The sequence below is a fragment of the Streptomyces sp. NPDC056883 genome (assembly GCF_042788835.1).
GTDB classification, from domain to species: Bacteria; Actinomycetota; Actinomycetes; order Streptomycetales; family Streptomycetaceae; genus Streptomyces; species Streptomyces stoeckheimensis.
In genome coordinates this window covers 212,023-266,290 of record NZ_JBHUBS010000002.1, presented here as the reverse complement: position 1 = coordinate 266,290, position 54,268 = coordinate 212,023, and the positions used below count along the sequence as shown (strand labels likewise).

Below are 54,268 nucleotides of genomic sequence, written 5' to 3'. Positions count from 1 at the left end.
CCCCGCACACCGCGGCGACCGTCATCCGCGGGTTGGCCATCGCCGCCCCGAGCAGCGCGGGCAGCTCGGTGGTCAGGGTGCGCCCGATCAGGACGGGGATGAACTCGTCCTGCCGCCACTGCCCCTCGCCCGCGTCCAGGTGCAGGTCCGGGACCTCGCCCGGTTCTCCGACGCGGCCCGAGGCGCCGGGGACCAGGACCAGGCCCGCACGGCCGGGGTCCAGGGCGCCCGTGGCGCGCAGCACCAGTCCCCCGGTGCCGCTGACCACCTCACGCGGCCCTTCGGCGGAGACCAGCTCCACGCTCACCGCGCCGCCGGATGCGGTGCCCCCGGCGTGGAGGACCTCGTAGGGGGCGATGACGTCGAGGGGATCGAAGCCGTCGAACAGGACGATCTGGGCGTGCATGAAGGGTTCCTCCGCGTGCGGCGGCCCGGTCCGTGCCGGTCCGGGCTCGCCCTCGACGCTATGGGTCCCGCGCCCCCCGCCCCAGTGGCATTAATGACACCTTCCAACGGGATAACGCCATGGCCTTCCACCGACTCGAAGAATGCTCCGACCTGTACGAAGATGCGGTCCGAGGATCACACGGCCCATCCGGTCAGCCCGGCAACCAGGTATGTTCCGGCCATGCACACTGTCGCCGTCCTCGCCCTGGACCGGGTGATCCCCTTCGATCTGGCCACCCCGATCGAGGTCTTCAGCCGTACCCGCCTCCCGGACGGCCGCCCGGGCTACCAGATCCGGGTGTGCGCGGAGCAGCCGGAGGTCGACGCGGGTTCCTTCAGCCTGCGCGCACCGTGGGGGCTGGACGGACTCCGAGGCGCGGACACGATCATCGTGCCCGGTACCGACGCACCCACGGCCCCGCTCTCCCCCGCCGTCCGCGCCGCGCTGCTGGCGGCGGCCGAGCAGGGCACGCGCATCGCCTCCATCTGCTCGGGGACGTTCCCGCTGGCCGCCACCGGGCTCCTGAACGGCCTGCGGGCGACGACCCATTGGATGGCGGCCGATCTCCTCGCCGCCACCTACCCGGACATCGAGGTCGACCCGGACGTCCTGTACGTCGACAACGGCCGGATCCTCACCTCGGCCGGCGCCGCCGCGGGCCTGGACCTGTGCCTGCACATGATCCGCAAGGACTACGGCTCGGCGGTCGCCGCCGACGCGGCCCGGCTGTCCGTCATGCCCCTGGAACGGGAGGGCGGGCAGGCGCAGTTCATCGTGCACGACCACGTGCCCACCCCGCGGGGTTCCGTGCTGGAACCCCTGCTCTCCTGGCTACAGGAGAACCTGGCCTCCGACCTCACGCTCGCCGACATCGCCGCCCGCGCCGGAACCAGCACCCGGACCCTGATCCGCCACTTCCGCGAACAGACCGGCAGCACCCCGCTCCAGTGGCTCCACCGCGCCCGCATCCGCCAGGCGCAGCACCTCCTGGAGACCACGCAGCATTCCGTCGAACGCATCGGCGCCCAGGTCGGCTTCGGCTCCCCCACCGCCTTCCGCGACCGCTTCAAGCGCACCACCGGGGTCAGCCCCCACGCCTACCGCCGCGCGTTCAGCTGAGATCCGCGCCCTCGGGGGCCAGCAGGCGGCCCTCGGCGTACTCGAGGGCGGCCTCGGGGAGCGTGCCGGGGCGGCCGCTGAGCAGGACGGTCAGGCCTCCGGTGTATGGCAGGCCGGGCTCCGGGCGGACGCCGAGCCGGCGCAGGGCCTGGACGGCGACGGGCTCGGCGGAGCCGTGGAAGACGTACGCGCCACCGCCGGTGCGCCGGTCGAGCGCGGCCCGGATGGGGGCCTCGACCAGCTCGTAGTGGGTGCAGCCGAGCACCACGTCGGTGACGTCGGCCGGGGTCAGCGCGGCGGCCGCGGCGACGGTCCGTACGACGGCGGCCTCGTCACCGGACTCGACGGCGTCGGCCAGCCCCGGGCAGGGCACCTCGGTGACGCGCGCCCCGTCGGCGAAGTCGCGGATCAGGCCGCGCTGGTAGGGGCTGCCGGTGGTGGCGGGGGTGGCCCAGATGGCCACGCGCCCTCCGGCGGCCGCGGCGGGCTTGATCGCCGGTACGGTCCCGATGACCGGGATCGACGGCTCCAGCTCGGCGCGCAGCGCGGGCAGGGCGTGTACGGAAGCGGTGTTGCAGGCGACGATCAGCGCGTCCGGCCGGTGTGCGGCGGCGGCCCGCGCCACGGTGAGGGCCCGCCCGGTGAGGTCCTGAGGAGTCCTCGGACCCCAGGGCATCCCGTCGGGGTCGCTGGACAGCACCAGGTCCGCGTCCGGCCGCAGCCGTCGCAGCGCGGCGGCCGCCGCGAGGAGGCCGATACCGGAGTCCATGAGGGCGATCTTCACTTGGTCACCTTAATCGATCCCCCCGCTCCACCCGGGGCAACGGGCCCGGCCGACCCCCCACCCGACGGCGAGGCGGCGCCGGGCGACCGCGCTCCCGGCCAGGGGGTGTCGGTGCAGCCGCACCCGTGCCCCCGCCCCGATCCGATCCGTCGCGATCCGTCCCGCTCGGATCCTTCCCGTCCCGATCCGATCCGGACCGCGGAACCCCGGTGTCCCGGCACCCCCGGCGGTGCCGATCCCGGCAGACTGCCGGGATGGGTTACCTCCTCGTCGCCGCGTGCGCCTCGCTCGCCGTCTGGCTCTGGCTCACCCTCGGCCAAGGCATGTTCTGGCGGACCGATGCCCGCCTGCCCGCCCGGCACGCCCCCGCCCGCTGGCCGTCCGTCGCCATCGTGGTCCCGGCCAGGGACGAGGCCGGGGTGCTGCCGCACAGCCTGCCCTCGCTCCTCGCGCAGGACTATCCCGGCGAGGCCGAGGTCATCCTGGTCGACGACGGCAGTACGGACGGCACGGCCGGCCTCGCGCGGCGGCTCGCCGACGCGCACCCCGGCGGGCTGCCCCTGACGGTCCTCTCCCCCGGCGAGCCCGGCACAGGCTGGACCGGCAAGCTCTGGGCGCTGCGACACGGCATCGCCCACGCACGCTCCGGCACGGGCTCCGCCCTGAGCTCCGATCCGGATTCCGGCCCGGATGCCGGCCCGGGCCCGGGCCCCGGCCCCGACTACCTCCTCCTCACCGACGCCGACATCGCCCACGCACCCGACAGCTTGCGCGAGCTGGTCTGCGCCGCGACGGCGGCCGACCTCGACCTGGTCTCACAGATGGCCCGGCTGCGTGCCGTCAGCGTCTGGGAGCGGCTGATCGTTCCGGCCTTCGTGTACTTCTTCGCCCAGCTCTACCCCTTCCGCTGGATCAACCGCCCCGCCGCCCGCACCGCGGCCGCCGCCGGCGGGTGCGTCCTGCTGCGCACCGAGGCGGCCGTGCGGGCCGGGGTCCCGGAGTCGATCCGGCAGGCCGTCATCGACGACGTCTCGCTCGCCCGTGCGGTCCAGCGCACCGGCGGGCGGATCTGGCTCGGCCTCGCGGAGCGGGTGGACAGCGTGCGCCCGTACGACTCCCTCGCGGACCTGTGGCGGATGGTCTCCCGCAGCGCCTACGCGCAACTGCGCCACCACCCCGCCCTCCTGGCCGGGACGGTGGCCGGGCTGGTCCTGGTGTACCTCGTGCCGCCGGCCGCGCTCCTGGCCGGCCTCGCCGCCGGCCGGCCCGCCGTCGCCTGGGCCGGCGGCCTGGCCTGGCTGCTGATGGCCGGCACGTACCTGCCGATGCTGCGCTACTACCACCAGCCGGCGGCCCTCGCACCGCTGCTCCCGCTGACCGCGCTGCTCTACCTCCTGATGACCGTCGACTCGGCCGTGCAGCACTACCGCGGGCGCGGAGCGGCATGGAAGGGCCGTACCTATGCCCGCCCCGGCGACGCCTGAAACCGGACTCCGCCCTTCGACTTCACGTCGTCCGAGGTCACGGGGTTGTGACGCCTCGTCAGCACGAAGCCGGCGGCACATTCGTGCAACACCCAACCGGTGAGTACGAGTAGGAGCAAGACGGGGCGGAAGTGACCAAAACGTGCACGTGAACGTGAAGTGAAAGCTGTGGCCCTGACCTGCGAATATGCAGGTCAGGGCGGTGTTGACGGCACCTCGCTATGGACCCGGTGAAGTCGTGGGCTTAACTTAGGTCCATGACCTCCCCCCGCTCCACTTATGGCGGCGGTTACTACTCCGCGCCCTCCTTCCCGGACACCCCTATCTACGACTCCCTCGTCGCCGAACGCGGGACCCCGCAGATCGCCCCGATCCGCGTTCCCGCCGCCTACGACTCGCCCAGCGCCGGCTACTCGAGCGGTGGGTACCTCCCGGCCCTCGCGTCCGCGCTCCCCGCCCTGCCGGCAGCGCTGCCGCCCGCCCGCCCGCAACAACAACCGGCCCCGGCGTACGGGTACCCGTACCAGCAGCAGGCCGCGCCCCAGCAGGCGCCGCACATGCAGCAGATGCAGCAGATGGCCCCGATGCCGCAGCCCATGGCGATGTCGATGCCGATGCCGATGCCGCTCCAGCAGGCACCGGTGCCGTACGTACCGCAGCAGCCGCAGCCGTTCGCGGCCCGCACGGGTTACGTTCCGCAGCCCCAGCCGCAGCAGCCCCGTCCGGTCGCCGCGGGCACCGGGTACGAGGCGATGCGCCCGGCCGCGCCGCGTCCGATGCAGGCGCAGCCCGCGCCCGTCCCGGCCGCCTCGTTCGAGGACCCGTACGGACGTCCGTACCAACCGCAGGGACGCGGTTACTGACCGCCACGGCCGGCCGGCCCTCTTCCACGAGGTCGCCGCGGAGTCCGTGAGGACGGCTGGCAGTATTTCCCCATGGTGAATCTGCGTGTCCAGGCGCTCCACGTCCATCCCGTCAAATCGGTGGCGGGGACGGCACCCGACGAGGTGGCCGTGGAGCCCTGGGGTCTGTCCGGCGACCGCAGGTGGGCGGTGGTGGACGGGGAGGGCACGGTCATCACCCAACGCCAGCAACCGAGGCTGGCCTTGGCACGGGCCCGTCCGCTGGGGGGCGGCGGGTTCGAGATCTCGGCGCCGGGCATGGCGGATCTGACGGTGGAGGTCCCGGAGCGGGGTCCGCTGGAGCCGGTGATGCTCTTCGGCAAGAAGATCGAGACCGTGGCGGCGGCGCACGCCGCGGCCGACTGGTTCACCGCGTACCTGGGCGTACCGGCACACCTGGTGCACCTGGACGAGCCGGCCGTGCGCCGGCCGGTCGATCCCGCGTACGCGCTGCCCGGTGAGACCGTGAGCCTCGCCGACGGCTATCCGCTGCTGATCACCACCCTCGCCTCGCTGGACGCGCTCAACGCGCTGATCGCCGGGGGATCCCATCCCGACGAGGGCCCCCTCCCGATGAACCGGTTCCGCCCGAACGTGGTGGTGTCCGGAGCGGAGGCGTGGGCCGAGGACGGCTGGGAACGCGTCGCGATCGGCGACGCCGTCTTCCGCGGGGCGCGCGAGTGCGGACGCTGTGTCGTGACGACCACCGACCAGACGACGGCGATCCGCGGCAAGGAGCCGCTCCAGACCCTGGCCAGGCACCGGCGGATCGGCAAGTCGCTGGCTTTCGGCCGGCTGCTGGTGCCGGTGCGGCTGGGGACGCTGCGGGTCGGCGACGAGGTGCGCGTCCTGGCGTGAGGACGTCCACAGCCGTACCCGGCGGCGCCGAAACGCCGCCGGAGACCAAGGCCGCGAAGCCGCAGGAGGGCCGGTGAGACCACCCGGAATGACACCTTCGAGCGGCTCTCGTGTCCCCCTGGAACCAACCACCACCGCCTGCCCGTTGGAACATTCGGGACGTGAGCACCGGATCGGGTGACACACGTCTCGCGCGTTCCGGAATGCGGGTGGCCGGGGCATGCGGGAGGCTGGGACGGCAGGCAGGCGCAGACTGGCACAAGTAGGGGGAGCCGGACCGTGCGGACAGCAATGGGAGTGTGGCGCTGGCGGCGCAATCCGCTGCGCCGCCAGACGGATCTATTCGAGGCCTGGGTGGCCTTCGCGGCGCTGCTGTGCGTCCTGTTGGTGGCTCCGGCCATCGGCTGGGCCGCCGGCGTACGGGTGGACGGCACGCTGCAGCGGGCCGTGCGCGAACAGCGGGAGGAGCGCCATCTCGTACCGGCGGTGGTGGTCCGGCCGACCCCGGATCCGCTCCTCGGTGCGGCCACCGATCCGGCGGCGCAGCGCCAGGCCCCGCAGCGTACGCAGATCGTCGCGTCGTGGACGGCGCCCGACGGCAGCAACCACCAGGGGACGGTGCCGGCCGCGGAGGAACCGCCACGTCCCGGCGACCGGTTCCGGATATGGACCGATACGCACGGCCGGCTCGTCGGACAGCCCCTCGATCCCTCCTCCGCCAGTTTCCACGCGGGCGTGGCGGGGCTCGCGGCGGCCCTGGGCATCGCCGCGCTCGTCGAGACGCTTCGCCGTCTGGTCGTACGAAGGCTCATGCATCGGCGGTACATCCGGCTGGACCGCGCCTGGGCCGCGGCGGGGCCGGACTGGGGCCGGGCGGATGCGGGCAGCTGACCTGGCAACTCACCGGCCCCGCGCGCGCTACGGTGGAGCGCCGGAGCCACAGCTCCGGCCGGCAGGCGGACTTACGGAACACGAGGGTGGGGGCACGACAGCACCATGGCTCAGGGCACGGTCCAGGTGACGCACGGCGGTTCCTCGCGGTGGCGTCGCCGCTCCGGTGATTATCCGACGCTGACCGCCGCGCTGGCCGTGGCGGGCGACGGCGACGTCCTGTCCATCGCGCCGGGCACGTACCGGGAGAACCTGGTGCTGCACCACGCCGTGACCCTGCGCGGTCCGGAGGGCTCGCTGGGTTCGGTGCGGATCGCACCGCTCGACGGGGTGGCGCTGACCGTCCGCGCCTCGGCCGTCCTCCAGGACCTCCACGTGGAGGGCCAGGACCCCACGGCGCCCGCGCTCCTCGTCGAGGACGGCTCCCCCGAGCTCACCGACCTGCGCGTGAGCACCCGGTCGGCGGCCGGCATCGAGGTCCGCGGGAGCGGTGCGCGGCCGCTGGTGCGGCGCTGCACGGTGGAGAATCCGGCCGGGATCGGGATCGCCGTACTGGACGGCGGTGGCGGGGTGTTCGCCGACTGCGAGGTGGTGGCCGCCGGCCAGACCGGGGTTTCCGTGCGCGGCGGTGGCCGCCCCCGGCTGGAGCGCTGCCGGATCCACCACGCCACGGGCGCCGGCATCGCCGTGACCGGGGACGGCTCGGGCCTGGAGGCGCTGGGCTGCGAGGTCTACGAGATCAAGGGCGCCGGCGTGCAGATCGCCGCCCGGGCCACGGCCGTGCTCACCGACTGCGCGGTCCACCGCACCTCGGCCGACGGGGTCACCCTCGACACGGACGCGGTGCTCACGCTCGCCGGCTGCGACATCCACGACATCCCCGAGAACGCGGTGGACCTGCGCTCCCGCTCGGTGCTCACGCTCAGCCGCACCAGCGTCCGCCGCTTCGGCCGCAACGGCCTGTCCGTGTGGGATCCGGGCACCCGCGTCGTCGCCGACTCCTGCGAGATCCACGACAGCACCGGCGACTATCCGGCCGTCTGGATCAGCGACGGAGCCGGGGTCTCGCTGGACTCCTGCCGGGTGCACGACGTACCGGACGCGCTGTTCGTCCTGGACCGGGGTTCGCGCGTGGACGTCGTGGACAGCGACATCTCCCAAGTGCGCAACACCGCCGTCTCGGTGAGCGACGGGGCGACGGCCCAGCTGGACGACTGCCGGATCCGGGAGGCGGCGACGGGGGCCTGGTTCCGCGACCACGGCAGCGGCGGCACCCTCGCCAACTGCTCCATCGACTCCGTCCAGACCGGCGTGATCGTCACCAAGGGCGCGGATCCGGCGCTGGAGCGGTGCACGGTCACCTCCCCCGCCGAGGCCGGCTTCTACGTGTCCGCCGGCGGGCGCGGCACCTTCACGGCGTGCCGGGTCACGGGCAGCGCGGGCTTCGGTTTCCACGTCATCGACGGCTGCCGCACCTCCCTGCACCGCTGCCACACCGAGCGCTGTGCGCGCGGGGGCTACGAGTTCGCGGAGGACGGCCCGCTCGCCGAGGACTGCACGAGCGACGAGTCCGGACCGCGCCTCGCCGCCCGGTCCGCCTCCGGCGCGGGCGCCGGGTCCGGTGCGGGCGCGGCGGCGGCCGGGGAGCGTACGGGGATCCGTACGGTGTCGGCGGTGCCTGGCCCCGCGGCGGTGGGCACGGCCGAGCGGGTGCCGGCCCAGCGGCCGGCCGACGAACCGGACTCCGGCCCGGCCGGGCAGCCCGCCGCCCGTGGTTCGGCCGAGGTGCTGGGGCACCTCGACGCGCTCGTGGGACTGGACAGCGTCAAGCGCGAGGTCCGCGCGCTCACCGACATGATCGAGGTGGGCCGGCGCCGGCAGCAGGCGGGGCTCAAGGCCGCCTCGGTCCGCCGCCACCTGGTCTTCACCGGCTCCCCCGGTACCGGCAAGACCACCGTGGCCCGGCTGTACGGGGAGATCCTGGCCTCCCTCGGGGTGCTGGAGCGCGGCCACCTCGTGGAGGTGTCCCGGGTCGACCTGGTCGGCGAGCACATCGGGTCCACCGCGATCCGCACCCAGGAGGCCTTCGACCGGGCGCGCGGCGGGGTGCTGTTCATCGACGAGGCGTACGCGCTGGCGCCCGAGGACTCGGGCCGCGACTTCGGGCGCGAGGCGATCGACACCCTGGTGAAGCTGATGGAGGACCACCGGGACGCGGTGGTGGTGATCGTCGCCGGGTACACGGCGGAGATGGACCGCTTCCTCACCGTGAACCCGGGGGTGGCCTCCCGCTTCTCCCGGACCATCACCTTCGGGGACTACGGGCCCGAGGAGCTGCTGCGGATCGTGGAACAGCAGACCGAGGAGCACGAGTACCTGCTCGGCGAGAAGACCTCCGACGCCCTGCTGACGTACTTCACCGACCTGCCCAAGGGGCCCGCCTTCGGCAACGGCCGCACCGCACGCCAGACCTTCGAGTCGATGGTCGAGCGGCACGCGGGGCGGGTCGCGCAGCTGTCGGAGCCGAGCAAGGACGATCTCACCCTGCTGTACCCGGCGGACCTCCCGGACCTGTGACCCCGACCGCGGGCCCGCCGACCGCGGACCCGCCGGCCGTCGGCCCCGCACGCTCCGTCACACGTCCCGGCGCATGCACACCCGGGGCCAGCGATCGAGCCCGTGCACGGCCTCGCGGTCGCGGATGTCGCGCAGACCGGGCCCGAGGCCGCTCTCGTCGAGAGTCCGGAATCCGCACCGGGCGTAGTACGGGGCGTTCCACGGCACGTCGGTGAAGGTCGTGAGGGTCAGTGCGGCGGCGCCTTCCGCCCGGGCCCGCTCCGCGAGGTGTTCCAGCAGGGACCGTCCGATGCGGCGGTGGGCGCAGTGCGGATGCACCGACACCTGCTCGACGTGGAGGTTCCCGTCGACCCGGTCGGCGAGGACATAGCCCACCGGGGTGCCCGCCCCTGCGCCTTCGGCCGCGACCCAGGCCAGGCCGGCCCGCCGGTAGCCGAGGAGTTCCTCCAGCGGAAGCGGCTCGTCGTCGGCGATCTCCGGCATGCCGATGGTCCGGAAGCATTCACCGGAGGCCCGCTCGATGTCCTGGAGGAGGGACAGCTCGTCGGTGTGTGCTGCTCTGATAAGCATGTACGGCATTGTTCCGCGCCGGCCGACCCCGCGGCGGACAACTGACGGACCGACAGCTAAGGTGACAGCCCGCCGGATGCCACCGTCCGTCCGCCGAACCGAGGGAGTGCCGCCATGGCCCGCCGACTCCGCCCCGTAGGACTGGACTTCATCGAGGTCGCCCCCACCCGCCTGGTCTTCTCCGGCCGGACCACGGCCGCTCCCGAGGACGTGTACCGGGCGCTGGCCGAGGAGGTCGAGGGCTGGCCGAGCTGGTTCCGGGCCGTCACCCTGGCCCGGCCCACGCACGGCGGCGCCGGGCGCGAGATCAAACTGGCCGGCGGGATCCGGTTCCAGGAGACGATCATGGCCGCTGATCCGGAGCGGCGCTACGCGTACCGGGTCGACACGACCAACGCCCCCGGCATACGGGCCCTGCTGGAGGAGTGGCTCCTCACCCCCTCCGGCTCCGGCACCCACGTCCAGTGGACCTTCGCCGCGGACGGCCCGCCCGCCGTGCGCTTCGCCCTCACCGCGGCCCGGCCGGGACTCGGCCACTCGTTCCGCTCGGCGGTCCGCACGCTGGACCTGCGGCTGGTGGACCGGCGGCGCGGGACGCCTCAGTAGGACCCGCCCGGCCTACGGACAGGCGGGCCCGGGCCCGCCCGCACTCCCGGCGAACCAGTGTCCGGGCAGGCCCGTCACCGCTTCAGACCGCGGGGTGCCGCACCGCCAGGTCCCCGTAGCCGCCCGCCGACCAGACGCGGGTCCGGAACTCCTGCAGGGTCAGGGCCCGTTCGGCCGCGAAGTGGACCGTGCCGCAACGGCCGCAGTACCAGCCGTCCGCCCAGACGCGGTCGGCGGCCACCCGGCCCGGTTCGGTCCGGCGGCGCCAGGTCCGTACGGCCCGGCCCGACAGGGCGAGGAGGACGATGCCGACGAGCAGCAGGGCCGCGCCGATCCAGACCAGATAGGTCGAGGGCTGGTCGACCCCGAAGGGGCCGCCTTCGTCGGTGCCGTAGAGGCGCGGGAACGTGCTGCCGTCATCGAACCACTTCCCCTCGATCGCACTCCAGACGAAGGCGCCGACCGAGGCGAGGAGGAGCAGCACCCCGAGGCAGCCCGCGGTGCCGTTGTCCGGCTCGTCGGGAGCGACCGCGAGGGCCTTGGCCAGCGCCGAGTTCTCCTCGCGGGTCGTGACGCTGTCGTCCTCGCCGCGACCGCTCTCCACCCGCATCTTCGCCTTGGAGCGCAGGTACGCGGCGGACACGCCGAGCACCTGGTCCTCCCGGCCGCACCGGGGACAGGTCAACGCCCCTGCGCCGCCCGCATCTTCGCCACCCGTACCGCTGCCGGTGCCGGTGCCGCTCCCGGAACCGTCGCCGCCGCCGCCCGCGTTCTCCGCCATCGCTCCCCGCCCCGCACTGCCCGCCCCACGCCGAAGTCAGCACAGCGTAGCCAGCGGCCTCGCTCCCGGCCAGGGAAAACGATTCAGCTGACGGGTTCGCTCCACACGCCGGTCGCGAGCATGGTGTCGAGCGTCCGCGCGTACGGGGTGATGTCGAGCCCCTGCTCCGCCAGCCACGCGTCGGAGTAGTACTTGTCGAGGTAGCGCTCGCCCCCGTCGCAGAGCAGGGTCACGACGCTGCCCGTGCGGCCCTCCGCCACCATCTCCGAGATGATCTTCAGGGCGCTCCACACCCCGGTACCGGTGGAGCCGCCGGCCTTGCGGCCGATCGCGCGCTCCAGCGCACGGCACGCGGCGACGCTCGCGGCGTCCGGAACCCGCATCATCCGGTCGATGGCACCGGGGACGAAGCTCGGCTCCATCCGGGGCCGGCCGATGCCCTCGATGCGCGAGCCGCAATCGCTCGTCGCGTGCGGGTCGCCCTGGGTCCAGCCGTCGAAGAAGCAGGAGTTCTCCGGGTCCGGGACGCAGATGCGGGTGTCGTGCTGCATGTAGTGCACGTAGCGGGCGATCGTCGCGGAGGTGCCGCCGGTGCCGGCCGTGGCCACGATCCAGGCGGGCTCGGGGTAACGCTCCAACCGCAGCTGCTGGTACATCGATTCGGCGATGTTGTTGTTGCCGCGCCAGTCCGTCGCCCGCTCCGCGTACGTGAACTGGTCCATGTAGTGGCCGCCGGTGCGGGCGGCCAGCTCGGCCGACTCCTCGTACATCTTCATCGAGTCGTCGACGAAGTGGCATTCGCCGCCGTGGAACTCGATGAGCCGGCACTTCTCGGGGCTCGTCGTCCGCGGCATGACGGCGATGAACGGGACGCCGATCAGCTTGGCGAAGTATGCCTCCGAGACGGCGGTGGAACCGGACGAGGCCTCGATGACGGGGCGGCCGGGGCGGATCCAGCCGTTGCAGAGGGCGTAGAGGAACAGGGAGCGGGCGAGGCGGTGCTTGAGGGAGCCCGTCGGGTGGGTGGACTCGTCCTTGAGGTAGAGGTCGATGCCCCAGGCCTCGGGGAGCGGGAAGCGCAGCAGGTGGGTGTCGGCCGAGCGGTTCGCGTCCGCCTGCACCTTGCGGACGGCCTCTTTCAGCCACGCCCGGTAGTCCGCGTCGCTGTGGTCGACGTCGATGGTCGTGGCGGTCGTCCCGGTGGTGCTCATGCGCCGTGCTCCTTCGTACTTCCCGATGTCCCGAGTCCTGGGACGGCCCGGCGCCTCTTCGCCTCGCTCCGCCCGCTTTCGCAATGTACCCCCCTCACCTGCACAAACGGTCACTTTGGGTATCCATGCGGATGCCTTTCGATCGCGTTCGGTTGCACACCGGCCCACAGTGGGTGACCCTGGGGAGGCGTCACCGAGGGTGCAGCACCCGTAACACTGATGTCGGGGAGTCGCAGCCGTGATCAGTCATTCCCGCAGGCACTGCGTCGTCGAACTGCAGGCCCTGCCCTTGCGGATCGGACAGATCCGCCGAATCGTTTCAGCGCAACTGCGCCACTGGCAGCTCGATCCGCTCATAGACCGGGCTGCGCTCGGCGTGACGGAGCTGCTCAGCAACGTCCACCGCCATGCGCAGCCGGACAAGACGTGCACCGTCGAGATCGAACTCCGCCTCGGCCGGCTGACCGTCTCCGTCTACGACAGCGACCCCCGCCTCCCGATGCTCCGGCACTCCGGGGACTGCGGGACCTCCGGGGACCGTGAGTCCTCCGGGGACTGCGGGGCCGACGGGGGCTCTGCGCCCGCCGGGGCCGCACGCCCCGCGGGCGGTTCCCTGGTCGACGCCCTGGAGACCTCCGGCCGCGGGCTCGCGCTCGTGGAGGCCCTCAGCGAGGCTTGGGGGGCCCGGCAGCAGGACGACTGCCCGGGAAAGGTGGTGTGGTTCTCCCTGCGCGCCGCCCCCGGTCCGGCCGCACCGGAACGCCACCCGGTGCTCCTGGCCGAGCGGCCGGCGCTCCTGCCCGAGAACAAGACCGTACGGGACCCCGCGCCGGCCCCGCCCGCCGCCGCACCCCCCGTGCCGGTCTCCGCCGGCCTGTCGGTGACCGCCTCGGTCGGCGCCCGGCCCGGGTAGCCTCCGGCCGCAGCAGCGCCGCCCGGAGGGGCCTAGGCCCTGACGTCAGGCCGCCGTGCCCAGGGTCCCGAGGGGGTCGTCCAGCACCGGCTGCCACGCCAGCTCGGCGGCGCCGACCAGGCTGTTGTGGTCGAGCGTGCACGGCAGGATCGGCACGCCGCCGCTGCGGCCCCACAGGCTGCGGTCGGCGACCACCGCGCGCAGCCGCTCGGGGTCGGCATAGAGCAGCTCGCGGTGCAGTCCGCCCAGGATGATCCGGTCCGGGTTCAGGATGTTGACCAGGCCGGCGAGGCCCAGGCCGAGCCGGTCGATCAGCTCCTCGGTGGCGGCCCGCACCCCCGGGTCCGCCGACTCCTCGCGGAGCAGGTCACGGGCCTGCTGGAGCAGGGACACCTCGGGGCCCGGAGTGCGCCCGGCGGCGGTGAGGAAGGCCAGCGGGTCGGCCTCCACGTCGAGGCAGCCGCGGCTGCCGCAGTGGCAGGCGCGCCCCTCGGGGTTCACGGTGAGATGGCCGACCTCCAGGGCCAGGCCCGAACTCCCGCTGTGCAGACGGCCGTCCAGGACGAGCGCCCCGCCGACCCCGCGGTGCCCGGTGGCCACGCACAGCAGGTGCTGCGCGCTGCGGCCGGCGCCGTGCCGGTGCTCGGCGAGCGCGGCGAGGTTCACGTCGTTGCCGGTCAGCGCCGGGCCGTCGATGCCGGCCTCCTTCACGCAGTCGGCGAAGATGGCCCGCACGGGGGAACCGGCGGGCCAGGCCAGGTGCAGCGGGTTCAGTGCCGTGCCCTCCGGCTCCGCGACCGCCGAGGGCACCGCCAGGCCGGCGCCGATGCAGCGACGGCCGGTCTGCGCGAGCAGCGCGGCCCCGGCTTCGACGACCGCGCCGAGGACCTGCGCCGGGTCGGCCGACACGGGCACCCTGCCGGGAGCCGTGGCGACGATGCGGCCGCCGAGCCCGACCAGGGCGGCCCGGAACCCGTCCGAGTGCACCTGCGCGGCCAGGGCCACCGGGCCGTTCTCGTCCACGGAGAGCCGGTGCGAGGGGCGGCCCTGGGTTCCGCCGGCCCCGCCGGGGCGGGAGTCCACGCGGATCAGGCCGAGCGCCTCCAGCTCGGCGGCGACGGCTCCGGCGGTGGCGCGGGTGACGCCGAGCTCGGCCGTCAGGACCGCGCGGGTCGGGGCCCGGCCGGTGTGGACCAGCTCCAGCGCCGGCCCGAGCGCGCCACGGCCCCGCTCCAGCTTGGTCCGTGCGGAGCCGGCTGCCGCGGAGGCGGAAGCCGACGCGGGGGCCGACGCCGAGGCTGACGCGGAGGCCGAGGTCGATGCCGAACCCGAGGTCGAGGCCCTGTCGGATCCCTCGGCCGTGCCGGCCCCTTCGACCCCGCCCGTCCCTTCCGCTCCGCTCGTCCCGTCCGTCCCAGCGGACACCGTGGTCACATCCCCCACCCGCCGCGGGGCCCCGTTGCCGTTCATGACAGCGATCCTCGCATGATCGGAGGGTCGAGGACGCCGCCCGCTAGCCGAGCCCGCCGACCCGGAGCGTGATGTTCAGCCGCCCGGTCAGGCCGAGGCTCGGCGGAGCGGTGCCGGGCAGGACTTTCGGCACCCCGTGAAAGGCCCGTCGGACGGGCCCGCCGAAGACGAACAGATCCCCGCTGCGCAGCTCAACGTCCCGATACGGACGCCCGCGGGAGGCGGTGTTGCCGAAGCGGAAGAGGCAGGAATCACCCAGGCTCAGCGAGACCACCGGGGCTTCCGAGCGCTCCTCGGCGTCCCGGTGCATGCCCATGCGGGAGTCGCCCTCGTAGAAGTTGACCAAGGCGATGTCGTACGCGACGCCAGGATCCGGAGCCTGCCCGTACGCGGCGGCCACGGCACTGCGTCCCAGTCGTGCGAGCCAGTCGGGCATCGCCTTGACCGGCGCGCCGTCCCCGTCGACGGCGTTGGGCGCGTATCCGTACGGGTACCAGTGCAGCCCCAGGCACACCTGCCGGGCGCTCATCGTCCCCCCGCCCGGCGTGCGCACCGTACGCAGCCCGGCGGGCGGCCGGGCCCATTCCCGGCAGGCCTCCACCAACTCCCGCTGCCGCCCGGGCCCCAGCCAGTCGGGCACGTGCACGGCCCCGGGCACGATCTCGGCCCGCTCGCGCGGGAAGAGCTCGCCGTCCGGGTGCTCCGTGTCCGGGTGCTCCACGCCCTCCGTCACCTGCTCCGCCACCTCCTCCATGACCTCCATGACCTCCATCATCCTTCGTTGTGCGTCCCCGCGGGCGGCTGCGAGACTCCTGGCATGGAGATCATCAGCTATGTGAAGACCGTGGCCCGCGAGGGCGAGCAGCTCGCCGACATCGCCGAACGGGCCGGTACGGACGCCCTGGTGCCCACCTGTCCGCAGTGGCGGGTCGCGGATCTGCTGCGCCACACGGGCTCCGTGCACCGCTGGGCCACCGGGTACGTGGCGCAGGGTCTGACCGAGCGGGCGCCGTTCCCGGACGCGCCGGAGCTGGTGGGCGCGGAACTGCTGGCCTGGTTCCGCGAGGGCCACGCAACGCTGGTGCGGACCCTTACCGGGACATCGGCCGACGCGCAGTGCTGGACCTTCCTGCCGACCGCGCCGCCTTCGCCGCTGGCCTTCTGGGCGCGGCGCCAGGCGCACGAGACCACCGTGCACCGGATGGACGCGGAAGCCGCGCTGGGCGTGCCCTTCGGGGCGGTGGACCCCGGCTTCGCGGAGGACGGGGTGGACGAGCTGCTGACCGGGTTCCACGCGCGGCCGCAGAGCCGGGTCCGGACGGCGGAGCCGCGGGTGATGCGGGTACGGGCCTCCGACACCGGCGCGGTGTGGACCGTACACCTGTCCCAGGAGCCTGCGCGCACGGTGCGCGGAGACGCCTACGGCACGGACGGCGCGGAGGCGGACTGCACCCTGACGGGCGAGGCCTCCTGGCTCTACTCGGCGCTGTGGAACCGGCAGCCGCTCACCGGACCGGGTGTGACGGGCGACGCGGAACTGGCCCGGCTCTGGGCGGACACGGCCGGAATCTGACCCCCGGGCACGCCGCGACGCCGGGGCGCCCTTGTCGGGACGCGGCCCGGGCGGCGAGACTGCGCCCATGGGGCGACGTAGTCAGGCCGACCGGGACGCGATCACCATCGAGATCGCGTACGCCTTCGTCAGTGGCGTTTTCGCGGCCGGACTGGTCTTCGCGGCGCTGTACGCCCCCGTCCTGGCCTTCGACCTCTCCCCCACGACCGGCCGGATCCTGGCGACGGTGGGCGGCGCCCTGGCCGCGACGGTGTTCCTCCTCCGGATCACCCACGTCCTGTGGCGCTTCGCCCGCCGCCCGGAGAACGACGGCCGCTAGGCCGTCTCTTTAGACTGGGCCGCATGGATTCCCCGGCCGTACGGCCCGCCCTGCGGACGGAGAGCGTCGTCGTCCCCGACGGTGAAGGACGGGCGTCCACGGCCCGGGTCTCGCTCCTGGTGCTGTACACGCCGCGGTTGGAGGACTGCCACCGGTTCTACGCGGGCCTCGGCCTGGCGTTCACCGCGGAACGCCACGGCCGCGGGCCGGACCACTACGCGGCCGTCCTCCCGGACGGCATGGTCCTCGAGCTCTATCCCGCCGGCGATGACCGTCTCACGGGCGTCCTGCGGCTGGGGCTGGCCGTGGACGCGTCCGCGGCGCGTCCGGCGCTCGCCCCGGGGCGCCACCGGCTCGTGGACCCCGACGGCCGGACCGTCGAGATCACCGCCGTCGGGCGGACGGAGTGCGGCTCAGCCCAGGGTTGAGGCGTACGAGGTCTGGGCGCGGTACTTCCAACCGGGCTGGGCGTCCCAAGGGTTCGGCATCTGCGCACTGGTGGCGTAGGCGTAGCCCGCGCCCCGTTCGAAGGCCGTACGGAGCGTCGCGCGCATCGCGGAGGCGTCCGGGACGTCGTGCACGAGGTGCCAGAACGCGGTGCCGCTCGGGTCGAGTTCGGCGCCGGAGCGGTAGCCGGTGAGTGCGTTGAAGACGTTGCCGCCGAGCCAGCCGCCGCCCGTGTGGGCCGCGTACGTGTCCTCGAAGGTGACGAAGACGTCGGCGGTGCGGTGGCCGGGCTCCAGGTAGCAGTCGGCAATGGCCGTACCGGGGTTGTTGACGACCAGGTCCGCCGTGCCGGGGGCCACGGCTTCCATGGTGTCCTGCACGTAGCGGCGGAGCTCCGCGTAGTGGTCGCGGGTGGCGTTGGCCGGGCCGCAGTCGCGGCTGACCACGTCGAAGAAGATGCCGTCCACGTGGAGGCGGCCGTCGGAAGTCTTGAGGTAGTTGTCCACGGAGGCCTTCACGGCGGCGATGTCGCGGTTGCCGTGGTCGGTGTGGACGTAGCCGAGCACCTTGGTCTTCTCGCCGGTGGCGGTGGTGCCGGTGCGCAGGACGTCGGCGCGGGCCCGCCAGGGGGCGTCGAACGGAGAGTCGCCGTTGCCCGGGTTGAGGACCACGACCGAGGCGGCCGGGCTGGTGGCGGTGAGGTCGGCGAGCATCGGGTCGTCGGCCCAGACGTAGGCCGGGACGGCTATCTCCAGGCCCCGTACGCCGGCCGCCCGAGGCGTCGGTCTCACCGCGGGCGTCGGAGCCGGGGCGAGGGTCGGGGTGCGGTCCCGTGCTTGGGTGCTGCTCGGCTCCGAGCTCGCCGACGCGGTGACGGCCGGCGCCGGCGCGGCCAGTAAGAGGGTGGCCAGGACGGCGTAAACGGCCTTCGCGGCGCGGGTCATGACGGCTCCTCGGGGCGGCGGCGGGGCGACGGCAGGACGACGCCGGGGCGTTGGCCGGGCGCCGGGAACGGCAACCGGGACAGGACCCGACCCCGGCCCGAGGAACACTAGACGGGCCGCCGGGCGCACCAGGGCCGAATCCGCTGCTTCCGTACGAGGAACTGACAAGCGAACTTTCCCCGGCCCCCGCCGGCACGACCCTGCCCGGCCCCATGGCACGGCCCTGCCCGGCCCTACACGGCGGGCAGTCCGACCCCGTGCGCCAGCTGTCCGGCGGCGTGCGCGAAGAAGGTGTCGCGGTCCTCGACGACCCGGTTGAACTGGCCGAACAGCTCGAAGGAGATCAGCCCGACGAGCTGCGCCCAGGCGGCGACCAGGGCCGCCGCGGCCTCGGGGGGCAGTCCTTCGGCGAAGTCCGCGGCCATGCGGGCGGCCTCGGGGCGCAGCTCGGCGGGGAGCGGCGGGAGGGCGATGCCACGGCCCTCGTAGGCGGCGCGCACGATGCCGATGAGGGTGTTGCCCACGCGGGAGGCGGGGCCGACGGTGTCGAGCGGGGCGGTGTAGCCGGGGACGGGCGAGCCGTAGATGAGGGCGTACTCGTGCGGGTGCTCCAGCGCCCAGGCGCGGACGGACGCGCAGACCTCGGCCCAGCGGGCGCGGGGGGTGCCGCCCGCGGCGAGCGAGCGGGAGTCGGCGGCCTCGGCGGCGACGCCGACGCTGTTGTAGGCGTCGACGATGAGGGCGGTGAGGAGCTCGTCGCGGCTGGGGAAATAGCGGTAGAGGGCGGAGGAGACCATGCCCAGCTCGCGGGCGACGGCGCGCAGCGAGAGCTTGGCTGCGCCCTCCGCCGCGAGTGCGCGGCGCGCCTCGTCCTTGATGGCGGCGGTGACTTCGATGCGGGCTCGTTCCCTCGCCCCTCGCACGGTGCTCATGGGGGCCAGTCTGCCACGCGAACAGAGCACTGCCCACCAATGAGATTGACGCTCCATTCCGAGAGCACTGCTCTTGTTTTGGAGCGCCGATCCGTGCACACTGTTCTCAAGCGAGAGCAGTGCTCTCCCAAACGCCTCGGAGGCCACCATGAACGCGCCCAAGCCGTACTACGTTCAGGCCGGCCCGCTCGGGATCCGCTTCAACGCCCTCATCGGCAAGCTCGCCCGCCTGGGCATGAGCCTGGCCGGAACGGCCGAGCTGTCGGTGCGCGGCCGTACCTCCGGCACGATGCAGCGGATCCCGGTGAACCCGTACCACCAGGACGGCACCCAGTACCTGGTCTCCGCCCGCGGCCACTCCCAGTGGGTCCGCAACATGCGCGCCGCGGGCGGCGGCGAGCTCCGCCTGGGCCGCACGGTGCAGACCTTCACCGTCACCGAGGTCACGGACCCGGCCGAGCAGGCCGTCGTGCTGCGCGGCTACCTCAAGAAGTGGGGCTGGGAGGTCAACCGGTTCTTCAACGGGGTCACGGCAAAGTCCTCGGAGCCCGAGCTCCAGGCCGCCGCCCCCGACCACCCGGTCTTCCGCATCACACTCACCTCCTGACCACCCGCCCACCCGCCCACTCACCCGCCCCGACCACCACCCTCCGGTCCCCGCCCCCGGAAAACGCGGCGGCGGCCTCGCCGGCATACCGGCAAGACCGCCACACTCCGCACTTCGACGCCGCCGTTCTCCCACCGGGGACGGCGACGGTAGCCCGGGAACAGACCCGGGATCAGCCCTTGGCTCCTCCCTGGGCTCCGTCCTGCTCCTCGGAGCCGGTCCCGGAACCGGAACCGGACCCCGCCTCCGACCCGGCCTCGACGCCGGCCCCGCCCGGCCCCGCACCCCGGCTCCGCGCCTGTCGCGCATCCAGCACGTGCAGCGCCTTGCGCGCCAGCGGGTACGTACGCACCATCTCGGCCAGCGTCAGCGACCCCCGCGCGATCCGCGCGAAGGCCAGCCAGGCCGGCCGGAAGCCGGTGATCGCCGCGTGCAGCAGGCCCGGCTTGGCCTCGAAGAGTTCCAGCATCCGCTTGCCGACACCCATCTCCACGCCCAGCCCGGCCTTGACGGCGAAGGCGTAGTTGAGGGCCTGGCGGCGCGCGTCCACGGCGTCCTGCGCCTCGGAGATCTTCACGGCCCACTCCCCGGCGAGCCGCCCCGAGCGCAGCGCGAAGGAGATGCCCTCCCGGGTCCACGGCTCCAGCAGTCCGGCCGCGTCGCCCGCGACCAGGACCCGCCCGCGCGAAAGCGGCGATCCGGGCTTCCGGCAGCGGGTCAAGTGCCCGGAGGAGAGCGCCGGTTCGAAGCCGGACAGGCCCAGCCGGGCGATGAAGTCGTCCAGGTACCGCTTGGTCGCGGCGCCCTCGCCCTTCGCCGAGATGACGCCGACGGTGAGGGTGTCGCCCTTGGGGAAGACCCAGCCGTAGCTGCCGGGCAGCGGCCCCCAGTCGATGAGGACCCGGCCCTTCCAGTCCGCGGCGACCGTCTCCGGGACGGGGATCTCCGCTTCCAGCCCGAGGTCGACCTGGTCCATCTCGACGCCGACGTGCGCGCCGATCCGGCTCGCGCTGCCGTCCGCGCCGACCACGGCCCGGGCCAGCACGGTCTCGCCGTCGGCGAGGACCACCGCGACCGTGCGCCGGTCGGGCACGGACGCCCCGTGCTGTTCCACCCGCGCGACGGCCGTACCCGTACGGACCGTGGCGCCGGCCTTCTCCGCCTCGGCGACCAGCGCCGCGTCGAACTCGGGCCGGTTGATCAGCCCGAACAACATCTGCTTGGAGCGCCTGGTCCGGGGATACTTCCCGTCCAGGGAGAAGGTGACCGCATGGACGCGGTCCTTGAAGGGGAGCACGAAACCCGGCGGGAGCGCATCGCGCGAGGGGCCGATGATGCCTCCGCCACAGGTCTTGTACCGGGGCAGTTCCGCCTTCTCCAACAGCAGAACGCGCCGTCCGGCGGCGGCCGCCGCGTGCGCGGCCGAGGAACCGGCCGGCCCCGCACCGACCACGACCACGTCCCACACCTCGCCGGTCGCCCCGGCCGTCTGCGCGTCCGCCCCCTGAGCGGTCTGTCCTGCCGCCGCGTCGCGTACGTCGCCGCTGTCGCTCTCGTCGCTGCTCACGATGTGCTGCTGCTCCTGATCATGCGATTCATGCCGTTGCTCCGATGCCGGGGAAATCCTACGGCGCGAGATCGACTGCCCCGTTGTGCGAGGATCGGAAGAGTCTTTTGCCGTAGCCCGCATACGCACACCCCGCGCATGCGGGAGGCGTATACGTAACCCGTACACGTACACCAACGTCGCACCCAAGAGGAGCGTGCCCATGCCGTCTCATCCGATCGCCGAGACCGTCGCCTCGCTGATGCCCCGCGCCAAGCAGGAGCTGTCCGAGCTGGTGGCTTTCCAGTCGGTGGCGGACTGGGCACAGTTCCCCCAGAGCGAGAGCCAGGCCGCCGCGAAGTGGGTGGCCGACGCACTGCGCGCCGAGGGCTTCCAGGACGTGGCGCTGCTCGACACCCCCGACGGCACCCAGTCGGTGTACGGGTTCCTGCCCGGCCCGGCGGACGCGCCGACCGTCCTGCTGTACGCGCACTACGACGTGCAGCCCCCGCTGGACGACGCGGCCTGGATCTCCCCCGCCTTCGAGCTGACCGAGCGGAACGGCCGCTGGTACGGCCGCGGTGCCGCCGACTGCAAGGGCGGCTTCATCCTGCACCTGCTCGCGCTGCGCGCCCTGAAGGCCAACGGCGGCGTCCCGGTGAACGTGAAGGTGATCGTCGAGGGTTCGGAGGAGCAGGGCACCGGCGGTCTGCAGCAGTACGCGACGGCCCACCCCGAACTGCTGGCCGCCGACGCCGTCGTGATCGGTGACGCGGGCAACTTCCGTACGGGCCTGCCGACGGTCACCGCGACCCTGCGCGGCATGTGCCTGCTGAAGGTCAAGATCGATACCCTCGGCGGCAACCTGCACTCCGGCATGTTCGGCGGGGCCGCCCCCGACGCGATGGCCGCCCTGATCCAGCTGCTGGCCTCGCTGCGCGCGCCGGACGGTTCGACCACGGTGGACGGGCTGGCCTCGGACGCGGTGTGGGAGGGGCTCCAGTACCCGGAGGCCGACTTCCGTTCCGACGCGAAGGTGCTCGACGGGGTCGAGCTGATCGGCGAGGGCACGATCGCCGACCGGCTGTGGTCCCGGCCGGCCGTCACCGTGCTGGCCATCGACTCCCCGCCGCTGGTCGGTGCCACCCCCTCGGTGCACGCGAGCGCGGGCGCGCTGGTGAGCCTGCGGGTGCCGCCGGGCGTGGACACGGCCGAGGCGATCAAGCTGCTGGAGGCCCACCTGGTGGCGCACACCCCGTGGAAGGCGCACCTGGAGCTCGAAGTCGTCGGCCAGGGGCAGCCGTTCCAGGCGGACACGACCAGCCCCGCGTACGCCTCGATGGCGCAGGCCATGAAGGTGGCCTACCCGGGCCAGGAGATGCAGATCAGCGGCATGGGCGGCTCCATTCCCCTCTGCAACACGCTGACCGAGCTGTACCCGGACGCGGAGATGCTGCTCATCGGCCTGAGTGAGCCGGAGGCTCAGATCCACGCGGTGAACGAGAGCGTCTCCCCGGAGGAGCTGGAGCGCCTGTCGGTCACGGAGGCGCTGTTCCTCCTCAACTACGCGGAGTCCAAGCGCGCCTGACGGTTTCGTAGGCGGTTCCCCGAACGCTCAGCTACGGGCGAACCACGCCAGCGGCGCAACCTGCGCCGCCGGCGTGGTTCGTCCCCGTACGTTCGGGTGATGGATCTCGTAGAAGTCGTCCCCGACCGCCTCCACATGCTCCGCTTCCCCATCGGCCAGGCCTACCTCTGGCGCGACGGCGAGGCCCTGACCCTGATCGACGCGGGCCACGCCGGTTCGGCGGACGCGATCGAAGGGGCGATACGTTCCCTCGGGCTGCTGCCGGAGCGGCTGGAGCGGATCGTCCTGACCCACTGCCACCGCGATCACGTCGGAGCGGCGGGCGAACTCGCCGCGCGCTGGGGCGCGGAGGTACTGGCCCACGCGCTCGACGCGCCGGCGATCCGCGGCGAGCAGCCGGTCCCGGAGCCGGTCCTGCTGGACTGGGAACTCCCGCTGTACGCACACGGCCTGACGGTTCCCGAGGCCCCGCCGACCCGGGTGGACCGGGAGGTGAAGGATGGCGAGGTGCTCCCCTTCGGCGACGGCGCGGTCGTCGTGCATGCTCCGGGTCACACCCCGGGCAGCATCGGCGTCCATCTCCCGCAGCACGGCGTGCTGTTCACGGGCGACTGCGTCGCCGGTGTCGGTCAGGTGATGCTCGGCGTCTTCAACGTGGACCGCGCCCTGGCCGTCGAGTCGATGCTCCGCCTCGCCGCACTGGCCCCTTCGGTGGCCTGCTTCGGCCACGGCGACCCCGTGACCTCGGACACCGCGGCCACCCTCCTGGCGGTGGCGGAAGCGACGGCCTCCGCCGACCTGGCGGACATCTCCTGAGCGCCGGCCCCCACTGGGGGCCTACCGGGGCTGCCTGCCCTGCGTCCAGGCTTCCAGCTGGCCGAAGGACTCGACGAACGAGGGCAGCATGGGGCGCAGTTGCTTGGATATGGGGACCAGGCCGTCGGTGTGGGTACCTCCGGGGACCTTGATGTAGCGGTGGAGGTGGCCGCGACCGGAATCGGTCACCATGCGGTCGTACACGTCACCGAAGGCGGCGGGCGGGGTCAGGGCGTCGAGGGTGCCCTGGATGCTGATCAGGGGGCGCTGGATCCGTCCGGTCAGCGAGACCCGCTCGACCGCCCGGTGGACGGACCGGGGCCGGGAGGCGAAGTCGTAGTCGGTGTCGCAGCCCGCCCCGGTCCCTTCCTTGCAGAACGGTGTGCCGGCCTGGGTGGCGCCGTCGTATTCGGGGTCCAGTTCCTCGCGGACCGTCCGCTGGAGGGAGTCCCACTGCTTGTTGTACTGGTAGCCCCAGAGGTCCTCGGATCCCGCGGGATAGCCGGCGGCGATGATCTCGTCGTGCGCGGCCGCGTTCCCCTTGTCGGCGCCGCGTGGGTATGCGCGAAGGGCGGGCGGAAGGGTGGCGAGGAGGCCGCCTTCGGGAGTGAAGGTGAGGGCGTTCCAGTCCACGCCACCCGTGTAGAGCCAGGGGTAGTGCTCCAGCTGCCAGCGGACGAGGTACCCGCCGGCGGAGAGGCCGGCGGCGTAGGTGCGGTTCGGGGTACGCCCGTAGCGCTGGTCCGTCACCTTCTTCGCGGCGACGGTCAGTTCGGCGACGCGACGGTGCCATTCCATGATCGCGTCGCCGGGGCGATCGCCGTCCTTGTATATCTCCGTCCCGGTGTTGCCCTTGTCGGTGGCGGCGTAGGCGTACCCCTTGGCGAGGACCTGGTCGCTGATGATCCGGTCGTTGGCGTACTGCCGGCGGGTGGCCGGCGGGCCCGCCACGACCAGTCCGCCGTTCCAGTGGTCGGGCAGCCGGATGACGAACTGCGCGTCGTGGTTCCAGCCGTGGTGGGCGTTGGTCGTGGAGGTGTCGGGGAAGTACCCGTCTATCTGGACCCCGGGGACGCCCGAGGGCGTGACCGTCTCGGGCGCTTCGAGTCCCTCCCAGTCCTTGGATTCGGTGTGCCCGGTGGGGACCGTTCCCGTGGTGGTCAGATCGGCGAGGCGCGCGGTGACCGCGTACTCGGCTCCGGGGACCCGTAGTTCGGCGGGGGCCGGCCGGTCCGCCGCGGGCACCGTCAGGGCGGTCGCGAGCAGCAAGGGCGCGATGGCCAGACTGCGCAGCATGGGCATGGGGGTCTCTCTTCCCTGGTCGTTGTGACCCTTGAAATCTAGGAACCGCAGGTCACCCCGGGTAAGTACGAGTCGGCCGGCCCTGTGCGTCCAAAGGGCACATGACCTCCGGCCAATCCTCGAACTCCCCGTCCACAGGCGGACCGTCCGCTCCCGGCCGCCCCGTACGCTGCTCGGGACCACACGATCCCGAGGAGGCGCGATGCCCCGCCCGGTGCCCTGGATTCCCACCGTCCTGTACGGGGCGGTGCTGCTCGGCGGCTTCTACTACTGCGCGATCGGGCCCGGCCCGAGTGCCCGTACGGCCGGGTTCGCGGCCGTGCTCGGGCTGCTCGTCGCGCTCGACTTCCGCGAGCGCGGTCCCGCGCCCCGGGCCGTCTTCGGTGCCCGGATCGTCCTGCTGTGCGCGGTGGCGGCGCTGGACGTCTCCGGGCTCTCGCGGATCCTGTTCGTACTCGTCCCCTTCCTGGGGTACTTCGCCTTCGGCCCCACCGCCGGCATCGCCCTCGGGGCCGGCTGCGTGGCCCTGCTGGCGGGCGCGTTCACCCTGTGGGTGCCGCGCTGGTACGTGGAGGCCTCGTACATCTCGGACCTGCTGATGTTCGCCCTGGGCGTCGTCCTGGCGGTCGCGATGGCCGCGGTGGCCGTCCGCGAACAGCGGGCGCGGGCCCGGCTGGAGGGCACGCTCGCCCAGGTCGCGCAGCTGTCCGCGGCGCGTGAGCGCAACCGGCTCGCCCGCGAGATACACGACAGCCTGGGTCATCATCTGACCGCGATCGGAATCCAGCTGGAGAAGGCCGAGGCCTTCGCCTCCCTGGATCCGGACGGTTCCGCGCGGGCGGTCTCCAGCGCGCGCTGGTCGGCGGGCCGCGCCCTGGACGAAGTGCGGGCGTCCGTGCGCACCTTGGGCCCCGAATCGGAGTCCGAGCCCCCCGGGCTCTCCCGGGCACTGGCCGACCTCGTGCACCACCTCGACGGCGGGGACCGTCGCATCTCCCTCGACATGTCCGGCACCGAGCGCAGGCCCCTGCTCGTGCTCTACCGCGCCGTGCAGGAGGGCCTCACCAACGCCTGCCGGCATTCGGGGGCCTCCGAGATCGACGTGCGCGTCTCGTACGACGACCACGGAGCCCGCCTGCGCCTCGCGGACAACGGGTCCGGTTTCGGCGGATCGGCCGAGGGTTTCGGACTCGCCGGACTGCGCGAGCGGGTCCGCCTCGCCGACGGCACGGTCGACATAGACACATCGGCGTCCGGCACCGTCCTGACGGTGGGAGTTCCCTGGTGAACGTGCGCGTCTACGTGGTCGACGACCAGGACCTCGTCCGCGAGGGCATCACCGCGCTGCTCGGCATCCAGCCCGGCATCGAGGTGGTGGGGAGCGCCCGCGACGGAGAGCAGGCCGTCGAGGAGGCGCCCGGCTGCCGCCCGGACGTGGTGCTGATGGACGTCCGCATGCCCGGCGTCGACGGGGTCACCGCCACCCGGCTGCTGCGGAGTCGGCTGCCCGCCTGCAGGATCGTGATGCTGACGACCTTCAACGACGACGAGTACGTCAGCCGGGCCCTGAAGGCGGGCGCGGTGGGCTACCTCCTGAAGAACCTGCCCGCCGCCGAGTTGGCACGGGCCGTCCGTCTCGCCCACGCCGGAGTCGCCCAGTTCGACCAGACCGTCATCGCGGGCCTGGCGGCCGGGCTCCCCGTACCGGACACCCTCACTCCCCGCGAGACGGAGGTCCTGCGCCTGATCTCGGCCGGTGCGACGAACAAGGAGATCGCCTCCCGCCTGTACCTCAGCGAGGGCACCGTCAAGAACCACATCTCTCGCGTCCTGACCCGCCTGGGACTGCGCGACCGCACCCAGGCCGCGCTCTACGCCCGCGACAACGGGCTGATCTGACCGCTGCGCCGCGCGGGAGTCCGACCCGCGCAGCGCAGCACGTGGACGCCCGTGCCGGCTCAGGCGTCTACGACATCGCCTCGGGGACGGCCCGCCCCGCCTCCAGGTAGGCCGCCCGGCCCCGTTCGCGTGCCCGCAGGGCCCCGCGGAGCCTCTCGTAGCGCACCTGCGGCAGCAGGTCCGCCGCCTCCTCCTCCGTCACGAACCGCCAGGCCCGCAGCTCCGGTCCGGGGAGCCGCAGCCGCCCGGTCTGCGCCGCCGACAGCCGGCCCCCGTCGAACAGCAGCCGCAGGCCGCCGTAGCCCGCCGGGGGGCCCGGCGGCTCCCAGTCCACGACCAGGAGCTCGGGGAGGCGCTCCAGTACGAGCCCGAGTTCCTCCTCGACCTCCCGCACCCCTGCGCACGCCGGGGCTTCCCCGGCCTCGACGACCCCGCCGGGGAACTCCCACCCCGGCTTGTACGTCGGGTCCACCAGCAGCACCCGGTCCGCGTCGTCGAAGAGCAGCACCCCGGCCGCGACCGTCTCGCGCGTCGGCTGCGGGGTCTGCACGATGTCGCAGATCCGGGCCGTGTCGGTGCGTACGGCCTCGGCGATCCGCTCGGCCGTCTCCCGTACGGTCAGGGTCCCGTTGTCGATGACGTGCGCGTCGGCCGCGAGCCAGCCCAGCGCGTTCTGGTAGGCCGGTATGTGGTCGTACGCCCACCGCCGGTCCCGGGGGTCCCTGTCCTGCGAGGACCGGCTCTCCTCCCGGGTCGCGATCCGCTCCCGGAGGATCGTTTCCTCCGGGGCGAGCAGGACGTGCCGCACCGCGATCCTGCGCGCCGCGAGCCCGCCGAAGATCTCGTCGCGGTATTCCTGCCGCAGCAGCGTCATGGGGACCACCAGCACCCCGCCCAACTCCGCGAGCATCGCCGCCGCCGTGTCCACGACGAGCCGCCGCCAACTCGGCAGGTCCTGGTAGTCGGACACCTCCGCGAGGCGTTTGCGCGGCAGCAGCACGCGCAGCGCGTCACCGATGAACTCCGGGTCGAACAAGGTGCTCTCCGGCAGGAGGCCGGTCAGCTCGCGCGCTGTGCTGCTCTTCCCGGCGCCGAAGGTGCCGTTGATCCAGACAATCACGTCTACCCCTCTCCCGATGCCCCCAGTGGCTTGCCCGCACCACCCTGCCACGGAAACCCCGGTGCTCCGCCGAGTGCTTATCCTCAAGGTCAGGGGCCCGTCCGCAGCGCCGGCCCCGCACCGCCGCAGCGCCCGTCCCCCTGGAGGTCCGACACCGTGCCGCACACCCGCCGCCCGTCCGAGCCCCGCTACGGCAACCGGCCGACCATGAAGGACGTGGCGGCCCGGGCCGGCGTGGGCCTCAAAACGGTGTCACGCGTGGTCAACGGGGAGCCGGGGGTCACCCCGGACACCGAGAGGCGGGTCCAGGAGGCCATCGACGCGCTCGGTTTCCGCCGCAACGACAGCGCGCGGGTGCTGCGCAAGGGTCGTACCGCCACCGTCGGCCTGGTCCTGGAGGACCTCTCCGACCCCTTCTACGGGCCGCTCAACCGGGCCGTGGAAGAGGTGGCCCGCGCCCACGGCGCCCTGCTCATCAACGGCTCCAGCGACGAGGACCCGGAGCGCGAGCGGGAGTTGGCGCTCGCGCTGTGCGCCCGCCGGGTGGACGGGCTCGTGGTGATCCCGGCCGGGGACGACCACCGCTACCTGGAGCCGGAGATCCGGGCCGGGGTGGCCACGGTGTTCGTGGACCGCCCGGCGGGCCGGATCGACGCGGACGTGGTGCTGTCCGACAGCTTCGGGGGCGCCGTGAACGGGGTGGCGCACCTGATCGCGGGCGGCCACCGCCGGATCGGCTTCATCGGCGACCAGCCGCACATCCACACGGCGACCGAGCGGCTGCGGGGCTACCGCGCGGCCATGGCGGACGCCGGCCTGCCGGTCGACGGGGCCTGGGTCTCCCTCGGCACGACGGCCCCGGAGCGTGTCTCGGCCGCCGCCCGGGCGATGCTGTCCGGCCCGGAGCCGGTCACGGCCCTGTTCGCCGGGAACAACCGCGTGACGGTCACGGCGGTACGCATCCTCGCCGCCCTCCCCCACCCGGTGGCCCTGGTCGGCTTCGACGACTTCGAACTCGCCGATCTGCTGAACCCCGGCATCACGGTCATCGCCCAGGACGCCGCAGCCCTGGGCCGGGTGGCCACGGACCGCCTCTTCCAGCGCCTGGCGGGCGCCGATCTCCCTCCGGCCCGCATCGAACTCCCCACCCGCCTGATCCCCCGCGGCTCGGGCGAGCTCCCGCCGGCCTCCTGACCGTGCCGCGGCAACGGGGCGTCCGCGCGGCATGTGCACGGGACTCTTGACGGGCACACGGGTGATCATGGACTCTCTTGGGCTACACGCGCCTCTCCCAGTTCCAGGACTCGCAGGGAGCGCGGATCACTGAACCCTCCCTCCGGGAGGCCGAGTCGAGGAGACCCGCCATGCAGAAGACCGCCTACGTGTACGTCCCCACACCGTCGAAGACCAATCTTGAGGTCGGTCTGGCGCGCGGATTGTGGGGCTGGCGCAGTGCCACCCTGGACCGGGCGGATTCCCGGCCGGCAGTGCAGAGCCTCGCTGCGGGCGACCTGCTCGTCCTGGGCCACAAGGGACCGAACAGCCGAGTGGCGCCCGGCGGCTGGGACGGCGCGTCCCTGCGGAGGGTCGTCATCGGCGAAGTGACCCGCCCTCTGTTCACCGCACACGAGCCGGTCTGGGCGGACGACGACTACCCCGAGCGCATCGGCATGGACGTCCTCGAGGACATCTCCCCGGCCGAGGGCGTCACCCTCGGCCGCGGGGCGATGGAAGCACTGCGGCTGTCAGCCAACAAGCAGGGTGCCGCCGTACTTGAACCGGGGGTCGTCGAGGTGACCAGGTTCGTCGAGTCCCTTCCGCCCGTGATCAGCGGCTCGGACACCGGAAGCATCGACCACGACGGGGAGACCAGCGCGGCCACGACGGTGCTCAGGCGCCGCGAGCGTGCCAAGATGCGCCGCGCCCGGTTCGGCAACGCCACGCAGCTGACCTGCGCCCTGTGCGGGCGCACGCTCCCCTCCAGGTTCGTCAGGGCAGCACACATCAAGCGCCGAAGCGCCTCGAGCCAGGTGGAACGGCTGATGCTGGCCAACATCATTCCCGCGTGTCTGATGGGGTGCGACGAACTGTTCGAGCACGGACACATCTACGTCGACCACTCGGGCACGATAAGGGCCAGTCCGAAGGCACAGGAGACAGCCGACCTGGCCGCCATGGCCGCCCGGCTCGCGGACAAGCCCGTAGCAGGGCTGACGATGGAGCAGGAACCTTTCTTCGCCTGGCATCGACACCAAATCGCCGAGCAGGTCTGACCGGTCCCGGTCGCACCGTAGGCGTGGCCCCGCGCACTGCGGGACCACGCCTACGTGATGCGCTGAGGGCTAGGCGGTGGCCGTCAGGGTCGCCGAGCGGCGCGGGATGGCGAAGGCGTCGAGCTCCGCGCGGGTCAGGCCGGTCAGGGCGGTGACCTCGTCGGCGCCGACGGCGCCGCAGTCCAGGCCGCGGACCAGGTAGCCGGCCAGGGCCTTCGCGGTGGCGGGCTCGTCCATGACGTCGCCCTCGATCTTGGCGACGTACGCCTTCAGGCGCGCGGCGGCGGTTTCGAGGCCCTCGCGGTAGAAGACGAAGACGGCCGCGTAGCGGGTCGGCAGGTGCGCCGGGTGCATGTCCCAGCCCTGGTAGTAGGCGCGGGCCAGGGCGCGGCGGGTGAGGCCGTAGTGCAGCTTCCAGGCCTCGTGGACGTGCTCGGTGGTGCCGATCGGCAGGACGTTGGTCGAGCCGTCGGAGACGCGCACGCCGGTGCCGGCGGCCGCGACCTGCATGATCGCCTTGGCGTGGTCGGCGGCCGGGTGGTCGCTCGACTGGTACGCGGCGGAGACGCCGACGCAGGCGCTGTAGTCGAAGGTGCCGTAGTGGAGGCCGGTGGCGCGGCCCTTGGAGGCCTCGATCATCCGGGCGACCGCGGCGGTGCCGTCGGAGGCCAGGATGGACTGGCTGGTCTCGATCTGGATCTCGAAGCCGATCCGGCCGGGGCGCAGGCCGCGGGCGGTCTCGAAGGCCTCCAGCAGCTGCACGAAGGCCGTGACCTGCTCGGGGTAGGTGACCTTGGGCAGGGTCAGGACCAGGCCCTCGGGCAGGCCGCCGTGGGCGAGCAGGCCGGAGAGGAAGATGTCGGTGGTCCGGATGCCGCGGTCGCGGACGTTGGACTCCATGCACTTCATCCGGATGCCCATGTACGGGGCGTTCGTGCCGTTGGAGAAGGCTTCGGCGACGAGGCGGGCGGCGCGTGCCGCGGCCTGGTCCTCCTCCTCGTCGGAGCGGACGCCGAAGCCGTCCTCGAAGTCGACGCGCAGGTCCTCGATGGGCTCGGAGGCGAGCTTGGCGCGGACGCGGTCGTAGACCGGTACCGCCAGCTCGTCGGAGATGCCGAGTACCTTGGCGAAGGTGGCGGCGTCCGGGGCGTGCTCGTCCAGGGCCGCGAGGGCCTGGTCGCCCCAGGAGCGGATGGTGTCCCCGTCGAAGACGTCACCGGGCACGTAGACCGTGTGGATGGGCTGACGGGTGCCGGGGTCGCCCGGGTAGTGGCGCGCGAGTTCCGCGTCCACCGGCTTGAGGGAAGCGCTGATGCCCTCGCTGACCGCGCCTGCGAGGCTCGTCGCCACCTTCTCCTGCTGACCCATCGTGCACTCTCCTCTTTTCCGCTTCACGGAATCTTAGATCCGCATTACAGAATTTAGTCACGGGGTTCCGCTCAGTCAATGGTCCCTCCGCCGTCCTGGACAAACGACTCGGGGCCGTGCGGTGAGAAACACCACACGGCCCCGGAGACCACTTACCCGCAGGTCAACGCCTGCGGCAGGGTTTTAGCCCTTGCGCGCCTTGATCTCGTCGGTCAGCTGGGGGACGACCGCGAAGAGGTCGCCGACCACGCCGTAGTCGACGAGGTCGAAGATCGGAGCCTCGGCGTCCTTGTTGATCGCGACGATCGTCTTCGACGTCTGCATGCCGGCGCGGTGCTGGATCGCGCCCGAGATGCCGGAGGCGATGTACAGCTGCGGGGAGACCGACTTGCCGGTCTGGCCGACCTGGTTGGAGTGCGGGTACCAGCCGGCGTCCACGGCGGCGCGCGAGGCGCCGACGGCCGCACCGAGGGAGTCCGCGAGGGCCTCGATGATGTGGAAGTTCTCGGCGCCGTTGACGCCGCGGCCACCGGAGACCACGATCGCGGCCTCGGTCAGCTCGGGGCGGCCGGTCGACTCGCGCGGGGTGCGGGAGGTGACCTTGGTGCCGGTGGCCAGGGCGCCGAAGGTGACGGCGAGCGCCTCGACGGTGCCGGCGGCCGGAGCGGCCTCGACCGGGGCCGAGTTCGGCTTCACGGTGATGACCGGGGTGCCCTTGGAGACGCGGGACTTGGTGCTGAAGGACGCGGCGAACGCGGCCTGCGTCGCGACCGGACCCTCGTCACCCGCCTCCAGGTCGGTGGCGTCGGTGATGATGCCGGAGCCGATGCGGACGGCCAGGCGGGCGCCGATCTCCTTGTTCTCCGCGGAGGAGGGGAGCAGCACGGCCGCCGGGGACACAGCGGCGTACGCGGCCTGGAGCGCGTCCACCTTCGGTACGACGAGGTAGTCGGAGAACTCCGGGGCGTCGGCGGTGAGGACCTTGACGGCACCGTGCTCGGCGAGCACGGCGGCGGTGGCCTCGGCACCGGCGCCGAGGGCGACGGCGACGGGCTCGCCGATGCGGCGGGCCAGCGTCAGCAGTTCGAGGGTGGGCTTGCGGACGGCGCCGTCGACGTGGTCGACGTAGACGAGGACTTCAGCCATTGGGGATGCTCCTGCGAATGCGAAGTAGTCAGGGGGCGTGTGAGAAGGGGCCGAAGCTCTTAGATGAACTTCTGGCCGGCCAGGAACTCGGCCAGCGACTTGCCGCCCTCGCCCTCGTCCTTGACGATCGTGCCGGCGGTGCGGGCCGGACGCTGGGTCGCGGAGTCGACCGCGGTCCAGGAGCCTTCGAGACCGACCTCGTCGGACTCGATGTCCAGCTCCTCCAGGTCCCAGGCCTCCACCGGCTTCTTCTTGGCGGCCATGATGCCCTTGAAGGACGGGTAGCGGGCCTCGCCCGACTGGTCCGTCACCGAGACGAGCGCCGGGAGGGAGGCCTCCAGCTGCTCGCTCGCGGAGTCGCCGTCGCGGCGTCCGGTCACGACACCGTCCTCGACCTTGACCTCGGACAGCAGGGTGACCTGCGGGACGCCCAGGCGCTCGGCCAGGATCGCCGGGAGGACACCCATGGTGCCGTCGGTCGAGGCCATGCCCGTGATGACCAGGTCGTAACCGGCCTTCTCGATCGCCTTGGCGAGCACCAGCGAGGTCGCCATGACGTCGCTGCCGTGCAGGTCGTCGTCCTCGACGTGGATGGCCTTGTCGGCACCCATGGACAGCGCCTTGCGCAGCGCGTCCTTCGCGTCCTCGGGGCCCACCGTCAGGACGGTGATCTCCGCGTCGTCGGCCTCGTCGGCGATCTGCAGCGCCTGCTCGACGGCGTACTCGTCGAGCTCCGACAGCAGGCCGTCGACGTCGTCACGGTTGACGGTCAGGTCTTCGGTGAACTGCCGGTCGCCGGTGGCGTCGGGCACGTACTTCACACAGACAACGATCCTCAGGCTCACGCCGGCTCTCCTACCGCATCGACATTTCTGGTACCGCCTTGTTCAGGCAGCATAGGCGCCATCTCGGGCCGTTCCCGCCGGAGCGGCCCGCGCCCCGTTCGGGAATGTTACTCGTCAGTACACAGCGGGTTCCGCCAGGTTGCAAGGCCGGTGAACTGTGATCTGGCCAACGCCCGCGAAACCGGCCCCAGCAGGGACGATTCAGTCCCTCAACGCGTTGAAGCGCCCCTGGTGGTACAGCAGCGGACGGCCCTCGCCGGCCGGATCGCCCACGGGGTCCCCCGCCGGGTCCCCGGCGACCGCCTCCGCGATGATCACCCGGTGCTCGCCGGCCGGAACCCGCGCCACGACCCGGCACACCAGCCAGGCCAGGACGCCGCCCAGGACCGGAACCCCGTGCGGGCCCGGCGCCCAGTCGGTCGCCGGACCGAAGCGGTCGGCCCCGTTGCGGGCGAACAGGCCCGCCAGCTCCCCCTGGTGCTCCCCGAGTATGTGGACCCCGAGGTGCTCGGAGTCCCGTATCGCGGGCCAGCTGGAGGACCCGGTGCCGATGGTGAACGACAGGAGCGGGGGGTCCGCCGAGACGGAGTTGAGCGAGGTCGCGGTGAATCCCGCCGGCCGGCCACCGCTCTCGGCAGTGATCACGGCGACGCCCGCGGCGTGCCGGCGGAACACCGAGCGCAGCAGCGCGGGCGAGCCGGGCAGGCCTGCGCCGGCCCGCGGGGAGGGAGCCGTCGGAGCCGTCATCAGGAGGTGCCCCGTCCGTAAAGCAGGAGTTCATACCGCATATCGCAAGCCTGGCGATCTCTCGTGTACACAGTCAAGCCTCAACGGTCAGATGTAGGGCGCGTCACGCTGCGTGCGGACGCGTGCACCGGCTCACCGGACGCCCCCGGCGCCCGCCGGGGCGCGTTCCGCGCCCGCGTCACACGGCGGCGCCCAGGGCGGCGATCACGTCCGCCTTGCGCGGCATCCCGGCGGCCCGCCGCACGATCCGGCCGGCCGCGTCCAGGACCAGTACGGTCGGGGTCTTCTCGATGCCCAGGGCCCGTACGAGGTCCAAGTTCTTCTCCGCATCGATCTCGATGTGCCGGACGCCCCCGACTATGGCCGCCACCTCGTCCAGGATCCGCCGGGTGGCCCGGCAAGGCTGGCAGAAGGCGCTAGAGAACTGCACGAGCGTGGCCCGCTCCCCCGGCTCGGTTCCCAGTTCGGCGATGCCCAGCCGGCCGTCGCCCCGGCCCGCGGCCTCGGCCTCGCCCGCGGTCCCGTCCGCGGTGCCGTCCGCGCCCTCGTCCCGCTCGCCTGCGCGCACCCGCGTCCCCGTCTCAGCCGTCGCCTGGCCCGTACGGGCGCTCGTCCATCATCCCGGTACGGTCGTACGCTGATCGGAGCGCCCCGCGGACCCTCCGCATTCCCGGCGTGACGAGAATCTCGCCGGGCACGGGCCTCTGGGCTGGCCTGCGGCTCCCGTATGGGGCACGATCCCCATGGCCGCGTACCTACGCTGCCGTAACTTCCGGCCGGGAGCACCTCCAGGCAGAAAGCGGGGTCTCCCCACCATGGCTGAGCTCGTCTACCCCCCGGTTATCGGTGCCGCGCACACCCTCTTCCGTGCGCTCGACGTCCGCATCGACATGAAGGGGACCGAGAACATCCCGCGCAAGGGCGGGGCCGTTCTGGTGTCGAACCACATCGGCTACCTCGACTTCATCTTCGCCGGGCTGACCGCGCGCCCGCAGAAGCGGCTCGTCCGTTTCATGGCGAAGGAGTCGGTGTTCCGGCACAAGGTGTCCGGTCCGCTGATGCGCGCGATGAAGCACATCCCGGTGGACCGCGCCCAGGGCGAGACGGCCTACCAGCACGCGCTCGACTCGCTGCGCTCCGGCGAGATCATCGGCGTGTTCCCGGAGGCGACGATCTCCCAGTCCTTCACGCTCAAAAGCTTCAAGTCCGGTGCGGCGCGCATGGCCCAGGAAGCCGGTGTCCCGCTGATCCCGGTGGCCCTGTGGGGGACGCAGCGGATGTGGACCAAGGGCCGCCCCAAGGACCTCAAGCGCAGCCACATCCCGGTGACGATGCGCGTGGGCGAGCCGCTGGAGGCGCCCTCCGACCAGTACGCCGGCGCCATCACCCGCCGGTTGCGCGAGCGGGTGCAGGAGCTGCTGGACGCCGCCCAGGCCGCCTACCCGGCCAAGCCCAAGGGCACCGAGGACTCCTGGTGGCTGCCGGCCCACCTCGGCGGCACCGCGCCGACCCCGGCCCAGGTCAAGGAAGCCGGCTGAGGCCTGCCGGGACGTACTGAGCCCTGTGGCAGACCGCGGCCCCGCCCATCGGGCGGGGCCGTGGTCCTGCGTCGGGAGTGCGTGCGTCAGTTCGGGTTCTCCGCGTGGGTCAGCGTCTCCCACGCCTCGAAGTGGTTCTCGGTGCCGGCCGGGCGGCGGCCCTCGGTGAGCCGGCGGGTGTTCTCCATCGTGACGCCGAGCCGGGTGTGCAGGGCGTTGTAGCCGACCTCGGTGGCCGGACCCAGCCCCTTGGTGAGGCTCCCGCCGCACAGCCAGGAGGGCACGGCCTCACCGAGTTCGTACTTGGCGTGGAAGCCCAGCGCGTGGCGGAACCGGTCCTTGAACTCCGGGTACAGGTCGCGCCCTTGGATGCGCGAGGTCTCGGCCACGTGCAGTGCCGCCGCGATGCCCATGCCGGTGTGGCCGAAGTCCCGGCAGGTCTCCTGGGCCAGACCGTCCACGAAGGTGCTCTGGCCGTGCCAGTAGTCGATCAGCTCGCTCCTGGTGTCGATGGTGGAGCGCGGCGGGTACTTCGGCTGCGGCCCGTCGGAGGCCAGGTAGAAGTAGGCGGGCACCCGGCCGAGGTAAATCGCCAGCGCCTTGTCGTAGCTCGCGCGGTCGTCGAGGTGGACGGAGATGCCGACGGCGGCGTCCATCATGATCAGTTCCCAGTTGCCGTTGCTGTTCGGCTTCCCGCCGATGACCTCGGGCAGGTAGACGTCGCGCAGCATCGTGGCGAAGCGCCCCTGGTTGGGCCAGCCGCCGGTGTAGGTGTGCTTGACGATCTCGGCGGCGCGCGGCCAGGTGGAGCCCGCCCAGCCGCTCTGCAGCGGGGCGTTGCTGTTGGTGTGGTCCTTGATCCGCGCGGACCAGGCGTCCATCAGCTCGATCGACTTCTTCGCGTACCGGGTGTCGCGGGTGATGTACCAGGCGAGCGCGTCGGTGTACGCGGCTATGGCGTCCTCCCGCTCGTCGGTGCAGCCGAGGTTGGGGTTGGAGTAGGAGCCGCATTCGACGATCTCGCGCGGCTTGGGCGTCCGGGACAGCGACCCGTACCGGCTCGCGAGCATGTCGTCGAAGGCCGCTTTCCACGGCTGCTGCCCGGCCTGCACCTTGGCCCGTACGAAGTCCAGCTGGGCGCGGCTGTTCAGGACTCCGGGGTGGGCGAAGGCCGTGGGGGCGGCGGCGAGTGCGGCAGGGGTGTTCGGGGTGTCGCGGGTGACGGCGGCGGAGGTGGGGGCGAGGGTCAGCGCCGCGACCAGGCCGAGGGCCGCGGCGAGCAGCCCGGCGGGGACTCCGTAACGCATGAAGCGCCTTCCGGTCGGAGGTGGGGGGTCCGGGGTCCGTGGGGGGATCCTGCGGCCGAAGATACTCATGCGCATGCCAAGCTGACAACGATGTCAGACAGGAAAGTTTCCTATTGACCGAAAACCGCGATCCTTTCGCGCTACACCCGTATGGCGTAACCTCGCACCCCTCTGCCACGTCACCTGGCGAAAGGGGCCGGGATGCCGGGGCTCGGACGGTACTTGGCCGCCGCACTGGCGGCTCGCTTCGCCTCCGAGGGCATGGGCATGGCCGTCGTACTGCTCGCCCTCCAGCGGACCGGGAGCGCCGCCCACGGCGCGTTCGTCCTGACCGCCTGGCTGGCCCCGCACGTGCTCGCGGCTCCCCTCGCGGGCGCCGCCGCGGCCAGGTCGCGCCGCCCCCGCCTCTTCCACGTCGGCGCCCTGGCGGGATTCACCACGGCCGTGGCGGCACTCGCGTTCCTGCTCGGGCGGGCTCCGACGCCGGTGGTGCTCGCGGTGGCGGTGCTCGGCGGCTCCTGCGGACCGATGGTGACGGGCGGGCTGTCGAGCCTGGTGGCGGGGCTGGTCCCGCCCGGTCCCGCTCGGGACCGGGCGTACGGCTGGGACGCGTCGACCTACAACGGCGCCGCGGTCACCGCTCCGGCGGCCGTCAGCCTGGTCGCGGCCTTCGGCTCGGCCGGGCCGGCGATGGTCCTCCTCGCCGCTTCCGGCGCACTGGCCGCGGGCCTGGCGGCGACCCTCCCCTACGCGCACCCCGGCCGGGGGCCCGCCCCGGGCGCACCCCGGGCCGGACTGGGTTCCGGACTGGCCGCCCTGTGGCGGGTCCGGGAGCTGCGGGCCGTCACCTCGGCCACGACCCTGGCCTTCGTGGGCATCGGGGCACTCACCACGACTGCGGTGCTCCTGGCCACCACGCTCGGCAGTCCGGGAGGCGGCGGGGTGCTCATGACCGCCTTCGCCCTGGGCGCCCTGACCGGCTCCCTGACCCTGGGCCGGATCACGTCCGTGCCGCCCGGCCGGCTGGCCCGCTGGGCCATGGCGGCGACCGGGGTGGCGCTGACGGCTGCCGCCTTCACCCCGTCCGTCACCTTCACGGCGGTGGCGTTCGCGGCCGCCGGGGTGTGCGACGGCCCGCTGCTGACGGCCACCCTGCGCATCCGCTCGGAGTTCGCACCCGAAGAGGCCCGGACCCAGGTGTTCACCCTCGGCGCCGGGCTGAAGGTGACGGCCGCGTCGACGGGCGCCGCGCTCGTGGGGCTCGCGGCCGCCGCACCGCCCTGGATCCTGGTGCTCGCGATCGCCGCCCTGCAACTGGCCGCGGCCCTGCTGCACACCGCGGTGGCGGCACACGGCCCCGCCCGGGCCGCGGACCCGGGCAGGGTCGCGGCCTCGGGCCCGCCGGCTGCCGAGCCGCCGGCTGCCGAGCCGTCGACCGCGGGGCCGTCGACACCAGGGCCGTCGACCACAGCCCCGTCCGCCAAAGGTCAGCCGACTACAGGCCCGTCGGCAGGTTCCGCCACAACTGCGCCCGGTCCACGGACTCCTGGAGCGCCTTGAGCGGCGCCGGGTGCGCAGCCGCGTACAGCCCGGGGTAGTCGATCTCGCCGAGCTCCGGGCGGACGGGGAAGGCGAGTTGTTCGTGGTCCAGGGTGAACTGGGCGTCCACGCCGGGCTTGTTGCCCCGGGGGTCCACCCGGGACCAGTCCTCGCTGCCGGGCAGGCGCAGCGCGACGAGGCCGTGGAGGACGGGGTTCGATCCGTCGTCGTCGCCCAGGAGCTGGTAGCAGAGGCCGGCCGGGATGCCGCGGTTGCGCAGCAGCGCGGTCAGCGCGTGGGCTTTGGCGTAGCAGATGCCGTTGCGCGTCGCCACGACGTCGGAGGCGCGCCAGGAGACGCGGTCGTCCCCGGAGTCGGCGGAGTGCGGGATGGTGTCGCGGACGAACTCGAAGGCCGCTTTGGCGTATGAATATGCGTCGCCCGTGGCCGTCCACAGTGCGTCGGCGGTCTCGTCGACCAGTGGATGGTCGTGGTCGACCACGTCATCGGCCGCCAGATAGGCGGCAACGTCGGAATGCTCCTGGATCAGTTCCATGATCCAGGAGCATACTCATGCATCCGACTGCATGCCTATAGATTTATGCCGCTAGCGTGCGAGCTCTTCCTTCAACGCCTGGAGGAAGCCGTCGACGTCCTCTTCCTGGGTGTCGTAGCTGCACATCCACCGGACGTCGCCCGCGATCTCGTCCCAGAAGTAGAAGCGGTAGCGCTCCTGCAGCCGCCGCGAGACCTCGTGCGGGAGCCGCGCGAACACGGCGTTCGCCTGCACCGGGTAGAGGATCTCCACGCCGTCGGTCTCGCGCACCCCGGCCGCCAGCCGCTGCGCCATCGCGTTGGCGTGGCGGGCGTTGCGCAGCCACAGGTCCTTCGCGAGGAGCGCTTCGAGCTGCACCGACACGAAGCGCATCTTCGAGGCGAGCTGCATCGACATCTTGCGGATGTGCTTCATCTGCCGGACGGAGTCCGGGTTCAGCACGACGACGGCTTCGCCGCCCATCATCCCGTTCTTGGTGCCGCCGAAGGACAGCACGTCCACGCCGACCGCGTTCGTGAAGGCGCGCATCGGCACGTCGAGCGAGGCCGCGGCGTTGGCTATGCGGGCACCGTCGAGGTGGACCTTCATGCCCTTGCCGTGCGCGTGCTCGACGATGGCCCTGATCTCGTCCACGGTGTAGACCGTGCCGAGCTCGCTGTTCTGGGTGATCGAGACGACCTGCGGCATCGCCCGGTGCTCGTCCTCCCAGCCCCAGGCCTGCCGGTCGATGAGCTCGGGGGTGAGCTTGCCGTCCGGGGTGGGGACGGTGAGCAGCTTGAGGCCCGCCATCCGCTCGGGCGCGCCGCCCTCGTCGACGTTGATGTGCGCCGATTCGGCGCAGACCACGGCGCCCCAGCGGTCGGTGAGGGCCTGCAGGGCCGTCACGTTGGCCCCGGTGCCGTTGAAGACCGGGAACGCCTCGGCGTGCGCGCCGAAGTGGCCGCGGAAGACGGACTGCAGGTGTTCGGTGTACTCGTCGTCGCCGTAGGAGACCTGGTGCCCTCCGTTGGCCAGCGCGATGGCTGCCAGGACCTCGGGGTGCACTCCGGCGTAGTTGTCGCTCGCGAAACCGCGCACCGCCGGGTCGTGGTGCCGGCGGGCGTCGGTCTTCGCCGCGGACTTGCGTATCGCGGTCTTCACGACACCGGTCTTCACGGTTGGGGGGTGAGCCACAGGCGCTGTCCGTTCACATCGGTGGCGGGCCGCTCCCAGACGCCGGCGATGGCCTCGGCCAGCTCCTTGACGTCGGTGAAGCCCGCGAACTTCGCAGTGGGACGCTCGGCGCGCATCGCGTCGTGCACCAATGCCTTGATCACCAGGATCGCAGCCGCGGCGCCCGGACCGTCCTCGCCACCCGCCTTGCGGAAGGAATCCGCCATCGCGAGGGTCCAGGCCTCGGCAGCCGCCTTGCCCGCGTTGTACGCGGCGTTGTTGGCGACCGGCTTGTGCGCACCGGACTGGCTGACCAGGACGTAGCGGCCGCGGTCGCTGCGCAGCAGCCCGTCGTGGAAGGCGAGCGAGGTGTGCTGGACCGTGCGGATGAGGAGCTTCTCCAGGAAGGCCCAGTCCGCGAGGTCGGTGTCCGTGAAGGTGGTGCTGCCGCGCCAGCCGCCGACGAGGTGGACCAGGCCGTCGATGCGGCCGAACTCCTTCTCGGTCTGCTCGGCCCAGGCCTTGGTGGCGTCCAGGTCGAGCAGGTCGACGGTGTCACCGGTGATGGTGGCGCCACCGTGGGCGTAGCGCGCGGCGTCCACCGCTTCCGCGAGGCGGGCCGCGTCGGCGTCGGAGGCGACGACCACGGCTCCCGCCTCGGCGAGGCGGAGCAGGGTGGCACGGCCCGCGGGCCCGCCGGCCCCCGCCACCGCCACTACCGCCCCGTGGAGCTTCCCGTTTCCGTTACCGGAGCCGTTCATCTGTGCAGCCTCCTGTGGGCGAGCGCTCACGCGGCGACCCGCGCAGCGGTCTCGCGGTCCGCGGCGTTCCCTGCCGTGATGCCCTTGGTCGAGGCGATCACGCCCTTGAGCTTCTTGGCCAGGGCCTCATAGAACATGCTCAGCGGAAACTCGTCCGGAAGCACGTCGTCCACGAGCTTGCGCGGCGGCTGCGTCAGGTCCAGGGCGTCGGGGCCCTTGGCCCACTTGGACCCCGGGTGGGGGGCGAGGTACTCGGCGACCAGGTCGTACGCCTTGAACCAGTGGACGAGCTTCGGGCGGTCGATGCCGGCCCGGTAGAGGTCCTCGATCTCGGCACACAGCTGGTTGGTGACCTGCGGGGCGCGCATCCAGTCGATCTTCAGCTTGTTGTCCGTCCAGCGCACGACGTCGTGCTTGTGGAGGTACGCGAAGAGGAGCTGGCCGCCGAGGCCGTCGTAGTTCCGGTTGCGGTCGCCGGACACCGGGAAGCGGAACATCCGGTCGAAGAGGACGGCGTACTGCACGTCGCGGCCGTGCTCGTTGCCCTCGGACTCCAGCTTCACGGCCTCCTTGAAGGCGGTGAGGTCACAGCGCAGCTCCTCCAGGCCGTACATCCAGAACGGCTGGCGCTGCTTGATCATGAAGGGGTCGAACGGCAGGTCGCCGTGGCTGTGGGTGCGGTCGTGGACCATGTCCCACAGGACGAAGGCCTTCTCGCAGCGCTCCTGGTCCTCGACCATCCGGGCGATGTCCTCGGGCAGCTCGATGCCCAGGATGTCCACGGCGGCCTCGGTGACCTTGCGGTAGCGGGCGGCCTCACGGTCGCAGAAGATGCCGCCCCAGGTGAAGCGCTCGGGGGCCTCGCGCACCGCGATGGTCTCCGGGAAGAGCACGGCGGAGTGCGTGTCGTAGCCCGGGGTGAAGTCCTCGAAGGTGATGCCGAGGAAGAGCGGGTTGTCGTACCGGGTGCGCTCCAGCTCGGAGAGCCACTCGGGCCACACCATCTTCAGCACGACGGCCTCGAGGTTGCGGTCCGGGTTGCCGTTCTGCGTGTACATCGGGAAGACCACGAGGTGCTGGAGCCCGTCGGCGCGCTCGGCGGCCGGGGCGAAGGCCAGCAGGGAGTCGAGGAAGTCGGGCACGCCGAAGCCGCCGTCGGCCCACTTGCGCAGGTCGCCGATGAGGGCACGGTGGTACGCGGCGCCGTGCGGGAGCAGCGGCGACAGCGCCTCGATGCCCTCGATCACGCGCTCGACCGCGACCGGGGCGGCTCCGCGGATGTGCGACCCCTCGATCTCGAAGTCGATGGAGCCGTCGGCCGACTGCCAGGGCCGGATCTCCTCCACGGCGGCCTTGAGCTCGGGCCACGCCGGGTGGTCGACCACCCGTACACCAGCGGTTATCACGGCACCGCCGATGCCCGGCACAAGAGTTTCCGTCATGTCACTTCCTCCACAGGAGAACCTCACGTCGGCACAGCGTAAACGGGTGAGGCTCTCCCACTCAAGAGGAGATCCGGGAAATTATCCTGCGTCACCCCCCACTTCACCGGAAGTCTTCCCGTTCTTATGCACGGAATTGATGACTCCGCCCAGTCGCGCCAAGGCCTGACGGGCCTCGGGGAGCACTCCGGCCAGCGCGAGGAACCCGTGGAACATTCCGGGGTGCGAGTCAAGGGCCGAACGGACCCCGGCCCCGAGCAGCCGGTAGTGGTACGCCATCCCCTCGTCCCGCAGCGGATCGCAGCCGGCGACCACCACGTACGCGGGCGGCAGCCCGCGCGGGTCCCCGGCGAGCGGGGAGGCCAGCGGATCGCCGCCGTCGCCGCCGGGGCCGAGGTACTGCTCCCAGAACCAGCGCAGGTGCGCCGCGGTCAGGAAGTAGCCCTCGGCGTTGCTCCGGTAGGACCCGGTGTCCCGGGCGGCGTCCAGGCACGGGTAGATCAGCACCTGGAGCGCGACGGCGGGGCCCCCGCAGTCGCGCGCCAGCCGGCAGGAGGCGGCGGCGAGGTTCCCGCCGGCACTGTCGCCTGCCACGACCAGGGCGTCCGGGTCCCCGCCGAGCTCGTCGAGGTGTGCGCCGGCCCAGCACAGGGCGGCGTAGGCGTCGTGGACGGCGGCGGGGAAGCGGGCCTCGGGCGCCCGCCGGTAGTCCACGGAGACCAGGACGGCGCCGGAGGCCCGGCAGAGCGCCCGCGCGGTGGCGTCGTAGCTGTCGAGGTCACCCAGGACCCAGCCGCCGCCGTGGCAGAACACCACGGTCGGCCGGGAGCCCGGCCACCGCTCCGGGTCGGGGTAGTAGACGCGCACCGGGACCGGCGGCGCCCCGGCCGGCCCGGGGACCTCCCGGTCTTCCACGGCGCCCACGACGGCCGGCCGGGCCGTCGCGGGCACGGCGGCGAGGATCCGGCGGGCCTCGTCGGCGTCGGTGACGCGCCCCCCGAGGTCGGGGAAGAGGGAGGCCAGCGCGTCGGCGTAGGGCCGGGCGGCGGGATCGAGCCGGTCGGCCCGGTCCGCCCCGCCGGCCCGGTCCGCCCCGCCGGCCCGGTCCGCCCCGCCGGCCTTAGCAGCCCCAGTAGTCACATCCGTCACGGCTGCAACCCCCTACGCCCGCTGGTGCGCGAAGTGCGGGATGACCTTCTCGCCCCACTGCCGCAGGGTCTCCAGGCAGGCCTCCTGCGGCACGGTGCCCATCTGGATCAGGCACATGATCTCGTCGGCCCCCGCGTCCCGCAGCCGCTCCACGTACGCGATCGCCTCGTCGGCGCTCCCGTAGGCGTGGTCCGCGTTGAAGGTGGCCGTGGCGGTGGGCCGTACCGGGATGTCCTGCTCGTGCAGCCGGGCCACCACCTGCTCGGCCGCCCTGCGCATCTCCGCCCCCTCGTCGGCGCCCGCGACCACCGCCTCGTCCGGCACCCCCGCCCCGCCGTACCAGTGACCGATGGACTGCGCGAAGAACCGCTGCCCCCGGATCCCGATCCGGCGGGCCTCCTCGGGGTCGTCGAGCACGATCGTCGGGCAGAGCACCGAGAAGTGGTCGTTGACGGCCGTCGAGACGAAGCGGCCGCCGTCCCGGCCGGCGATCGCCGCGTCGTAGACCGAGCGCATCCCCGCGATGGACCCGGGCCCGGCGAATCCCATCACCAACGCCCCCACGCCCAGTTCCGCGGCCTGCACCAGGGTCTCGGCCCGGCTGCACGCGAGGAACAACGGCGGATGGGGCCGCTGGCTCGGCCGCGGCAGGATGGGGTGCGGATCGATGTCGATGAGCTCCCCGTGGTACTCCAGCTCCTCCTCCTGCCAGGCCTTCCCGATGATCCGCAGCGCCTCCTCCACCTCCGCCGTGGTGCGGTCCCTGTCCACCCCGCACAGCGAGGTCTCCTGCACGGTGCCGCCCCGCCCGGCTCCGAGGTCGACACGCCCGCCGGACAGCAGGTCGAGCATCGCGGCCCGCTCGGCGACCCGGACGGGATGGTTGAAGGCGAAGGGCATGCACACGACCCCGTGCCCGATGCGTATGGTGTTGGTCCGGGCCGCCACCCAGGTCAGGAAGATCTCGGGAGCGGACATATGGGCGTACCACTTCAAGGAGTGGTGCTCCACGGCCCAGATCCGGTCGAACCCCATCTGCTCGGCGAGCACGGCCTGCTCGACGCAGTCCCGGATGACCTGGTGCTCCCGTTCCACGGTCGGGTCGGCGAGCTGAGCTTCGAAGATCACGGAGAATTTCACGGTGCCTCCAGGGTTGCGTCCCGTACCCGGTCTCACTTCAATTCGGAATATGACTAGTAGTCAGAAGCCGAAGAAGCAAGAGCTTCCGCCGACCGCGTGGGCGGTACTCGGTCTGCTGTCCTTCCCCGGGGAGCGGACCGGCTACGAGCTGAAGAAGTGGGCGGACTCCTCGCTGCGCTTCTTCTACTGGTCCCCGGCCATCAGCCAGATCTACGCCGAACTGCGCCGCCTGGAGGAGCTCGGCTACGCGGCCTCCGTGCGCTCGGGACCCGAAGAGGCGCGGGCCAAGCGCCGCTACGGCATCACCCCCGCCGGGCGCGAGGCACTGGCAGGCTGGGCCTCCGACGTCTCCGAGGCGGGCCCCCCGGTGCTCAAGCACGGTCTGCTGCTGCGGGTCTGGCTCGGGCACCTGGCCGAGCCCGAGCGGCTGCGCGGGATGGTGACGGAGCATCTGGAGCGCACCACCGAGGAGTTGACCTCCGTACGGGAGGCCATGGCGCACGCGGCCGCCGAGCCGGACTGGGCGTTCCCGGTCCTCGCGCTGCGCTGGAGCGAGCGCCAGCACCTGGCCGAACTGGAGCTGACCCGGGCGCTGCTGGCGGACCTGGAAGGGCTGGGCGGGCAGGAACGTCAAGCCGGTGGGGACGCGCCCACCACCGGGTGACCGCGCACGCCGCGCCGGGGGCTCCCCAGCCCCCGGCAAGCCCGTCGGGAAGCGGCCGGACGGCGTTGCGGAGCCCCCGCAAAGGCGGTTTCATCGCATGCGGGGCGCACTAGCATGCGCCTCTACATCGCGCGCGGCCGGTCGGGACACCGCGACCGCGCGGGGAGCCGCCGTCGACGGAAGCGAGAGAACCTTGACTTTCCTCACCATCGGGCACCGCGGGGTCATGGGTGTCGAACCGGAGAACACCTTGCGCTCGTTCGTCCGCGCGGAACGTTCCGGCATGGACGTCGTCGCGCTGGACGTGCGGCTCAGCAAGGACGGCGCCCTCGTCGTCCTGCACGACGCCGAGGTGGACCGGACCACCGACGGTTCGGGAGCGGTGGCCGATCTGACCCTGGCCGAACTGCGCGGGCTGGACGCCGGAGGGGGCGAGCACGTGCCGGTCCTGGACGAGGTCGTCGACGCGGTCCGCGCCCCGCTCCGGATCCAGGTCCACGACCTCGCCGCCGTCGGGACGTTCGCGGAGCTCCTGCTGCGCCGCGATCTGACCGGCCGGGTGGAAGTGGCGTCCTTCCGCGACGAGGTGCTCGTGGAGGCGGCCCGGCTGGTGCCGGGCGTACGGACCGTGCTCTACGCGAACCAGACCCCGGCCGACGCCGGGGAGGTCGTCGCCCGGGCCGCCCTGGCGGGCGCGGAGACGGTGGCCCTCAACATCGGCCACCTCACCCTGCACACCGTGGAGGCGGCCCACGAGGCCGGGCTGCGCGTGACGGGATGGACGGTCAACACGCTGGAGCGGCTGCGGCTGGCGCGGGCCCTCGAACTCGACGGCGTGCTCACCGACTTCCCCGAGATCCGCTCCACGGGCCGCTTCACCGCCTGAGGACCCCGCGCGGCGGACGGCGGGCCGGCGGCCGGGCCCGCGGGTACCACCGCGCCCCGCCCCGTCCGCCGCCGCCGCGACTACAGCGTCTTGACGAGCAGCTCGAAGGCCAGGTCGTCGCGGAGCGGAACGCCGAACCGCTCGTCCCCGTAGGGGAAGGGGCTCAGCTCGCCGGTGCGCTCGTAACCGCGGCGCACGTAGAAGGCGATGAGCTCCTCCCGTACGGTGATCACGGTCATCCGCATCTCCTTGGCCTCCCACTGCTCGCGGGCGCGGCGCTCCGCCTCCAGCATGACCGCCTTGCCCAGCCCGTCGCCCTGCCGGCCGGGGCGGACCGCGAACAGGCCGAAGTAGACGTGGTCACCGCGGTGTTCGAGGTGGCAGCAGGAGACGATCTCGCCATCGCGCTCCGCCACGAGGAGCAGGCCCGTGGGCTGTGCGGCGATCCGGGCCGCCACGTCCTCGGCGTCGGTCCGCTGTCCGTCGAGGAAGTCCGCCTCGGTGGTCCAGCCCCCGCGGCTCGAGTCTCCCCGGTACGCCGATTCCACGAGCGCCACGAGCGCCGGGACGTCCGCCTCCACGGCAGTGCGGTAGGTCAAGGCGTGGGGGGCGGCGCTCGGCATGGAGGGCTCCGTTCTGCGCGAGGTCTGGGACGTGCGTCTTCCGGTTGTCCCACAGAGCCTAACCTCGCCCGGCGTGATGGCCGTGTGAAGGGGGCATCTCTTCCGGTGAAGCCGACGAACCGGGAGGTTCCGCCGTGCACGGTCCCGCCACGTCCCTCTCCACCTCCGTCTCCGCCTGGCTCCTCGTCCTGCTCTGTGCGGTGAGCGGGGCGTACTGTCTGCGGCGCGCGGGGAGAGCCGGCGGCGGCCCGGCTGCCGGGGAGGCGGCGATGGGGTTCGGCATGGCCCTGATGGCAGTGCCGCTGCGGCTGGGCGGCGACTGGCAGGCGCCCGTGCTGGGCGCGGTCTTCTGCGCGGCGGCACTGCACGCGGTGTGGCTGCTGCGCGGCGGCCCGCACCACGCGCACCATCTGGTGGGCTCGCTCACCATGGTCTACATGGCGCTGGCCGCCGGTACCGGCGCGGGCGCCGCGCCGGGGTCCGCCGGCCACGCCCACGGGCAGGGCGCCGGGCTGCCGCTGCTCACCGGCCTGCTGCTCCTCTACTACGCCGGGTACGTGGTGCTGGGCGGCGCCCGGCTGGTCACCGTCGGCGCCGCGGGGGCCGGCGGAGCGCCCGCCGGACCGGCGGAGGTGATCCGGGCCTGCCGACTGGCCATGGGAATCGGGATGTTGGCGATGCTGCTCACGATGTGAGGACGCGGGCGGGGCAAACGTGTCCTGCGTCACCCTTGGCCCGGACCATACCCGCAGGTAGCCGCTCGCTCCTAGGCTGAGGCCCATGATGGTCCCCGCCGTTCTCCTGCTGCTCGGCGCCCTGACCGGGGTGCTCGCACCCCGCCTGCTGGCCCGGGCCCAATGGCCCGAGCACGAACCCGTCGTGGCCCTGTGGGTGTGGCAGTGCGTGGTCGGCGCCGTCCTGCTGTGCTTCGCGCTGTCGATGCTGCTGAGCGCGGCCGCCGCCTGGCAGGCCGTACGGGGCAGGCTGTTCGCCACGGCTCCGCACGGCGTGGTCGACGCCTACGCGCTGGACGCCGCGGGCGGGCTCTGGGCCGCGGGCACCGCCGTCGCGCTGGCGGGCGGCGGGCTGTGGACCGGAGCGATGCTGGCCCGGGAGATCCTGCGGGCCCGTGCCCGGCGGCGTGCGCAGGGCGCCGAACTGCTGCTGCGGGCCCCGCTGTTGCCCGGCGAGCAGGCCACCGGGGCACGGCTCGTGGTGCTGGAGGGGCAGCGGCCCGACAGCTGGTGGCTGCCGGGTCCGGTCCCGCAGCTGGTGGTCACGACGGCGGCGCTGGGCCGTCTCAAGGGGAGTCAGCTGGACGCCGTACTGGCCCACGAGCAGGGGCACGCGGCGGCCCGGCACGACTGGCTGCTGCACTGCTCGCGGGCGCTGTCCGGGGGGTTCCCGCAGGTCCCGGTCTTCGCCGCGTTCGAGGCGCAGATGCACCGGCTGGTGGAGCTGGCGGCCGACGACGTGGCCTCGCGCCGGTACGGGCGCCTGACCACGGCCCTGGCCCTGATCGGCCTGAACGAGGACCGCGGGATCTTCGGCCCGTCCCCCGCCCCGCACGCGCACGTCCCCGAACGGGTCCGGCGGCTGCTGGCGGCGGCGCCGCGCCTGTCGGCCGTGCGCCGGATGCGCCTGACGGCCCTGGCGATGCTGGCTCCGGCGGTTCCGGTACTGGTGGCCTTCGGACCGGGACTCAGCGCGCTGAGCTAGGCCGGGCCTCGATGGGCAGTCGCCCTTGCGGGGCATCGACGCCGCCGGATGCGAGGATCGGCGGATGCGGAACGCCCACGTACGGTTGCCGGCCCCACGGGCGGGCGTGCCGTGCGCCGTGGCTCTCGCCGCGCTCGCGTCGCTCGCGGCTCTCGTACTGACGGTCCTGGTAGCCACCGGCTGGGCTCCGCTGCTGTCCTTCGACGGCCGGATCGCGCGGGCTCTGCACTCCTACGCCGTTTCCCATACCGGGGTCACCGGGCTGGTGCGGGTGCTCAGCGACTGGGTCTGGGACCCGTGGACCATGCGGGCCCTGGCGGGCGCGGCCTGCCTGCGGCTGTGGTGGCGGGGCAACGGCCGGTGCGCGCTGCGGATCGCCCTGGCCACCCTCGCGGCCTCGGCGGTGAGCCAGGGGCTGAAGGTCTGGGTGGGACGGGAGCGGCCGGTTTGGCCGGATCCCGTCGTCTCCGCGGACTACGCCGCCTATCCGTCGGGGCACGCCATGACGGCGATGGTGGTCTGCGGCCTGCTCGTGTGGCTGGTCGCGCGCGGGCCGGCGCGGCCGTTCTCCGACCGGGGATCCCGCTCGTCCTCCCGCCCGCTCTCCCAGTCGTCCTCCCGCCCGCCCGGGCGGTCACGCGCGGCCGTGGCGCTGTTCCTGGCCGCGGTCTCGGTCCTCGGGGTCGGCTTCACCCGGATCTACCTGGGCGTCCACTGGTTCTCGGACGTCCTGGGGGGCTGGTTGCTCGGTGCGGTGATCGTGGCGCTCGCGGTCTCGGACGGTGCCTGCTCTGGGCGATCCCCCGTGTCGCCCAGAGCAGGCGGTCCGGCGCGCTGAGTATACTGGCCCCGAGCCAGTCAACGCAGGAGCAAGCATGTCCCCGCGCAGCGCATCGGTCAATGAAGAATTGCGCAGGCGTTCCCGGGAGCGGCTGCTGCAAGCCACGGTCGAGCTCGTCGGGGAGCGCGGCTTCGAGGCCACCACCCTCGGCGACATCGCCGACCGGGCGGGAGCCGCCCGCGGTCTGGTGTCCTACTACTTCCCGGGCAAGCGCCAGCTGCTGCAGTCCGCCGTGCACCGGCTGATGCACCTCACGCTGGAGGCGGCGCTGGAGCGGGAGCCCCGGCCGGCTGGACCCGATGCGGGCAGGGAGCACCTGGCCCGGGCCATCGACGCGATCCTCGGGCTGGCCATGGACCGGCCCCGGCTGATGCGGACCCATATGGCGGGGATCCTGCAGGCGGAGGGTTTCGTCCAGTGCGCCGAGCAGCAGCGGCTCGCGGAGCTGCTGCGGGACACCGTCGGCCGGTACGGAGCGGCGGACGTGGACACCGACTATCCGCTGCTGCGGGCGCTGCTGATGGGCGCGGTGGTGGCGGTGCTGCTGCCGGGCGCTCCGATGCCGGCCGCCCGGCTGCGGGCCGAGCTGTTCCAGCGCTACGGGCTGGACTGGGAGCTGGGTGTTCCGCCGGACGGTGGACCGCCCGGCGGAACGTTTCCCTCTCCGCGTCAGCGGTAGTCGGGCTGGGTCTGCACGTTGAGCCGGTCCAGCCACACCCACTTGGCACTGTCGGTGCGCCAGTCGTCGAGCCGCAGCACGTCGAGGCCCTTGACGATGTCGTTCGAGTAGATGTGCCCGTTGTAGTAGTACGCGGACCAGGAGCCGCCGAGGCCGAGCTTGTCGGTGGTCAGCGGGCCCCGCTCGAAGTAGGCGATCTCCTTCGGGCTGGTGGAATCGGTGAACTCCCAGACGGAGATGCCGCCCTGGTACCAGGCCTGGACCATGATGTCGCGGCCGCCGCCGACCGGGATCAGCGAGCCGTTGTGGGCCACGCAGTTCTCGGTGTCGGCCTGCATCCGCGGGATCTTGAAGTAGCTCTTGAAGACGAGCTTGCGCTGGTCGCCGCGGCCGGTGATCTCGTAGATGCCGTCGGCTCCCCGGGTGGGGCCGGTGGCCTCGTTGCAGGTGGCGCCGCCACCGCCGCCCAGCTCGTCGGTGAACACCACCTTGTTCGCCCGCTCGTTGAAGGTGGCCGAGTGCCAGAACGCGAAGTTCACGTTGTCCTGGACCCGGTCGATGACGCGCGGCTCCTCGGGCTTGCTGATGTCGAAGAGGATGCCGTCGCCCATGCAGGCGCCCGCGGCGAGGTCCTTGGAGGGCAGCACGGTGATGTCGTGGCAGCCCGTGGTCTTGGAGACGCCCGGGTTGGTGGGCGCACCCGGGTTGCCGCCGTCCGGGAAGAGGATCGGGAAGGCCACGACCGCGGCCCGCGTCGGGTTCTTCTTCGGGACCTTCACGACCGAGATGCCGTCGTGCGGCGGCTTGCAGTCGGGGAAGGCGTCGTTCGGGTTGTACGAGGAAACGTAGAGGTAGGCGTCCCGGCCGCCCGGCACCAAGGTGTGGGTGTGGGAACCGCACGGGGTCTCGACGGACTTGATGTACTTCGGGTTCTTCTTGTCCTTGATGTCGAAGATCTTGATGCCCTCCCACGAGGACTTCTCCGTGGCGGGCTGCGAGACGCTGTTGCAGGAGTCGTCGCTGCGCGAGGAGTCGGTGGACAGGAAGAGCAGGTCCCCGTCGACCGAGATGTCGTTCTGGCCGCCGGGGCAGAGCACTTCGGTGACCTTCTTCGGCGCCTTGGGGTTGCCGATGTCATAGATCACGAAGCCGTTGTAGTTGCCCGCGTAGGCGTACTTGCCCTGGAACGTCATGTCGGAGTTGATCTGGTTCGGGTCGGTGCCCGGGATGTTGGCCAGGGGTTTGATGTTCCGGCTGTGGACGATCTTGTCCTGGCCGGGGATCTCTCCGGGTGCCAACTCCCGTCCCGCGCCGGCCGCGGTGGCGGCGCTCTGCGGCGCACCCGCGCCCGGGAGCTGCAGGTCTCCCGGATCCGGGCTGGCGACCGCGGGTCCGGCCGCCAATAACGAGGTGAGGAGTCCGGCCGCGGCTGCGGCCACTCCCAGGGATCTGCGCCGCGCTCTGCTGGTGTGCATCGAGGTCACTGTGCCCTCCCATGGGTCCGATCGGTTCCGCCCGTGGTGGGAACGGAACGCGGACCCCGGCAGTATGGTCCTTTGCATGGACATGGCGAAAGTCTCACTCGGGCGAATCGTCGGAGCGGCCCTGACCCTCGGGTTCCTGCTCCCCCTCGCCGGCTGCACGGACGGCGGCGGCGCGGACGGCGCGGCGGACGGCAGACCGGCGGTGATCGCCCCCGGCAAGCCCGGCGAGAAGGCGCGAACGCTCTCCCCCGAACAGGCGGCGAAGGAACTGCCCGACGACACCCCCAACGCGGCGGACCGAGCCTACGTGCGGAACATGATCGAACACCACGGGCAGGCCCTGACCATGAGCGCCCTGGCACCCGACCGGGCCTCCGCCGAGGGGGTCAAGCGGCTCGCCGAGCGCATCGCGGCCGCACAGAAGCCCGAGATCGGCGCGATGGAGGGATGGACGGCCCGCAACCCGGCGCCCACCGCCGCCCCGGGAGGCCACGACCACGCGGCGATGCCCGGCATGGCCACCGAGCAGCAGATCGAGGAGCTGACCGCGGCCAGGGGGCCGGAGTTCGACCGGCTCTTCCTCACCCTGATGACCGCACACCACGAGGGCGCCCTGAAGATGACCGGCGAGGTCCTGGCCGCCGGCAACAACGCCGCCGTGGAGGAGATGGCCAACGAGGTGGCGGCCACGCAGAGCGCCGAGATCCACCGGATGCGCGCGATGGGCTGACGGCCCCGGCACCCGGTGTCATGCTGGGAACACCTGCGGGAGGAGCTCCGCCGTGCTTCGTATCGCCGTCGTCGGATCGGGCCCCAGCGGGGTCTACGCCGCACAGACACTCGTACAGCAACGTGAGGTGCCGGGGATCCGCGTCGACGTGTTCGACCGGCTGCCGGCTCCGTACGGGCTCGTGCGCTACGGGGTGGCCCCCGACCACGAGAAGATCAAGTCGCTTCAGGGCAGCCTGCGCACCGTACTGGAGGACGAGCGGATCCGCTTCCTCGGGAACGTCGAGGTCGGCGGGGACGCCCTGCCCACCGCGCGGCTGCTGGAGCTGTACCACGCGGTGGTCTACTGCGTCGGCGCGGCCCGGGACCGGATGCTCGGCATCCCCGGCGAGGACCTCGTCGGGGTGCATTCCGCCACGGCCTTCGTCTCCTGGTACAGCGGCCATCCGGACGCCGCGGCCGAGGCCTTCGGGCTGCCCGGGGTGGATTCGGCGATCGTGGTCGGCGCCGGGAACGTGGCGGTCGACGTCACGCGGATCCTGGCCCGGGGCGTACCGGAGCTGGCCCCCACCGATATGCCGCAGCCGGCCCTGGGGGCGCTCGGCGCCAGCGGGGTGCGCGCGGTCCACATGGTGGCCCGGCGCGGGCCCTCCCAGGGCAAGTTCACCACCAAGGAGCTGCGCGAGCTGGGCACCCTGCCGGGCGTCGACGCACTGGCCGAACCGGCGGAGCTGGCCCTCGACCCGGCGTACGCGGACCCGGGCGCGGCCCTGCCCGCCGTGAACCGGCGCAACGTGGAGGTGCTGCGCGGCTGGGCTGCGGCTCCGGCGAGCGGCGGGGACCGGCGGATCGCGCTGCGGTTCTTCCTGCGCCCGGTGGAGGTGCTCGGCGGGCCGGACGGCCGGGTCACCGGAATGCGGTTCGAGCGGACGGCCCCCGACGGCCTGGGCGGGGTCACCGGCACGGGGGTCTACGAGGACGTCCCGGCCCAGCTGGTACTGCGCTCGGTGGGATACCAGGGCGTCCCGCTGGACGGGCTGCCCTTCGACGAGCGGCGCGGTACGGTCCCGCACGCGGCGGGCCGGGTGCTCCGTGAGGGCCGCGCCTCCGTCGGCGAGTACGTGGCGGGCTGGATCAAGCGCGGCCCGACCGGGGTCATCGGAACCAACCGGCCCTGCGCGAAGGAGACGGCCTCCTCCCTGCTCCAGGACGCGGGGGCGCTGGCCCGGCGCGACCGGGAGCAGGACCCGCTGGAGGCCCTGCGCGCGGCCGGGCTGCGACCCGTCCGGTGGCCGGGGTGGCTGGCCATCGAGACGGCGGAGGCGGAGCTGGGCCGGTCCCTGGGCCGGCGTTCCGTCAAGATCCCGGACTGGGAGGGCCTGCTGGCGGCGGCGGGCGGCACCGACTGACGCGCCGGGGCGCGCACGCCTCAGCCGTCGTCGCGCGCCTGCTCGGCGGCGGCGGCCGCGAGGACGCCGTCGAGGAGCCCGGGGAAGAGCTCCGCCAGTTCGGCACGGCGCAGCCCGTTCAGCTTGGCCGTGCCGCGGTAGCACTGGCGCACGACACCGCTCTCGCGCAGGACCCGGAAGTGGTGCGTGGTCGTGGACTTGGTGACCGGGAGCTCGAAGTACGAGCAGGACAACTCGGCGTCCGTGGCCGCGAGATCACGGACGATGGACAGCCGGACCGGGTCCGAGAGGGCGTGCAGGACCCCTTCGAGCCGGATCTCGGCAGCCTCGGGGTGGGCGAGGACACGGGCCGCGTCACGTTCCGTCATGTCCGTACTCCACTCGCTGGGTGATGCCGCGCTGCCACGGTGCCGTATGCGCCTCCATCGTACGAGAACCATCGTAGGAGCGGAGCCGAACGGCGGGTGGGGGGGGGGGGGGGGGACCCCCCCCCCCCCCCCCCCCCACACAGGGTGATGGCTCTGTTTTGTTCGCGTCTGCAACCCCACTCTATGGTTGGTGTTG

At 72.7% G+C, this 54,268-nt stretch carries 55 protein-coding genes (1 of these 55 cut by a window edge); 28 read left to right on the top strand and 27 right to left on the bottom strand.

Features of this window, described 5'->3' with window-relative positions:
- Nucleotides 1–406: the 5' portion of a DJ-1/PfpI family protein gene (locus ACFRU2_RS06580; protein ID WP_382968414.1), read on the bottom strand. The gene continues 290 nt to the left of window position 1, outside the view; 406 of the gene's 696 nt are visible here — the first part of the coding sequence; its start codon is at nt 404–406; its stop codon lies beyond the left edge, outside the window.
- 222 nt (nt 407–628) lie between these two features.
- Between ACFRU2_RS06580 and ACFRU2_RS06575 the strand changes: the two genes are divergently transcribed.
- On the top strand, nt 629–1,567 hold the full coding sequence (locus tag ACFRU2_RS06575; RefSeq protein WP_382968411.1) for a GlxA family transcriptional regulator: 939 nt from the start codon (nt 629–631) through the stop codon (nt 1,565–1,567).
- On the opposite strand, the gene ACFRU2_RS06570 is transcribed toward ACFRU2_RS06575, so the two are convergent.
- Nucleotides 1,560–2,351 carry a glutamate racemase gene (locus ACFRU2_RS06570; protein WP_382968408.1) on the bottom strand — a complete coding sequence of 264 codons (792 nt, stop codon included), beginning with the start codon at nt 2,349–2,351 and terminating at the stop codon, nt 1,560–1,562. The two genes, ACFRU2_RS06575 and ACFRU2_RS06570, sit on opposite strands and share 8 nt — an antisense overlap.
- A gap of 254 nt (nt 2,352–2,605) precedes the next feature.
- Here ACFRU2_RS06570 and ACFRU2_RS06565 point away from each other — a divergent pair, with 254 nt between their 5' ends.
- The 5 genes from ACFRU2_RS06565 to ACFRU2_RS06545 all read left to right on the top strand — a co-directional run bounded on the left by ACFRU2_RS06565 (nt 2,606) and on the right by ACFRU2_RS06545 (nt 9,063).
- Nucleotides 2,606–3,835, top strand: a complete 1,230-nt coding sequence (locus ACFRU2_RS06565; RefSeq protein ID WP_382968406.1) for a glycosyltransferase — start codon at nt 2,606–2,608, stop codon at nt 3,833–3,835.
- Nucleotides 3,836–4,092: 257 nt separating this feature from the next.
- Entirely contained in the window at nt 4,093–4,698 is a 606-nt protein-coding gene (locus ACFRU2_RS06560) for a DUF6643 family protein (RefSeq protein ID WP_382968403.1), read from the top strand.
- A gap of 72 nt (nt 4,699–4,770) precedes the next feature.
- A complete protein-coding gene (locus tag ACFRU2_RS06555; RefSeq protein WP_382968400.1) occupies nt 4,771–5,595 on the top strand; it encodes an MOSC domain-containing protein in 825 nt (274 codons plus the stop codon).
- A 279-nt stretch (nt 5,596–5,874) separates the two neighbouring features.
- Nucleotides 5,875–6,486, top strand: a complete 612-nt coding sequence (locus ACFRU2_RS06550) for a hypothetical protein (protein ID WP_382968397.1) — start codon at nt 5,875–5,877, stop codon at nt 6,484–6,486.
- Nucleotides 6,487–6,591: 105 nt separating this feature from the next.
- Nucleotides 6,592–9,063, top strand: coding sequence for a right-handed parallel beta-helix repeat-containing protein (locus tag ACFRU2_RS06545; RefSeq protein WP_382968394.1), 2,472 nt, complete (start codon nt 6,592–6,594; stop codon nt 9,061–9,063).
- Nucleotides 9,064–9,120: 57 nt separating this feature from the next.
- On the opposite strand, the gene ACFRU2_RS06540 is transcribed toward ACFRU2_RS06545, so the two are convergent.
- Entirely contained in the window at nt 9,121–9,633 is a 513-nt protein-coding gene (locus ACFRU2_RS06540) for a GNAT family N-acetyltransferase (protein WP_382968391.1), read from the bottom strand.
- Nucleotides 9,634–9,747: 114 nt separating this feature from the next.
- On the opposite strand from ACFRU2_RS06540, the gene ACFRU2_RS06535 reads away from it, so the two are divergent.
- Complete coding sequence (locus tag ACFRU2_RS06535; RefSeq protein WP_382968388.1) at nt 9,748–10,239, top strand: SRPBCC family protein; 492 nt, start codon at nt 9,748–9,750, stop codon at nt 10,237–10,239.
- A gap of 82 nt (nt 10,240–10,321) precedes the next feature.
- Here ACFRU2_RS06535 and ACFRU2_RS06530 read toward each other — a convergent pair whose 3' ends face one another.
- Together ACFRU2_RS06530 and ACFRU2_RS06525 are read right to left on the bottom strand one after the other, a co-directional pair.
- Nucleotides 10,322–11,020, bottom strand: coding sequence for a hypothetical protein (locus ACFRU2_RS06530; protein WP_382968386.1), 699 nt, complete (start codon nt 11,018–11,020; stop codon nt 10,322–10,324).
- An 83-nt stretch (nt 11,021–11,103) separates the two neighbouring features.
- Entirely contained in the window at nt 11,104–12,231 is a 1,128-nt protein-coding gene (locus ACFRU2_RS06525) for a PLP-dependent cysteine synthase family protein (RefSeq protein WP_382968383.1), read from the bottom strand.
- 238 nt (nt 12,232–12,469) lie between these two features.
- Here ACFRU2_RS06525 and ACFRU2_RS06520 point away from each other — a divergent pair, with 238 nt between their 5' ends.
- A complete protein-coding gene (locus tag ACFRU2_RS06520; RefSeq protein WP_382968380.1) occupies nt 12,470–13,144 on the top strand; it encodes an ATP-binding protein in 675 nt (224 codons plus the stop codon).
- A 45-nt stretch (nt 13,145–13,189) separates the two neighbouring features.
- Here the strand turns inward: ACFRU2_RS06520 and ACFRU2_RS06515 are convergent, their stop codons facing one another.
- Both ACFRU2_RS06515 and ACFRU2_RS06510 read right to left on the bottom strand, forming a co-directional pair.
- Nucleotides 13,190–14,614, bottom strand: a complete 1,425-nt coding sequence (locus tag ACFRU2_RS06515) for an ROK family protein (protein ID WP_382968378.1) — start codon at nt 14,612–14,614, stop codon at nt 13,190–13,192.
- Between the two features lie 43 nt (nt 14,615–14,657).
- Nucleotides 14,658–15,368: an alpha-ketoglutarate-dependent dioxygenase AlkB family protein gene (locus tag ACFRU2_RS06510; protein ID WP_382969581.1), complete on the bottom strand. Its 711-nt coding sequence runs from the start codon at nt 15,366–15,368 to the stop codon at nt 14,658–14,660.
- Between the two features lie 63 nt (nt 15,369–15,431).
- On the opposite strand from ACFRU2_RS06510, the gene ACFRU2_RS06505 reads away from it, so the two are divergent.
- From ACFRU2_RS06505 to ACFRU2_RS06495, 3 genes are all read left to right on the top strand, one after another.
- Entirely contained in the window at nt 15,432–16,187 is a 756-nt protein-coding gene (locus ACFRU2_RS06505; RefSeq protein ID WP_382968376.1) for a maleylpyruvate isomerase family mycothiol-dependent enzyme, read from the top strand.
- Between the two features lie 67 nt (nt 16,188–16,254).
- Complete coding sequence (locus ACFRU2_RS06500) at nt 16,255–16,506, top strand: DUF6332 family protein (protein ID WP_382968373.1); 252 nt, start codon at nt 16,255–16,257, stop codon at nt 16,504–16,506.
- A gap of 23 nt (nt 16,507–16,529) precedes the next feature.
- Nucleotides 16,530–16,934, top strand: a complete 405-nt coding sequence (locus tag ACFRU2_RS06495; RefSeq protein ID WP_382968370.1) for a glyoxalase/bleomycin resistance/dioxygenase family protein — start codon at nt 16,530–16,532, stop codon at nt 16,932–16,934.
- Here ACFRU2_RS06495 and ACFRU2_RS06490 read toward each other — a convergent pair.
- Together ACFRU2_RS06490 and ACFRU2_RS06485 are read right to left on the bottom strand one after the other, a co-directional pair.
- Complete coding sequence (locus ACFRU2_RS06490) at nt 16,920–17,897, bottom strand: spherulation-specific family 4 protein (protein WP_382968368.1); 978 nt, start codon at nt 17,895–17,897, stop codon at nt 16,920–16,922. The genes ACFRU2_RS06495 and ACFRU2_RS06490 overlap by 15 nt on opposite strands.
- A gap of 233 nt (nt 17,898–18,130) precedes the next feature.
- Nucleotides 18,131–18,829, bottom strand: coding sequence for a TetR/AcrR family transcriptional regulator (locus ACFRU2_RS06485; RefSeq protein ID WP_382968365.1), 699 nt, complete (start codon nt 18,827–18,829; stop codon nt 18,131–18,133).
- A gap of 148 nt (nt 18,830–18,977) precedes the next feature.
- Between ACFRU2_RS06485 and ACFRU2_RS06480 the strand changes: the two genes are divergently transcribed.
- Entirely contained in the window at nt 18,978–19,436 is a 459-nt protein-coding gene (locus ACFRU2_RS06480) for a nitroreductase/quinone reductase family protein (RefSeq protein WP_382968362.1), read from the top strand.
- Nucleotides 19,437–19,608: 172 nt separating this feature from the next.
- Here the strand turns inward: ACFRU2_RS06480 and ACFRU2_RS06475 are convergent, their stop codons facing one another.
- Nucleotides 19,609–20,904, bottom strand: coding sequence for a geranylgeranyl reductase family protein (locus tag ACFRU2_RS06475; RefSeq protein WP_382969578.1), 1,296 nt, complete (start codon nt 20,902–20,904; stop codon nt 19,609–19,611).
- Between the two features lie 301 nt (nt 20,905–21,205).
- Here ACFRU2_RS06475 and ACFRU2_RS06470 point away from each other — a divergent pair, with 301 nt between their 5' ends.
- Nucleotides 21,206–22,570, top strand: coding sequence for a dipeptidase (locus ACFRU2_RS06470; protein WP_382968359.1), 1,365 nt, complete (start codon nt 21,206–21,208; stop codon nt 22,568–22,570).
- Nucleotides 22,571–22,669: 99 nt separating this feature from the next.
- Nucleotides 22,670–23,386, top strand: coding sequence for an MBL fold metallo-hydrolase (locus ACFRU2_RS06465; protein ID WP_382968357.1), 717 nt, complete (start codon nt 22,670–22,672; stop codon nt 23,384–23,386).
- Nucleotides 23,387–23,407: 21 nt separating this feature from the next.
- On the opposite strand, the gene ACFRU2_RS06460 is transcribed toward ACFRU2_RS06465, so the two are convergent.
- Nucleotides 23,408–24,688, bottom strand: a complete 1,281-nt coding sequence (locus ACFRU2_RS06460; protein WP_382968354.1) for a tannase/feruloyl esterase family alpha/beta hydrolase — start codon at nt 24,686–24,688, stop codon at nt 23,408–23,410.
- 202 nt (nt 24,689–24,890) lie between these two features.
- Between ACFRU2_RS06460 and ACFRU2_RS06455 the strand changes: the two genes are divergently transcribed.
- On the top strand, nt 24,891–25,976 hold the full coding sequence (locus ACFRU2_RS06455; RefSeq protein ID WP_382968351.1) for a sensor histidine kinase: 1,086 nt from the start codon (nt 24,891–24,893) through the stop codon (nt 25,974–25,976).
- Nucleotides 25,970–26,587, top strand: coding sequence for a response regulator (locus ACFRU2_RS06450; protein WP_382969575.1), 618 nt, complete (start codon nt 25,970–25,972; stop codon nt 26,585–26,587). Before ACFRU2_RS06455 ends, ACFRU2_RS06450 begins: the two co-directional genes overlap by 7 nt.
- 67 nt (nt 26,588–26,654) lie before the next feature.
- Here the strand turns inward: ACFRU2_RS06450 and ACFRU2_RS06445 are convergent, their stop codons facing one another.
- Nucleotides 26,655–27,707 (bottom strand): NUDIX domain-containing protein, encoded by a 1,053-nt coding sequence (locus ACFRU2_RS06445; RefSeq protein WP_382968349.1) that lies wholly within the window; start codon nt 27,705–27,707, stop codon nt 26,655–26,657.
- Nucleotides 27,708–27,914: 207 nt separating this feature from the next.
- Between ACFRU2_RS06445 and ACFRU2_RS06440 the strand changes: the two genes are divergently transcribed.
- Nucleotides 27,915–28,901, top strand: a complete 987-nt coding sequence (locus ACFRU2_RS06440; RefSeq protein ID WP_382969572.1) for a LacI family DNA-binding transcriptional regulator — start codon at nt 27,915–27,917, stop codon at nt 28,899–28,901.
- Between the two features lie 170 nt (nt 28,902–29,071).
- Nucleotides 29,072–29,980 carry a hypothetical protein gene (locus ACFRU2_RS06435; RefSeq protein WP_382968347.1) on the top strand — a complete coding sequence of 303 codons (909 nt, stop codon included), beginning with the start codon at nt 29,072–29,074 and terminating at the stop codon, nt 29,978–29,980.
- A 69-nt stretch (nt 29,981–30,049) separates the two neighbouring features.
- Here the strand turns inward: ACFRU2_RS06435 and ACFRU2_RS06430 are convergent, their stop codons facing one another.
- From ACFRU2_RS06430 to ACFRU2_RS06410, 5 genes are all read right to left on the bottom strand, one after another.
- Complete coding sequence (locus ACFRU2_RS06430) at nt 30,050–31,348, bottom strand: DUF6986 family protein (protein WP_382968344.1); 1,299 nt, start codon at nt 31,346–31,348, stop codon at nt 30,050–30,052.
- 183 nt (nt 31,349–31,531) lie between these two features.
- Entirely contained in the window at nt 31,532–32,494 is a 963-nt protein-coding gene (locus ACFRU2_RS06425) for an electron transfer flavoprotein subunit alpha/FixB family protein (protein ID WP_250738899.1), read from the bottom strand.
- A 59-nt stretch (nt 32,495–32,553) separates the two neighbouring features.
- A complete protein-coding gene (locus ACFRU2_RS06420) occupies nt 32,554–33,339 on the bottom strand; it encodes an electron transfer flavoprotein subunit beta/FixA family protein (RefSeq protein ID WP_382968341.1) in 786 nt (261 codons plus the stop codon).
- Nucleotides 33,340–33,540: 201 nt separating this feature from the next.
- On the bottom strand, nt 33,541–34,086 hold the full coding sequence (locus ACFRU2_RS06415) for a flavin reductase family protein (protein WP_382968338.1): 546 nt from the start codon (nt 34,084–34,086) through the stop codon (nt 33,541–33,543).
- Nucleotides 34,087–34,264: 178 nt separating this feature from the next.
- Nucleotides 34,265–34,564, bottom strand: a complete 300-nt coding sequence (locus ACFRU2_RS06410; protein ID WP_382969570.1) for a TlpA family protein disulfide reductase — start codon at nt 34,562–34,564, stop codon at nt 34,265–34,267.
- Between the two features lie 337 nt (nt 34,565–34,901).
- Between ACFRU2_RS06410 and ACFRU2_RS06405 the strand changes: the two genes are divergently transcribed.
- Nucleotides 34,902–35,624 (top strand): lysophospholipid acyltransferase family protein, encoded by a 723-nt coding sequence (locus ACFRU2_RS06405; RefSeq protein ID WP_382968335.1) that lies wholly within the window; start codon nt 34,902–34,904, stop codon nt 35,622–35,624.
- Between the two features lie 86 nt (nt 35,625–35,710).
- Here ACFRU2_RS06405 and ACFRU2_RS06400 read toward each other — a convergent pair whose 3' ends face one another.
- Complete coding sequence (locus ACFRU2_RS06400) at nt 35,711–36,931, bottom strand: alginate lyase family protein (RefSeq protein ID WP_382968333.1); 1,221 nt, start codon at nt 36,929–36,931, stop codon at nt 35,711–35,713.
- A gap of 201 nt (nt 36,932–37,132) precedes the next feature.
- Between ACFRU2_RS06400 and ACFRU2_RS06395 the strand changes: the two genes are divergently transcribed.
- Complete coding sequence (locus ACFRU2_RS06395; protein WP_382968330.1) at nt 37,133–38,491, top strand: MFS transporter; 1,359 nt, start codon at nt 37,133–37,135, stop codon at nt 38,489–38,491.
- Here the strand turns inward: ACFRU2_RS06395 and ACFRU2_RS06390 are convergent.
- The 6 genes from ACFRU2_RS06390 to ACFRU2_RS06365 all read right to left on the bottom strand — a co-directional run bounded on the left by ACFRU2_RS06390 (nt 38,427) and on the right by ACFRU2_RS06365 (nt 44,670).
- On the bottom strand, nt 38,427–39,026 hold the full coding sequence (locus tag ACFRU2_RS06390) for a transglutaminase family protein (protein WP_382968327.1): 600 nt from the start codon (nt 39,024–39,026) through the stop codon (nt 38,427–38,429). The two genes, ACFRU2_RS06395 and ACFRU2_RS06390, sit on opposite strands and share 65 nt — an antisense overlap.
- A gap of 51 nt (nt 39,027–39,077) precedes the next feature.
- Entirely contained in the window at nt 39,078–40,166 is a 1,089-nt protein-coding gene (locus ACFRU2_RS06385) for a threonine aldolase family protein (protein WP_382968325.1), read from the bottom strand.
- Nucleotides 40,167–40,177: 11 nt separating this feature from the next.
- Complete coding sequence (locus tag ACFRU2_RS06380) at nt 40,178–40,939, bottom strand: SDR family NAD(P)-dependent oxidoreductase (protein WP_274547446.1); 762 nt, start codon at nt 40,937–40,939, stop codon at nt 40,178–40,180.
- A 26-nt stretch (nt 40,940–40,965) separates the two neighbouring features.
- Nucleotides 40,966–42,381, bottom strand: a complete 1,416-nt coding sequence (locus tag ACFRU2_RS06375; RefSeq protein WP_382968321.1) for a DUF6421 family protein — start codon at nt 42,379–42,381, stop codon at nt 40,966–40,968.
- An 81-nt stretch (nt 42,382–42,462) separates the two neighbouring features.
- Nucleotides 42,463–43,530 carry an alpha/beta hydrolase gene (locus ACFRU2_RS06370; RefSeq protein WP_382968320.1) on the bottom strand — a complete coding sequence of 356 codons (1,068 nt, stop codon included), beginning with the start codon at nt 43,528–43,530 and terminating at the stop codon, nt 42,463–42,465.
- A 12-nt stretch (nt 43,531–43,542) separates the two neighbouring features.
- Nucleotides 43,543–44,670: an LLM class flavin-dependent oxidoreductase gene (locus tag ACFRU2_RS06365; protein WP_382968317.1), complete on the bottom strand. Its 1,128-nt coding sequence runs from the start codon at nt 44,668–44,670 to the stop codon at nt 43,543–43,545.
- Between the two features lie 49 nt (nt 44,671–44,719).
- Here ACFRU2_RS06365 and ACFRU2_RS06360 point away from each other — a divergent pair, with 49 nt between their 5' ends.
- The gene (locus ACFRU2_RS06360; RefSeq protein ID WP_274547450.1) at nt 44,720–45,334 is read left to right on the top strand and encodes a PadR family transcriptional regulator; all 615 of its coding nucleotides are present in this window, start codon (nt 44,720–44,722) and stop codon (nt 45,332–45,334) included.
- Between the two features lie 193 nt (nt 45,335–45,527).
- Nucleotides 45,528–46,220, top strand: coding sequence for a glycerophosphodiester phosphodiesterase (locus tag ACFRU2_RS06355; RefSeq protein WP_382968314.1), 693 nt, complete (start codon nt 45,528–45,530; stop codon nt 46,218–46,220).
- Between the two features lie 80 nt (nt 46,221–46,300).
- On the opposite strand, the gene ACFRU2_RS06350 is transcribed toward ACFRU2_RS06355, so the two are convergent.
- Nucleotides 46,301–46,843, bottom strand: a complete 543-nt coding sequence (locus ACFRU2_RS06350) for a GNAT family N-acetyltransferase (RefSeq protein ID WP_382968311.1) — start codon at nt 46,841–46,843, stop codon at nt 46,301–46,303.
- A 134-nt stretch (nt 46,844–46,977) separates the two neighbouring features.
- Here ACFRU2_RS06350 and ACFRU2_RS06345 point away from each other — a divergent pair, with 134 nt between their 5' ends.
- The 4 genes from ACFRU2_RS06345 to ACFRU2_RS06330 all read left to right on the top strand — a co-directional run bounded on the left by ACFRU2_RS06345 (nt 46,978) and on the right by ACFRU2_RS06330 (nt 50,082).
- A complete protein-coding gene (locus ACFRU2_RS06345; RefSeq protein WP_382968309.1) occupies nt 46,978–47,538 on the top strand; it encodes a DUF5134 domain-containing protein in 561 nt (186 codons plus the stop codon).
- An 85-nt stretch (nt 47,539–47,623) separates the two neighbouring features.
- Nucleotides 47,624–48,562 carry a M56 family metallopeptidase gene (locus ACFRU2_RS06340; protein ID WP_382968306.1) on the top strand — a complete coding sequence of 313 codons (939 nt, stop codon included), beginning with the start codon at nt 47,624–47,626 and terminating at the stop codon, nt 48,560–48,562.
- Between the two features lie 64 nt (nt 48,563–48,626).
- Nucleotides 48,627–49,400, top strand: coding sequence for a phosphatase PAP2 family protein (locus tag ACFRU2_RS06335; RefSeq protein ID WP_382968303.1), 774 nt, complete (start codon nt 48,627–48,629; stop codon nt 49,398–49,400).
- Nucleotides 49,401–49,437: 37 nt separating this feature from the next.
- The gene (locus tag ACFRU2_RS06330) at nt 49,438–50,082 is read left to right on the top strand and encodes a TetR/AcrR family transcriptional regulator (protein WP_382968300.1); all 645 of its coding nucleotides are present in this window, start codon (nt 49,438–49,440) and stop codon (nt 50,080–50,082) included.
- Here ACFRU2_RS06330 and ACFRU2_RS06325 read toward each other — a convergent pair.
- Nucleotides 50,073–51,557: an LVIVD repeat-containing protein gene (locus tag ACFRU2_RS06325; protein ID WP_382968298.1), complete on the bottom strand. Its 1,485-nt coding sequence runs from the start codon at nt 51,555–51,557 to the stop codon at nt 50,073–50,075. The two genes, ACFRU2_RS06330 and ACFRU2_RS06325, sit on opposite strands and share 10 nt — an antisense overlap.
- An 85-nt stretch (nt 51,558–51,642) precedes the next feature.
- On the opposite strand from ACFRU2_RS06325, the gene ACFRU2_RS06320 reads away from it, so the two are divergent.
- Complete coding sequence (locus ACFRU2_RS06320; protein WP_382968295.1) at nt 51,643–52,296, top strand: DUF305 domain-containing protein; 654 nt, start codon at nt 51,643–51,645, stop codon at nt 52,294–52,296.
- 52 nt (nt 52,297–52,348) lie between these two features.
- Nucleotides 52,349–53,704, top strand: coding sequence for an FAD-dependent oxidoreductase (locus ACFRU2_RS06315; protein WP_382968292.1), 1,356 nt, complete (start codon nt 52,349–52,351; stop codon nt 53,702–53,704).
- 20 nt (nt 53,705–53,724) lie between these two features.
- Here ACFRU2_RS06315 and ACFRU2_RS06310 read toward each other — a convergent pair whose 3' ends face one another.
- On the bottom strand, nt 53,725–54,072 hold the full coding sequence (locus ACFRU2_RS06310) for an ArsR/SmtB family transcription factor (protein ID WP_382968290.1): 348 nt from the start codon (nt 54,070–54,072) through the stop codon (nt 53,725–53,727).
- Nucleotides 54,073–54,268 lie beyond the last annotated feature (196 nt).

Excerpts from the sequence above, each read along its gene's own strand:
- ACFRU2_RS06565 (WP_382968406.1), top strand. The coding sequence starts at position 2,606 with ATGGGTTACCTCCTCGTCGCCGCGTGCGCCTCGCTCGCCGTCTGGCTC.
- ACFRU2_RS06485 (WP_382968365.1), bottom strand. The coding sequence starts at position 18,829 with ATGAGCACCGTGCGAGGGGCGAGGGAACGAGCCCGCATCGAAGTCACC.
- ACFRU2_RS06555 (WP_382968400.1), top strand. The coding sequence starts at position 4,771 with ATGGTGAATCTGCGTGTCCAGGCGCTCCACGTCCATCCCGTCAAATCG.
- ACFRU2_RS06540 (WP_382968391.1), bottom strand. The coding sequence starts at position 9,633 with ATGCTTATCAGAGCAGCACACACCGACGAGCTGTCCCTCCTCCAGGAC.
- ACFRU2_RS06320 (WP_382968295.1), top strand. The coding sequence starts at position 51,643 with ATGGACATGGCGAAAGTCTCACTCGGGCGAATCGTCGGAGCGGCCCTG.
- ACFRU2_RS06415 (WP_382968338.1), bottom strand. The coding sequence starts at position 34,086 with ATGACGGCTCCGACGGCTCCCTCCCCGCGGGCCGGCGCAGGCCTGCCC.
- ACFRU2_RS06435 (WP_382968347.1), top strand. The coding sequence starts at position 29,072 with ATGCAGAAGACCGCCTACGTGTACGTCCCCACACCGTCGAAGACCAAT.
- ACFRU2_RS06430 (WP_382968344.1), bottom strand. The coding sequence starts at position 31,348 with ATGGGTCAGCAGGAGAAGGTGGCGACGAGCCTCGCAGGCGCGGTCAGC.
- ACFRU2_RS06395 (WP_382968330.1), top strand. The coding sequence starts at position 37,133 with ATGCCGGGGCTCGGACGGTACTTGGCCGCCGCACTGGCGGCTCGCTTC.
- ACFRU2_RS06495 (WP_382968370.1), top strand. The coding sequence starts at position 16,530 with ATGGATTCCCCGGCCGTACGGCCCGCCCTGCGGACGGAGAGCGTCGTC.
- ACFRU2_RS06390 (WP_382968327.1), bottom strand. The coding sequence starts at position 39,026 with ATGGAACTGATCCAGGAGCATTCCGACGTTGCCGCCTATCTGGCGGCC.
- ACFRU2_RS06325 (WP_382968298.1), bottom strand. The coding sequence starts at position 51,557 with ATGCACACCAGCAGAGCGCGGCGCAGATCCCTGGGAGTGGCCGCAGCC.
- ACFRU2_RS06335 (WP_382968303.1), top strand. The coding sequence starts at position 48,627 with ATGCGGAACGCCCACGTACGGTTGCCGGCCCCACGGGCGGGCGTGCCG.
- ACFRU2_RS06500 (WP_382968373.1), top strand. The coding sequence starts at position 16,255 with ATGGGGCGACGTAGTCAGGCCGACCGGGACGCGATCACCATCGAGATC.
- ACFRU2_RS06425 (WP_250738899.1), bottom strand. The coding sequence starts at position 32,494 with ATGGCTGAAGTCCTCGTCTACGTCGACCACGTCGACGGCGCCGTCCGC.
- ACFRU2_RS06380 (WP_274547446.1), bottom strand. The coding sequence starts at position 40,939 with ATGAACGGCTCCGGTAACGGAAACGGGAAGCTCCACGGGGCGGTAGTG.
- ACFRU2_RS06350 (WP_382968311.1), bottom strand. The coding sequence starts at position 46,843 with ATGCCGAGCGCCGCCCCCCACGCCTTGACCTACCGCACTGCCGTGGAG.
- ACFRU2_RS06405 (WP_382968335.1), top strand. The coding sequence starts at position 34,902 with ATGGCTGAGCTCGTCTACCCCCCGGTTATCGGTGCCGCGCACACCCTC.
- ACFRU2_RS06375 (WP_382968321.1), bottom strand. The coding sequence starts at position 42,381 with ATGACGGAAACTCTTGTGCCGGGCATCGGCGGTGCCGTGATAACCGCT.
- ACFRU2_RS06530 (WP_382968386.1), bottom strand. The coding sequence starts at position 11,020 with ATGGCGGAGAACGCGGGCGGCGGCGGCGACGGTTCCGGGAGCGGCACC.
- ACFRU2_RS06470 (WP_382968359.1), top strand. The coding sequence starts at position 21,206 with ATGCCGTCTCATCCGATCGCCGAGACCGTCGCCTCGCTGATGCCCCGC.
- ACFRU2_RS06515 (WP_382968378.1), bottom strand. The coding sequence starts at position 14,614 with ATGAACGGCAACGGGGCCCCGCGGCGGGTGGGGGATGTGACCACGGTG.
- ACFRU2_RS06330 (WP_382968300.1), top strand. The coding sequence starts at position 49,438 with ATGTCCCCGCGCAGCGCATCGGTCAATGAAGAATTGCGCAGGCGTTCC.
- ACFRU2_RS06575 (WP_382968411.1), top strand. The coding sequence starts at position 629 with ATGCACACTGTCGCCGTCCTCGCCCTGGACCGGGTGATCCCCTTCGAT.
- ACFRU2_RS06460 (WP_382968354.1), bottom strand. The coding sequence starts at position 24,688 with ATGCCCATGCTGCGCAGTCTGGCCATCGCGCCCTTGCTGCTCGCGACC.
- ACFRU2_RS06340 (WP_382968306.1), top strand. The coding sequence starts at position 47,624 with ATGATGGTCCCCGCCGTTCTCCTGCTGCTCGGCGCCCTGACCGGGGTG.
- ACFRU2_RS06510 (WP_382969581.1), bottom strand. The coding sequence starts at position 15,368 with ATGGAGGAGGTGGCGGAGCAGGTGACGGAGGGCGTGGAGCACCCGGAC.
- ACFRU2_RS06535 (WP_382968388.1), top strand. The coding sequence starts at position 9,748 with ATGGCCCGCCGACTCCGCCCCGTAGGACTGGACTTCATCGAGGTCGCC.
- ACFRU2_RS06480 (WP_382968362.1), top strand. The coding sequence starts at position 18,978 with ATGAACGCGCCCAAGCCGTACTACGTTCAGGCCGGCCCGCTCGGGATC.
- ACFRU2_RS06465 (WP_382968357.1), top strand. The coding sequence starts at position 22,670 with ATGGATCTCGTAGAAGTCGTCCCCGACCGCCTCCACATGCTCCGCTTC.
- ACFRU2_RS06545 (WP_382968394.1), top strand. The coding sequence starts at position 6,592 with ATGGCTCAGGGCACGGTCCAGGTGACGCACGGCGGTTCCTCGCGGTGG.
- ACFRU2_RS06440 (WP_382969572.1), top strand. The coding sequence starts at position 27,915 with ATGAAGGACGTGGCGGCCCGGGCCGGCGTGGGCCTCAAAACGGTGTCA.
- ACFRU2_RS06455 (WP_382968351.1), top strand. The coding sequence starts at position 24,891 with ATGCCCCGCCCGGTGCCCTGGATTCCCACCGTCCTGTACGGGGCGGTG.
- ACFRU2_RS06560 (WP_382968403.1), top strand. The coding sequence starts at position 4,093 with ATGACCTCCCCCCGCTCCACTTATGGCGGCGGTTACTACTCCGCGCCC.
- ACFRU2_RS06525 (WP_382968383.1), bottom strand. The coding sequence starts at position 12,231 with ATGAGCACCACCGGGACGACCGCCACGACCATCGACGTCGACCACAGC.
- ACFRU2_RS06490 (WP_382968368.1), bottom strand. The coding sequence starts at position 17,897 with ATGACCCGCGCCGCGAAGGCCGTTTACGCCGTCCTGGCCACCCTCTTA.
- ACFRU2_RS06400 (WP_382968333.1), bottom strand. The coding sequence starts at position 36,931 with ATGCGTTACGGAGTCCCCGCCGGGCTGCTCGCCGCGGCCCTCGGCCTG.
- ACFRU2_RS06505 (WP_382968376.1), top strand. The coding sequence starts at position 15,432 with ATGGAGATCATCAGCTATGTGAAGACCGTGGCCCGCGAGGGCGAGCAG.
- ACFRU2_RS06360 (WP_274547450.1), top strand. The coding sequence starts at position 44,720 with ATGACTAGTAGTCAGAAGCCGAAGAAGCAAGAGCTTCCGCCGACCGCG.
- ACFRU2_RS06310 (WP_382968290.1), bottom strand. The coding sequence starts at position 54,072 with ATGACGGAACGTGACGCGGCCCGTGTCCTCGCCCACCCCGAGGCTGCC.